At 67.5% G+C, this 57,671-nt stretch carries 46 protein-coding genes and 2 tRNA genes (2 of these 48 running past the window's edge); 31 read left to right on the forward strand and 17 right to left on the reverse strand.

The window, feature by feature from the left end; translation table 11 throughout:
- Positions 1 to 2,713 carry the 3' portion of an ATP-dependent helicase gene (locus D3654_RS02925; RefSeq protein ID WP_120520034.1) on the forward strand. Its footprint begins 893 nt before the window's first position, so 2,713 of the gene's 3,606 nt are visible here — the last part of the coding sequence; its start codon lies off the left edge, out of view; it ends in the stop codon at positions 2,711 to 2,713.
- 47 nt (positions 2,714 to 2,760) lie between these two features.
- Here D3654_RS02925 and D3654_RS02930 read toward each other — a convergent pair whose 3' ends face one another.
- Positions 2,761 to 4,119 (reverse strand): phosphotransferase, encoded by a 1,359-nt coding sequence (locus D3654_RS02930; protein WP_120520035.1) that lies wholly within the window; start codon positions 4,117 to 4,119, stop codon positions 2,761 to 2,763.
- Between the two features lie 169 nt (positions 4,120 to 4,288).
- Here D3654_RS02930 and nudC point away from each other — a divergent pair, with 169 nt between their 5' ends.
- Genes nudC through D3654_RS02945 form a run of 3 tightly spaced genes read left to right on the forward strand, consistent with a single transcriptional unit; the run spans position 4,289 to position 8,017 of the window.
- A complete protein-coding gene (nudC, locus tag D3654_RS02935; protein ID WP_120520036.1) occupies positions 4,289 to 5,278 on the forward strand; it encodes an NAD(+) diphosphatase in 990 nt (329 codons plus the stop codon).
- The gene (locus tag D3654_RS02940) at positions 5,275 to 7,410 is read left to right on the forward strand and encodes an ATP-dependent DNA helicase UvrD2 (protein ID WP_120520037.1); all 2,136 of its coding nucleotides are present in this window, start codon (positions 5,275 to 5,277) and stop codon (positions 7,408 to 7,410) included. Before nudC ends, D3654_RS02940 begins: the two co-directional genes overlap by 4 nt.
- Positions 7,403 to 8,017 carry a M48 metallopeptidase family protein gene (locus D3654_RS02945; protein ID WP_120520038.1) on the forward strand — a complete coding sequence of 205 codons (615 nt, stop codon included), beginning with the start codon at positions 7,403 to 7,405 and terminating at the stop codon, positions 8,015 to 8,017. The genes D3654_RS02940 and D3654_RS02945 overlap by 8 nt, the downstream gene beginning before the upstream one ends.
- Here the strand turns inward: D3654_RS02945 and D3654_RS02950 are convergent.
- Entirely contained in the window at positions 8,014 to 9,468 is a 1,455-nt protein-coding gene (locus D3654_RS02950; protein ID WP_120520039.1) for a zinc-dependent metalloprotease, read from the reverse strand. The genes D3654_RS02945 and D3654_RS02950 overlap by 4 nt on opposite strands.
- Positions 9,469 to 9,859: 391 nt before the next feature.
- Here D3654_RS02950 and D3654_RS02955 point away from each other — a divergent pair, with 391 nt between their 5' ends.
- The 8 genes from D3654_RS02955 (at position 9,860) to D3654_RS02990 (ending at position 19,527) form a co-directional block, all read left to right on the forward strand.
- Positions 9,860 to 10,888, forward strand: a complete 1,029-nt coding sequence (locus tag D3654_RS02955; protein WP_120520040.1) for a YlbL family protein — start codon at positions 9,860 to 9,862, stop codon at positions 10,886 to 10,888.
- A 148-nt stretch (positions 10,889 to 11,036) separates the two neighbouring features.
- A complete protein-coding gene (locus D3654_RS02960; protein ID WP_120520041.1) occupies positions 11,037 to 14,030 on the forward strand; it encodes a UPF0182 family membrane protein in 2,994 nt (997 codons plus the stop codon).
- Positions 14,031 to 14,193: 163 nt separating this feature from the next.
- Positions 14,194 to 14,267, forward strand: a tRNA-Met gene (locus D3654_RS02965).
- Positions 14,268 to 14,424: 157 nt separating this feature from the next.
- A tRNA-Met gene (locus D3654_RS02970) sits at positions 14,425 to 14,498 on the forward strand.
- 156 nt (positions 14,499 to 14,654) lie between these two features.
- Entirely contained in the window at positions 14,655 to 16,268 is a 1,614-nt protein-coding gene (locus tag D3654_RS20905; protein ID WP_120520042.1) for a LuxR C-terminal-related transcriptional regulator, read from the forward strand.
- 134 nt (positions 16,269 to 16,402) lie between these two features.
- The gene (locus D3654_RS02980; protein WP_162943600.1) at positions 16,403 to 17,329 is read left to right on the forward strand and encodes an alpha/beta fold hydrolase; all 927 of its coding nucleotides are present in this window, start codon (positions 16,403 to 16,405) and stop codon (positions 17,327 to 17,329) included.
- An 82-nt stretch (positions 17,330 to 17,411) separates the two neighbouring features.
- Positions 17,412 to 18,341, forward strand: coding sequence for a cytochrome b/b6 domain-containing protein (locus D3654_RS02985; protein WP_120520044.1), 930 nt, complete (start codon positions 17,412 to 17,414; stop codon positions 18,339 to 18,341).
- Positions 18,342 to 18,381: 40 nt separating this feature from the next.
- A complete protein-coding gene (locus tag D3654_RS02990; RefSeq protein ID WP_120520045.1) occupies positions 18,382 to 19,527 on the forward strand; it encodes an acyl-CoA dehydrogenase family protein in 1,146 nt (381 codons plus the stop codon).
- A gap of 70 nt (positions 19,528 to 19,597) precedes the next feature.
- Here the strand turns inward: D3654_RS02990 and D3654_RS02995 are convergent, their stop codons facing one another.
- Entirely contained in the window at positions 19,598 to 20,386 is a 789-nt protein-coding gene (locus D3654_RS02995; RefSeq protein WP_120520046.1) for a PspA/IM30 family protein, read from the reverse strand.
- Positions 20,387 to 20,485: 99 nt separating this feature from the next.
- Complete coding sequence (locus D3654_RS03000) at positions 20,486 to 22,537, reverse strand: TPM domain-containing protein (protein ID WP_120520047.1); 2,052 nt, start codon at positions 22,535 to 22,537, stop codon at positions 20,486 to 20,488.
- 348 nt (positions 22,538 to 22,885) lie between these two features.
- Between D3654_RS03000 and D3654_RS03005 the strand changes: the two genes are divergently transcribed.
- The 5 genes from D3654_RS03005 to D3654_RS03025 all read left to right on the forward strand — a co-directional run bounded on the left by D3654_RS03005 (position 22,886) and on the right by D3654_RS03025 (position 27,890).
- Positions 22,886 to 24,514 carry a S1C family serine protease gene (locus tag D3654_RS03005; protein ID WP_245413042.1) on the forward strand — a complete coding sequence of 543 codons (1,629 nt, stop codon included), beginning with the start codon at positions 22,886 to 22,888 and terminating at the stop codon, positions 24,512 to 24,514.
- Positions 24,515 to 24,728: 214 nt separating this feature from the next.
- A complete protein-coding gene (locus D3654_RS03010) occupies positions 24,729 to 25,520 on the forward strand; it encodes an electron transfer flavoprotein subunit beta/FixA family protein (RefSeq protein ID WP_120520049.1) in 792 nt (263 codons plus the stop codon).
- Positions 25,521 to 25,535: 15 nt separating this feature from the next.
- Complete coding sequence (locus D3654_RS03015; protein ID WP_120520050.1) at positions 25,536 to 26,489, forward strand: electron transfer flavoprotein subunit alpha/FixB family protein; 954 nt, start codon at positions 25,536 to 25,538, stop codon at positions 26,487 to 26,489.
- A gap of 3 nt (positions 26,490 to 26,492) precedes the next feature.
- Positions 26,493 to 27,272, forward strand: coding sequence for a PIG-L deacetylase family protein (locus D3654_RS03020; protein ID WP_120520051.1), 780 nt, complete (start codon positions 26,493 to 26,495; stop codon positions 27,270 to 27,272).
- Positions 27,273 to 27,347: 75 nt separating this feature from the next.
- Positions 27,348 to 27,890 (forward strand): gluconokinase, encoded by a 543-nt coding sequence (locus tag D3654_RS03025; protein WP_120520052.1) that lies wholly within the window; start codon positions 27,348 to 27,350, stop codon positions 27,888 to 27,890.
- Here D3654_RS03025 and D3654_RS03030 read toward each other — a convergent pair.
- From D3654_RS03030 to D3654_RS03040, 3 genes are read right to left on the reverse strand one after another with little or no spacing between them, the layout of a single operon-like run.
- Positions 27,883 to 28,641, reverse strand: coding sequence for a MerR family transcriptional regulator (locus D3654_RS03030; protein WP_120520053.1), 759 nt, complete (start codon positions 28,639 to 28,641; stop codon positions 27,883 to 27,885). The genes D3654_RS03025 and D3654_RS03030 overlap by 8 nt on opposite strands.
- Before the next feature lie 50 nt (positions 28,642 to 28,691).
- Complete coding sequence (locus D3654_RS03035) at positions 28,692 to 29,159, reverse strand: tRNA (cytidine(34)-2'-O)-methyltransferase (protein ID WP_120520054.1); 468 nt, start codon at positions 29,157 to 29,159, stop codon at positions 28,692 to 28,694.
- A 16-nt stretch (positions 29,160 to 29,175) separates the two neighbouring features.
- Positions 29,176 to 30,102, reverse strand: a complete 927-nt coding sequence (locus tag D3654_RS03040; RefSeq protein WP_120520055.1) for a J domain-containing protein — start codon at positions 30,100 to 30,102, stop codon at positions 29,176 to 29,178.
- 160 nt (positions 30,103 to 30,262) lie between these two features.
- Between D3654_RS03040 and D3654_RS03045 the strand changes: the two genes are divergently transcribed.
- Entirely contained in the window at positions 30,263 to 30,949 is a 687-nt protein-coding gene (locus D3654_RS03045; RefSeq protein WP_120520056.1) for a hypothetical protein, read from the forward strand.
- On the opposite strand, the gene D3654_RS03050 is transcribed toward D3654_RS03045, so the two are convergent.
- The gene (locus D3654_RS03050) at positions 30,923 to 31,348 is read right to left on the reverse strand and encodes a DoxX family membrane protein (RefSeq protein WP_120520057.1); all 426 of its coding nucleotides are present in this window, start codon (positions 31,346 to 31,348) and stop codon (positions 30,923 to 30,925) included. The genes D3654_RS03045 and D3654_RS03050 overlap by 27 nt on opposite strands.
- 109 nt (positions 31,349 to 31,457) lie before the next feature.
- On the opposite strand from D3654_RS03050, the gene D3654_RS03055 reads away from it, so the two are divergent.
- A complete protein-coding gene (locus D3654_RS03055) occupies positions 31,458 to 32,123 on the forward strand; it encodes a helix-turn-helix transcriptional regulator (RefSeq protein ID WP_120520058.1) in 666 nt (221 codons plus the stop codon).
- Between the two features lie 34 nt (positions 32,124 to 32,157).
- Positions 32,158 to 33,420 (forward strand): cysteine desulfurase family protein, encoded by a 1,263-nt coding sequence (locus D3654_RS03060; protein ID WP_120520059.1) that lies wholly within the window; start codon positions 32,158 to 32,160, stop codon positions 33,418 to 33,420.
- A gap of 1 nt (position 33,421) precedes the next feature.
- Here the strand turns inward: D3654_RS03060 and D3654_RS03065 are convergent, their stop codons facing one another.
- Positions 33,422 to 34,660 carry an NAD(P)/FAD-dependent oxidoreductase gene (locus D3654_RS03065; RefSeq protein ID WP_120520060.1) on the reverse strand — a complete coding sequence of 413 codons (1,239 nt, stop codon included), beginning with the start codon at positions 34,658 to 34,660 and terminating at the stop codon, positions 33,422 to 33,424.
- 179 nt (positions 34,661 to 34,839) lie between these two features.
- Here D3654_RS03065 and mnmA point away from each other — a divergent pair, with 179 nt between their 5' ends.
- Complete coding sequence (mnmA, locus tag D3654_RS03070) at positions 34,840 to 35,979, forward strand: tRNA 2-thiouridine(34) synthase MnmA (protein WP_120520061.1); 1,140 nt, start codon at positions 34,840 to 34,842, stop codon at positions 35,977 to 35,979.
- A 140-nt stretch (positions 35,980 to 36,119) separates the two neighbouring features.
- A complete protein-coding gene (locus D3654_RS03075; RefSeq protein WP_120520062.1) occupies positions 36,120 to 37,751 on the forward strand; it encodes a gluzincin family metallopeptidase in 1,632 nt (543 codons plus the stop codon).
- Between the two features lie 27 nt (positions 37,752 to 37,778).
- Here D3654_RS03075 and D3654_RS03080 read toward each other — a convergent pair whose 3' ends face one another.
- Complete coding sequence (locus tag D3654_RS03080; RefSeq protein WP_120520063.1) at positions 37,779 to 38,612, reverse strand: caspase family protein; 834 nt, start codon at positions 38,610 to 38,612, stop codon at positions 37,779 to 37,781.
- 377 nt (positions 38,613 to 38,989) lie between these two features.
- On the opposite strand from D3654_RS03080, the gene D3654_RS03085 reads away from it, so the two are divergent.
- The 4 genes from D3654_RS03085 (at position 38,990) to D3654_RS03100 (ending at position 44,505) form a co-directional block, all read left to right on the forward strand.
- Positions 38,990 to 40,621, forward strand: a complete 1,632-nt coding sequence (locus D3654_RS03085) for an ABC transporter substrate-binding protein (protein WP_120520064.1) — start codon at positions 38,990 to 38,992, stop codon at positions 40,619 to 40,621.
- A gap of 88 nt (positions 40,622 to 40,709) precedes the next feature.
- Positions 40,710 to 41,795 carry an ABC transporter permease gene (locus tag D3654_RS03090; protein ID WP_120520065.1) on the forward strand — a complete coding sequence of 362 codons (1,086 nt, stop codon included), beginning with the start codon at positions 40,710 to 40,712 and terminating at the stop codon, positions 41,793 to 41,795.
- Positions 41,795 to 42,799, forward strand: coding sequence for an ABC transporter permease (locus D3654_RS03095; RefSeq protein ID WP_120520066.1), 1,005 nt, complete (start codon positions 41,795 to 41,797; stop codon positions 42,797 to 42,799). The genes D3654_RS03090 and D3654_RS03095 overlap by 1 nt, the downstream gene beginning before the upstream one ends.
- A complete protein-coding gene (locus tag D3654_RS03100) occupies positions 42,796 to 44,505 on the forward strand; it encodes an ABC transporter ATP-binding protein (RefSeq protein WP_120520067.1) in 1,710 nt (569 codons plus the stop codon). The genes D3654_RS03095 and D3654_RS03100 overlap by 4 nt, the downstream gene beginning before the upstream one ends.
- A 190-nt stretch (positions 44,506 to 44,695) precedes the next feature.
- Here D3654_RS03100 and D3654_RS03105 read toward each other — a convergent pair whose 3' ends face one another.
- Positions 44,696 to 45,358 (reverse strand): NADPH-dependent F420 reductase, encoded by a 663-nt coding sequence (locus D3654_RS03105; RefSeq protein ID WP_120520068.1) that lies wholly within the window; start codon positions 45,356 to 45,358, stop codon positions 44,696 to 44,698.
- A 176-nt stretch (positions 45,359 to 45,534) separates the two neighbouring features.
- On the opposite strand from D3654_RS03105, the gene D3654_RS03110 reads away from it, so the two are divergent.
- Positions 45,535 to 45,945: a chorismate mutase gene (locus D3654_RS03110; RefSeq protein ID WP_120520069.1), complete on the forward strand. Its 411-nt coding sequence runs from the start codon at positions 45,535 to 45,537 to the stop codon at positions 45,943 to 45,945.
- An 18-nt stretch (positions 45,946 to 45,963) separates the two neighbouring features.
- Positions 45,964 to 46,998 (forward strand): uroporphyrinogen decarboxylase/cobalamine-independent methonine synthase family protein, encoded by a 1,035-nt coding sequence (locus tag D3654_RS03115; RefSeq protein WP_120520089.1) that lies wholly within the window; start codon positions 45,964 to 45,966, stop codon positions 46,996 to 46,998.
- Between the two features lie 4 nt (positions 46,999 to 47,002).
- Here D3654_RS03115 and D3654_RS03120 read toward each other — a convergent pair whose 3' ends face one another.
- The 6 genes from D3654_RS03120 to D3654_RS03145 form a co-directional block, all read right to left on the reverse strand.
- The gene (locus D3654_RS03120; RefSeq protein ID WP_120520070.1) at positions 47,003 to 47,752 is read right to left on the reverse strand and encodes a DUF4166 domain-containing protein; all 750 of its coding nucleotides are present in this window, start codon (positions 47,750 to 47,752) and stop codon (positions 47,003 to 47,005) included.
- A gap of 50 nt (positions 47,753 to 47,802) precedes the next feature.
- A complete protein-coding gene (locus tag D3654_RS03125; protein ID WP_120520071.1) occupies positions 47,803 to 49,095 on the reverse strand; it encodes a DUF58 domain-containing protein in 1,293 nt (430 codons plus the stop codon).
- Between the two features lie 32 nt (positions 49,096 to 49,127).
- Positions 49,128 to 50,294, reverse strand: coding sequence for an AAA family ATPase (locus tag D3654_RS03130; RefSeq protein WP_425359388.1), 1,167 nt, complete (start codon positions 50,292 to 50,294; stop codon positions 49,128 to 49,130).
- Complete coding sequence (locus D3654_RS03135; RefSeq protein WP_245413043.1) at positions 50,291 to 51,391, reverse strand: DUF4350 domain-containing protein; 1,101 nt, start codon at positions 51,389 to 51,391, stop codon at positions 50,291 to 50,293. The genes D3654_RS03130 and D3654_RS03135 overlap by 4 nt, the downstream gene beginning before the upstream one ends.
- A 74-nt stretch (positions 51,392 to 51,465) precedes the next feature.
- On the reverse strand, positions 51,466 to 52,152 hold the full coding sequence (locus D3654_RS03140; RefSeq protein ID WP_245413044.1) for a DUF4129 domain-containing protein: 687 nt from the start codon (positions 52,150 to 52,152) through the stop codon (positions 51,466 to 51,468).
- Complete coding sequence (locus D3654_RS03145) at positions 52,149 to 53,165, reverse strand: DUF7847 domain-containing protein (protein WP_120520074.1); 1,017 nt, start codon at positions 53,163 to 53,165, stop codon at positions 52,149 to 52,151. Before D3654_RS03145 ends, D3654_RS03140 begins: the two co-directional genes overlap by 4 nt.
- A 446-nt stretch (positions 53,166 to 53,611) precedes the next feature.
- Between D3654_RS03145 and mtrA the strand changes: the two genes are divergently transcribed.
- The 3 genes from mtrA to D3654_RS03160 all read left to right on the forward strand — a co-directional run.
- Entirely contained in the window at positions 53,612 to 54,286 is a 675-nt protein-coding gene (mtrA, locus tag D3654_RS03150; protein ID WP_074588185.1) for an MtrAB system response regulator MtrA, read from the forward strand.
- A gap of 151 nt (positions 54,287 to 54,437) precedes the next feature.
- Positions 54,438 to 56,240, forward strand: coding sequence for an MtrAB system histidine kinase MtrB (gene mtrB, locus D3654_RS03155; protein WP_120520091.1), 1,803 nt, complete (start codon positions 54,438 to 54,440; stop codon positions 56,238 to 56,240).
- Positions 56,233 to 57,671: the 5' portion of an LpqB family beta-propeller domain-containing protein gene (locus D3654_RS03160; protein WP_205571717.1), read on the forward strand. The gene runs 280 nt beyond the window's last position; the window shows 1,439 of its 1,719 coding nt (coding positions 1-1,439); it begins with the start codon at positions 56,233 to 56,235; its stop codon lies beyond the right edge, outside the window. The genes mtrB and D3654_RS03160 overlap by 8 nt, the downstream gene beginning before the upstream one ends.

Raw genomic sequence — 57,671 nt, forward strand, 5'->3', positions numbered from 1 at the left:
ACGGTCCCGCTACAAAGTGGTGCTCCTCGACGAATTCCAGGACACCTCGCACGCCCAGCTCGTGCTCTTCTCCCGGCTGTTCGGCGAGGGGCACGCCGTCACGGCAGTGGGGGACCCGAACCAGTCGATCTATGGATTCCGTGGCGCGTCCGCGGGCCAGCTGTTCCACTTCGTCCAGGAGTTCCCGGCGAGGACCGACGACGGCGGCCGCCCGGCGTCGTTCATTCCGGCCCCGGTGTCCTACCTGACCACGGCGTGGCGGAACGGCCGCAACATCCTCGGCGCGGCCAACGTCATCTCCGCGCCCCTGAACAAGGCAGCAGGGACCGGCGGGCCGGCCGGTGAACGGACGCAGGGGAGCGCAGTGTCGGTCCCGTCGCTTAAGCCAAGCCCGGCAGCAGTCGAAGGCAATGTCATCCTTGGCCGCTTCGCGACGGACGAGGACGAGGCGGCGGCGGTTGCCCGCGACGTCCAGCGCTACCGCCGCACCATCTTCGAAACGGACCAGGCCGGGGACGCCGTCCTGCCGAGCATGGCCGTCCTTTGCCGCCGCCGGGCGCAGATGGAGGTCCTGCGGCGGGAATTCGAAGTGCAGGGGATTCCCTACGAGATCGTCGGCCTTGGCGGGCTCCTGGACACCCCGGAGATCGTGGACCTCGTATCCACGCTGCGGGTGCTCGCCGATCCGGGCCGCTCTGACGCCCTGATGCGCTTGCTCGCCGGAGCGCGGTGGCGGATCGGTACTGCCGACCTCATGGCCTTCCACGACTGGTCGCGCTTCCTCGCCAGGCGCCGTGCCCAGGCCGGCTCCGGTCCGGAAGCGCTGATGGCGGAGCTCGCCGCGGACGAGACCGCCGGCGACGTCGTCGTCGAAGGCGACATCACTGACGCCGCGAGCCTCGTGGAGGCCCTGGACTTCCTGCCCCGCCCGGGGTGGACGTCGGCCCACGGCCGGTCCCTGAGCGACGTCGCGCAGGAGCGGCTGAGCCGGCTGTCGGCGGAGCTGCGGGGGCTGCGCAGCTTCCTCGGGGACGACCTCACCACCCTGCTGGGCGAGGTCGAACGGGCCATGCTGCTCGACGTCGAAGTGGCCGCCAAGCCCGGGGTCAGCATCCACCAGGCCCGCCGGAACCTCGACGCCTTCCAGGACGCCGCCGCCGGCTTCCTGCAGACCTCCCAACGGGTGGACCTGCTGGCCTTCCTCTCCTGGCTGGAAGCTGCCGCGTCCGAGGAAGGCGGGCTCGACGCCGCCGCCACGGAAGTCAACCACGAGGCCGTCCAACTGCTCACGGTCCACGCCTCCAAGGGACTGGAATGGGACATCGTCTTCGTCCCGGGCCTCAATGCCGGCTCGTTCCCCAGCAACAGGGACTCGCGATGGAGCAGCGGCGCGGCTGCCCTTCCCTGGCCCCTGCGCGGCGACCGCGCCGACCTGCCGCAATGGGACCTGGACCAGCCGGACCAGAAGGGCTGGCTGGACGCGGAGAAGGAATTCAAGGCCGAGGTCCAGCACCACGGGGAGGCTGAGGAGCGGCGCCTGGCCTACGTCGCCTACACCCGGGCCAAGTTCGTGCTGTGGGTGTCGAGTGCGGCCTGGAACGGGTCGCGGTCCGGAATCGCCGAGATCTCGCCCTTCCTCGCCGAACTCGCTCCACTCACGGAACCCGCGGAGGCCGCAGGCCTTCCAGGTATGCCCGACGCCGGAACTTCCGCAGGAATCCATCCCGCCTCCCTGCGTGAAGACGAACTGCCCGCCGAAAGCCCGCTGACCGTGGCAGCCGAACTGGCGGTGTTCCCGTACGATCCGCTCGAAGGTCCCTGCGACCCGCGGACCGGGGACCGGCTGCGCAACGTGCCGGGCCGTCGCGCCGCCATGGACGCCGCGGCGGACCGCGTCAGGCAGGCCATTGGGGCGCTGCGCCCGGGCGAGCCCTTGTACCTGGCGGAAGCACCTGCTGGCCCCGACGGACCGTCCGGGCTGGACAGCCCCTCCGCGGCCGGGGCGGTTGCCCCGCGCAGGGCGCTCCACGGTACTGCTGCCGGGTGGGCGGAGGAAGCGGATCTCCTCCTGAAGCGCTCACGCCAGCGGAAACCGGTCCAGGACATCCACTTGCCGGGCCACATTTCTGCGTCCATGTTCGTGGAGTTGGGCGACGATCCGGATGCGGTGCTTGCCCAGCTTAGGCGTCCGGTGCCCCGCGAACCCGGTGTCGCGGCACGCAAGGGAACCGCATTCCATTCCTGGGTGGAGGAGTATTTCGGCACCACAGGCATGCTGGACTTCGGCGGGGAAGCGGGGGCCGACGCCCATATCGACGCCGCCTACGGTCTCGACGACATGGTGGATACCTTCAAGGACTCCGAATGGGCCCACCGGGCGCCGGCCTTCGTCGAAGTGCCGGTGGAAACCAGCATCGCCGGGGTGGTGGTCCGCGGCCGGATCGACGCGGTGTTCCGCAATGCCGACGGCAGCTGGGAACTGGTGGACTGGAAGACAGGCAAGCGCCCCTCGGGCGGCCGCCTCGCCAGCCGCTCCGTGCAGCTGGCGGTGTACCGCCTCGCCTGGGCGCGCCTGAAGGGGGTGCCCTTGGAATCGGTCAGCGCGGCCTTCTACTACGTCCCGGACGACGCCGTGGTCCGTCCGCACGACCTCGGGTCGGAAGCCGAACTCGAAGCGGTCATCGCAGGGGCGCTTTCCCGGCCGGGGGAGTGAGGCCGCGGCCGTCGCCCGCAAGGAGCGGGGTGGGCCGGTGCCCCGGGCTACCGCTTGTCGGCGTCCTGGAGGCCGGCCTTGCCCGGCTCTGAAGCCTTGCCCGACTCTGAGGGCTTGTCCGCCGCGGGCTTTTCTCCTGCGGGTCCTCCCGAGGCGGAGTCTTCCCGCTGGCCGTCCGGCTCCGCGGAGGCGCTCTCTTCCGGCGCACCCGCAGGTGCGGGAGGCACGATCCGGAGTGCCGCCGTCGAGACATCAGGGACTGCCGGTGCGCCGCCCGCAAGTGCGGTGTCAGCAGCACCCCCGGCGGCATCCGGGATCGGAGCAACGCTGACGGCGGGGGCTGGCACTGCGCTCACGCTGACCGCCGGCGTCGTGCCGGCAACCGGGTGTGGAGGTACCGCCGTCGGGCTGCCGGCAGCTCCGCCACCAGGAACCGGGGCCCCGGCGGCTGCCGTGTCGGCTTCGGCGGCGGCAGCTTCGGCGTCGGCTGCGTCCTGCTCGCCGATATCGTCCGCCAGCGATTTCAGCATGGCTTCGGCCTCGGCGGTCATTTCGGCGTGGCCTGCGGCTAGTGCCTTCACCAGGTACTGGGCCAGGGCGAACTCGGCGAGCAGGGCCGCGCGGCGCAGCAGGTGGCTGTCGGCCTGGTCCCGGCGGGCATCCGTGTAATGCCGCAGCACCGCGCCGACGAAGGACTGCTCATTGGAAGCAACCAGCCACGCAAAGTCGTCCGCGGGGTCGCCGATACGAAGGTCGGTCCAGCCCGTCAGGGCCGTCACGCGGTCGCCGTCCACCAGCAGGTTGTCTTCGTGCAGGTCGCCGTGGACCACGCACGGGTTGAAGCGCCACAGGGCCACATCCTCCAGGGCGTGCTCCCAGCGGCGCAGGAGGATCGTGGGGATCTTGCCCGTGGTCGCCGCCTGGTCCAGCTCATTGAGCTTTCGCTGGCGGAACTCGTTGGCCGTGTAGCTGGGCAGGTCCGCGTTGTTGACCAGCGACTGCGGCAGGTCGTGGACGGCCGCCAGGGCGGTGCCGATTTCCTTGGCCAGGGCGTCGCTGCAGGCCGAGAGTTCCTCGATGCTGCGGGTCGTGCCGGCCAGGTGCGCGTACACGAAGGTGCTCAAGGTGCTTTGCCGCACGGTGCCGGCGACGCTGGGGAGCAGGAAGGGGAGTTCGGCACGGATGGCCGGGGTGAACGTCCGCAACACCATGAACTCGGTCTCCAGCCGGGTGCTGGCCTCGGCGTGCCTCGGTGAGCGAACCCGCCAGCGTTTGCCGTCGGAGTCGAGCAGGAGCGCCGAGTCGAAATCGGCGGCGTCGTCCGGAGCGGATGCAGTGGCTGTCGGCGCCAGGCCGGGAACTGCCGCTGTTGCAATTGCGGCCAGTTCGAGCGGTGTTTTTCTCACAGATTCAACGGTATGGTCAGTGGCGCCCGTCGGGGCGATGTCCTGCGGCGAGTCTCCAGATCCGCCGGAAGATCGGCCGGAAAAGCTGCGCCGAAAGACCGCCGTGCGGACGGTGGCGCCCTGAACAGGGCAAATGTTATTTGTCGGTGCGAGTCAGTACGGTAGGTACATGAGTTTTACCGAGTTCCGGGCGCCGGCGAACCACCTGACGGACACCCTTCTTCCAGTCCGTCCGGCCATGATAGACAGGGCATCCGCTGAGCGTATTAAGCCCGGAACGGTCGAGGAGCTCATCGCTTCCGGAACCGCGAAGGCCATGGTCCTGGCGGAGCGGCAGGCACTGGTGGATGGCGACGCGCTCTGGCTCGGCGACGCCGGAACCCTGTTCAATTCCCTCCAGGAAGCCTCAGGGGCACCGCCCGCGGCGGTCTACCTGGGCAGGACCCTGACGGATGCGGCCCACCCGCGGGACACCCCTGTGCTGCTGTTCGTTCCCGCGGCACCCCCGGAGCCCGGCACCTTGGGCGTCCCCACAAGCGCATTTTGGGTCGGCTTCCGGGAAATCGCCGCCCGCCTGGACGCCACCGATACCGCGCTGTTCATCCAGGCAAGCGCGATTGCCAACTGGCACGCCACGCACACCCATTGCCCGCAGTGCGGCACTCCTACGGACATCGAAGCCGGCGGCTGGGTGCGGCGCTGCCCCAAAGACAACTCTGAACACTACCCGCGCACGGACCCGGCCATCATCGTCACCGTGGTCGGTCAGGACGGCCGGGTGCTACTTGGCGGCGGCGGACCCGCCGGGTCGATCAACCACTCCACCCTGGCCGGTTTCGTGGAGCCGGGGGAGTCCCTTGAACAGGCCGTGGTCCGCGAAATCGGCGAGGAAGTCGGCGTCCGGGTCAGCAGTTGCCAGTACCTGGGCTCCCAGTCCTGGCCGTTCCCCGCGTCCCTGATGCTCGGGTTCACTGCCTTTACCGAAGACGCGGAAGCCAGGCCCGACGGCGTCGAGGTCACCAGGGCGCGCTGGTTCAGCCGCGAGGAACTCCAGGCCGCCGTGCTCTCCGGCGAAATCACGATTCCGTCCCGCCTGTCGATCGCGCGTTCCCTTATCGAGCACTGGTACGGCGGCACCATCGAGGACCTCCAGAAGTGACCTCTGCACTCCCCGTCCTTGGCGGCTCGCTCGAGGACCGCATCCTGGGCGGCCTCGACGCCGAACAACGCGAGGTTGCCAGCACCCTGACCGGACCCCTGTGTGTCCTGGCCGGCGCCGGAACGGGAAAAACCCGGGCCATCACCCACCGTATCGCCTACGGAGTGCACTCGGGCGTGTACAGCCCCCAACGGCTGCTCGCCGTGACCTTCACCGCGCGGGCGGCCGCCGAGATGCGCAGCCGCCTCCGGGATCTGGGCGCGGGCAACGTCCAGGCGCGCACCTTCCACGCGGCCGCGCTGCGCCAGCTGCAGTTCTTCTGGCCGCAGGCGATCGGCGGGACCCTGCCGAACCTGCTGGACCACAAAGCCACCATGATCGCCGAGGCTGCGCGCCGGCTCCGGCTCAGCACCGACCGCGCGTCGATCCGTGACCTCGCCGCGGAAATCGAATGGGCCAAGGTCTCCATGCTCACCCCGGCCAACTACTTGGAGAACGCCCAGGGCCGCGGCACACCCGGCGGCTTCGACCTCACCGCCGTCGCCCGGGTCTTCCAGTCCTATGAGGACGTGAAGACTGACCGCAACGTCATCGACTTCGAGGACGTCCTGCTGATCACCGTGGGAATCCTCCAGGAAGACCCGAAGGTGGCCGCCACGGTCCGGGAACAGTACCGGCACTTCGTGGTGGACGAGTATCAGGACGTTTCCCCGCTGCAGCAGCGCCTCCTGGAGCTGTGGCTCGGCGACCGCAACGAGCTCTGCGTGGTGGGCGACGCCAGCCAGACCATCTACTCCTTTACCGGCGCCTCGCCCAAGCACCTTCTGGGCTTCAAGAAGCAGTTCCCGGACGCTACCGTCGTCAAGCTGGTCCGTGACTACCGTTCCACCCCGCAGGTGGTGAAGCTCGCCAACGAGCTTCTAGGATCCCGCCGCAGCGGCGGGCCGGCGGCCGATGCCGCCTGGGCGAAACCCCTGCAGCTCGTGGCCCAGCGTCCGGGCGGACCCGAGCCCCGGTTCATGGAATGCCCGGATGACGAAGCCGAGGCCGCCGTGGTGGCCGGCCGGATCCGCGAACTGCTCGACGCCGGAGTGCAGGCAAGCGAGATCGCCGTCCTTTTCCGCACCAACGGACAGTCCGAAGCCTATGAGCAGGCTCTCGCCTCCGCCGGTATCGGTTACCAGCTCCGCGGCGGGGAGCGCTTCTTCGCACGCAAGGAAGTGCGCGACGCGATCCTGCAGCTGCGTGCCGCCACCCGCGCCGCTGCGGAAACTGCCGGTGAACCGCTCGGCCAGCTGGTCCGGGACATCGTGGCATCGCTCGGCTACTCCGATTCCGCCCCGCACGGCGGCGGCGCGTTACGGGAACGCTGGGAATCCCTGGCCGCCCTCGTGGCCCTCGCCGACGAACTCGTGGCCAACCGCGGACCGGAATTCGGCCTCGCCGAGTTCGTCAACGAACTCCAGGAACGCTCCGTGGCCCAGCACGCCCCCACGGTGCAAGGGGTCACTTTGGCTTCCCTGCACGCCGCGAAGGGCCTGGAATGGGACGCGGTGTTCCTGGTGGGCTTGAGCGAAGGCCTGATGCCTATTTCCTTCGCCGACACGCCGGAAGCCGTGGACGAAGAGCGGCGCCTCCTCTACGTCGGCATCACCCGCGCGCGCGAACACCTCAGCCTGTCCTGGTCCACGGCCCGCACACCGGGCGGCCGGGCAAACCGCAAACCGTCCCGCTTCCTCGACGGGCTGCGGCCCGATTCCGTCGGCTCGGCCAGCGCTCGCAGCCGTCCCGTGGCCCGGCGCAAGGCCGCTGCACCAGCGTCCTGCCGGGTGTGCGGCAGCATGCTCGCCACCGGCGCCGAACGCAAGATCGGGCGCTGCCGCCAGTGCCCGCCCAGCTACGAGGAACAGACCTTCGAGGCGCTGCGGCAATGGCGCAAGGACGAGGCAAACTCGGCGGAGGTTCCCGCGTTCGTCGTCTTCACCGACGCCACCCTGACCGCCATCGCCGAGGCCCGCCCGGCAAGCCTCGAGGAACTGGCCACGCTGGCCGGGGTCGGCCCGTCGAAACTCGAAAAGTACGGCGAAGCCGTCCTCGCCGTGCTGGCCGACAGCGGGCACGGCGATGAGTGAGCGTGCAGTCCCCCTGACCGCCGGCGAGCTGACCACGCACGACGGCGCCCCCGTCATCGTGCGCCGCTCCGCACGGCGCCGCCGGACGGTGACCGCCTTCTGGGAGGACGGGAACGCCGTCGTCGCCATCCCGGCGTCGTTCACCCGGGCGCAGGAGCGTGAATGGGTGCAGCGGATGCTGGACAAGCTCCGGCGCCAGGGGGAGCGCCGCGCGCAGGGCGCGGGACGCCGTCGGCCCTCAGGGGACGCCGAACTGGCCGCCCACGCGGCGGCGCTTTCGGGCAGGTACCTCGGCGGGCGGGCGGTCCCGACGTCGGTCCGCTGGGTCAGCAACCAGAACTCCCGTTGGGGTTCGGCCACCCCCGCGGAAGGCAGCATCCGGCTGTCGGACAAGCTGAAGCCCATGCCGCAATGGGTGATTGACTATGTGCTGCTCCACGAACTGGCCCATTTGCTGGTGGCGGGCCATAACAGTGCATTCTGGCGCCTGCTGGAGGCCTACCCGGAAACGCAACGGGCGAAGGCTTTCCTTGAAGGAGTAGCCTTCGCCTCGTCGCGCGGTCTGGGAAGGGAACCGGAAGGCCCCGACGGCGAATCCGGCTGCTAGGCCTTCGCCTCGCCTGAACCGTTGTCGCTGCCGCCCTCGGGAGCGTCCCCGTCGTGAGCGTCACCCGCATCGGGATCAGCATCCGGCTCAGCGGAATCCGCGGGGGAGTCGTAGCCTCCGTTGAGCAGCTTCTGCAGGGCGTCGTCCACCTCGCTGTCGCTGGCTTCGGCCAGGCGGCGGCGCTCGGAGAAGCCCTTCGGATCGTCCAGGTCCTCGGCGGTCGGCAGGAGGTCCGGGTGGTGCCAGATGGCATCGCGGCCGGCGATTCCGCGCTCTTCCTTCAGCTGGGCCCAGAGGGTGGCCGCTTCGCGGAGCCTCCGTGGGCGCAGTTCCAGGCCGACCAGCGAGGAGAACGCATGCTCGGCTGGTCCGCCGGTGGCGCGGCGCCGGCGGACGGTTTCGCGCAGGGCCGCGGCCGAGGGCAGCATCTTCTCCGTGGCGGCGGCGGTCAGCTCGTCCACCCAGCCTTCGACCAAGGCAAGGGCCGTTTCCAGCTTCTCCAGCGCAGCGGACTGTGCCGGGGTGCGCTCCGGGGTGAATACGCCCTGGGACAGGGCTTCCTGAATGCCTTCGGGGTTGCTGGGGTCGAGGTCGCGGGCCAGGTCTTCGATCCGGCTCATGTCGATGTGGATGCCCCGGGCGTACGCCTCGATGGCTCCGAGCAGGTGGCCGCGCAGCCACGGCACCTGGACGAACAGCCGGGCGTGGGCCGCTTCGCGGACGGCGAGGTAGAGGCGGATGTCGTTCTCGGGGACACTGAGCCCTTCGCCGAACTTGGCGACATTGCCCGGAAGCAGCGCCATTTCCAGGTCGGCGAGGGGGACGCCGATGTCGGTGGAGCTGACAACCTCCGCAGAGAGGGCCCCGATGGCCTGGCCCAGCTGCATGCCGAAGATCGCGCCGCCCATGTTCTGCAGCATCGACGAGGCGCCGCCCATCATGGATTTCATCTCTTCGGGCATCTGCTGGGTCAGCGCGTCCGAGAGGGCGTTGGCGATGCTGTTCGCCACCGGCTCGGTCAGGCGCTTCCACGTGCCGAGGGTCGCCTCCACCCATTCGGCGCGCGACCAGGCGCGGCCGATCAGCCCTGTGGCTTCAAGGTCAGTGACCGGATCGAGCCAGAGCTCCGCCAGCCGGAGGGCTTCATCGATCGCGCGGCTCTGGGCCGTGGTGACGGAGGGATCGCTGCCCGCGGCGGCCACGCGGCGCGCGTTCTCGTGGGCCAGCTGCCAGTTGACCGGGCCTTCCGAGCTTGAGCTCATCATGGCCTGGACCTGGGAAAACATCTGCTGGAGCAGGGCAGGGTCGTTGGGCAGCCCCGCCGCCTTGGCCAGCTCCGCAGGGTCGATGTTGCCCATGCCCTGCCCGCCCATCAGGTTCTTCAGCATTTCCGCCAAAGGATCCTGGGGTGCGTCGTCCCCGTTCGAGGGGGTGTTGGGGTTGGAAGTCATGGTGCCGCCGATCGTCGCTGCTGACTGGTGATCATCTTCAAGTTACCGCGCAGGGACGGGGCTGTCTGCCTTGCGGCGGGCCCGTTCGCTCTAGGCAAAGCAGCATCCGGAGGGCACGGCGTCGTAGGGTGGGACGTTGAGAAGGGTGCCGGACGCGAAGCGCCCGGCGACAGGACATTGCGCACCCGGCGGTGCGCGCGGAGAGGCCATTTCATTGAACACATCGCCGAACCCCCGGGACGGCCGGGGTACCGGAAGCTTCGACGACGGCGGGCAGCGGTTCCGGGCGCCGGCACCTTTTGAGGGCGCCGGTTCCGAGGTCCCTGGGCCACATGGCACGGTGCCTGGAAGCGCAGAGCAGCCCCGCCCGCGCGGCGGCCGGTACACCGCGATGCTCATCTCTGGGGCGCTCGCGATCCTCCTGGGCGTCGCCGCCGTCGCGCTGCCGGTTCCGTATGTCGTGGAGTCTCCCGGCCCCACCTTCAACACCCTGGGCGAGGACGAGGGAAAGCCCGTGATTTCCATCAGCGGTCACGAAACCTTCCCCGCCAGGGGCAACCTCGACCTGACTACTGTCTACATCAGCGGCGGCCCCAACGGCCCGGTCAGCCTGGTGGAGGCCTTCCAGGCGTGGCTGGACGGCTCCAAAGCCGTCTATCCGGAGGAGCTGATCTACCCCAAGGGCATCACCAAGGAGGAATCCGAGCAGGAAAGCGCCCAGGCCATGACCTCCTCCCAGGAGAACGCCGTGGCCGCTGCCCTGAAGGAACTGGACATTCCTTTCGGGCAGGAGCTCGAAGTCGCCGGGCTGAGCAGCAATTCCGCCTCCGAAGGGAAACTCCGCGAAGGGGATACCTTCACCTCCATCAACGGCAAGGCCGTGACGTCCCTGGCCGTCATCCAAAGCGAACTGGCCGCCACCGCGGGGGCCCCCGCCGCCGTCGTCGTTGAACGCCAGGGCAAGGACGTCGCGGTCAGCATCAAACCGAACAAAGGCGACAACGACCGCTGGCTGCTTGGCGTTGCGCTGCAGTACAAGTTCACCTTCCCGTTCCAGGTGAAGATTTCCCTTGAGGACGTGGGCGGGCCGAGCGCGGGAATGATGTTTGCCCTGGGGATCATGGACACCGTCACTCCAGGTGACCTCACCGGCGGCAAGCACATCGCCGGAACCGGGACCATTTCCCCTGAAGGTTCGGTGGGGCCGATCGGTGGAATCGCACAAAAAATGCACGGTGCCCGGGCCGAGGGGGCCAGCCTTTTCCTGGCCCCGGCAGCCAACTGCGATGACGTGGTGGGCCATGTTCCCGACGGCCTGCAGGTAGTCAAGGTGGAGACCCTCGGTGACGCCGAAGCGGCCGTGAAACGGCTCGCCGCGGGGCAGGACACCTCCGGACTTCCGGCCTGCACTAAGAACTAGACTGGCGAAGGAACTTAGCTCCGCCGCCACTCGTGGCATATTTGACGGCCCCGGACCGTGCAGCATGGCTGGACTGTGTTGTGGGGGACGGGCCGCCGAACACTCGCACTGACCCGTAAATCTGACATCGAGCTATGAGGTACCTGGTTTGTCCCGTCCTGCAAGCACCCGCCCGCCCGGAAGACCGCCGCTGAGACGGGGTGCCCTGACTCCCACGTTGATCGTCGTGGCGCTCGCGGTCGTGGCCTTCGTGTTCTTCTCCAACGTCTGGACCGACGTCCTGTGGTACCAGCAGCTTGGCTTCTTCGAGGTCTACGTCCGCGAGAACCTTGCCCGCATCCTGACCTTCGTCGGCGGCTTCATCATCATGTTCGGCGCCGTTTACGCGTCGATCCGCCTGGCGTACCGCTCGCGTCCGGTCTATGCCCCGGATTCCGACGTGCGGGACAACCTCAGCCGTTACCAGGTCCAGCTCGAGCCGGTGCGCCGGGTGGTCATGATCGGCCTGCCCATCCTGTTCGGCCTGTTCGCCGGCAGCGCCGCCGCGAGCCAGTGGCAGAAGGTGCTGATGTTCTTCAACCAGGAGCAGTTCGGCCAGCAGGACCCGCAGTTCGGCCTGGACATCAGCTTCTACCTGATGAGCCTGCCGTTCCTTGGCTTCGTGACCGGTTTCCTGATCAGCGTGGTGGTGGTGTCCGGCATCGCCGGAATCCTCACCCATTACCTTTACGGCAGCATCCGGCTTATGGAACGCGGCGTGTTCACCAGCCGTGCCGCACAGATCCACCTCGCGGTCAGCGGTGCCCTGTTCCTGATCCTGCTGGGCGCGAACTTCTGGCTCGACGTCTACGGCACCGTGCAGAACAACGGCGGCCGCTGGGCCGGTGCGCTCTACACGGACGTCACCGCCGTAGTGCCCACCAAGTCCATCCTCGCGGTTGCTGCCGGCCTGGTGGCCATCCTCTTCATCGTTGCCGCCGTGATCGGCCGCTGGCGCCTGCCGGTAATCGGCACGGCGATGCTGATCATCACCTCGATCCTCGCCGGCGGCGTGTACCCGTGGGTGATCCAGCAGTTCCAGGTACGGCCCTCCGAACAGACCCTTGAGAACAAGTACATCGAGCGGAACATCTCGATGACCCGCTCCGCTTACGGCTTGGACAAGGTGCAGGTCCAGCCGTACAAGGCGACCACCACGGCCAGCTCGGGCGCCCTCGCCAAGGACGCCCAGACGGCGGCGAACATCCGCCTGCTCGACCCGAACCTGGTGTCCTCGGCTTTCGGCCAGCTTGAGCAGTACCGCCCGTACTACCAGTTCCCCAGGGCCCTGAACGTCGACCGCTACACCGTGAACGGCAAGGTCCAGGACACCGTCATCGCCGTCCGTGAACTGAACGCAGACGGCATCAGCACCGGCCAGCAGACCTGGTACAACAAGCACATCGTGTACACCCACGGCTACGGCGTCGTGGCCGCGAAGGGCAACAAGTTCACCGTGGACGGCAAGCCCGACTTCCTGCTCTCGGGGATTCCCACCAGCGGTGTCCTGGGCAACGACTCGAACTACCAGCCCCGGATCTACTTCGGCGAAAACACCACCGACTACTCGGTGGTCGGTGCTCCCGAGGGGTCCACGCACCGCGAACAGGACCGCCCCGCCGGCAAGGACGGCTCCACCGACACCCAGTACACCTTCACGGGCAACGGCGGTCCGAATGTGGGCAACTGGTTCAACCGCATCCTGTACTCCATGAAGTTCCAGTCCTCGGACCTCCTGCTGTCCGACGGCGTGAACGAGAAGTCGCAGATCCTCTACGACCGCACGCCGCGCGAACGCGTGGAGAAGGTGGCTCCGTACCTGACGGTGGACGGCAACGCCTACCCGGCGGTGGTCGACGGGCGCGTCAAGTGGATCGTGGACGGGTACACCACCAGCCAGTACTTCCCGTACTCGCAGCAGCAGCAGTTGCAAAACGTCACGGCGGACACGCAGACCAGCACGGGCCGCACCGCCGTGCTGCCGAACAGCACGGTCAACTACATCAGGAACTCCGTGAAGGCCACGGTGGACGCCTACGACGGCTCCGTGACCCTTTATGCCTGGGATGACCAGGACCCGCTGCTGAAGACCTGGCAGAGGATCTTCCCGAGCACGATCAAGCCGTTCTCGGAAATGTCCGGCCAGCTCATGAGCCACGTCCGGTACCCGGAAGACCTGTTCAAAGTCCAGCGCGAACTGCTGGGCCGCTACCACGTCACCAACCCGGACCGTTTCTACAACAACGTGGACGCCTGGAGCGTACCGAACGATCCCACCGTCGCCGGTACGGACGCCGTGAAGCAGCCGCCGTTCTACATGTCCCTGCAGATGCCGGGCCAGACCAAACCGGCCTTCCAGCTGACCTCCTCCTTCATCCCGCAGACCGTCAACGGCAACGCCCGTAACATCCTCTACGGCTTCCTGTCGGCTGACTCCGACGCCGGAAGTGCCAAGGGCGTGAAGGACCCGGGCTACGGCCAATTGCGCCTGCTCCAGTTGCCGACCGACACCCAGGTGCCCGGTCCCGGCCAGGCGCAGAACAAGTTCAACTCCGATCCTGAGGTGTCGCGGGAGCTGAACCTGCTGCGCCAGGGTGCCTCCGATGTGCTCAACGGCAACCTGTTGACCCTCCCGGTGGGCGGCGGCCTGCTCTATGTCCAGCCGGTCTTCCTTAAGTCCACGGGCGAAACCTCGTACCCGACGCTGCAGCGCGTCCTGGTCGCCTTCGGTGACAAGGTGGGCTTCGCGGCAACGCTGGACGAGGCCCTGGACGAACTGTTCGGCGGCGACTCCGGCGCCCAGGCGGGCGATTCGGCCAACAACGGCCAGACGCCCACCACGCCTACCAGCCCGAACACCCCGTCTGGAGCAGAGGACGCCAAGGCCGACCTGAAGGCGGCACTGGACGAAGCCAACAAGGCCATCCAGGACGGACAGGCTGCCTTGGCCAAGGGTGACTTCGCTGCCTACGGCGCGCAGCAGAGCAAGCTCGCCGCAGCCCTGAAGAAGGCGCTCGACGCCGAAGCCCGGCTTGGTGTGACGCCGTCGCCGACGACGTCCCCCACCGCTACCCCGACGCCGACCCCCACGCAGGGCGGCTAACGTCGAGGAACGGAACCCCTTGAGGGAGCCGGTGTCCGCTGGAAACGGCGGACACCGGCTCCTTTCATTTCATGCTGGGACCCTGCTGAACACGGGGCGAGACGGACGTCACGTCGCTTGGATTTGGCTCCGCATTCACCGGACGGTAATGTTGTTCGTGCGACGCGGGGTGGAGCAGTTCGGTAGCTCGCTGGGCTCATAACCCAGAGGTCACAGGTTCAAATCCTGTCCCCGCAACTGGAGAAAAGATCCGGATCAGTGAAAACTGGTCCGGATCTTTTGTTTTCCCAGGGTGTTCCGGGGTGGGGTTCGTGAGGGCTTTCAGAAGTCCTCCGGCCGCCGCGAGGCGGGTGGTCAGGAGCCCGCCGAAAGTAGGGTAGAGTAGAGACCGCGACGCGGGGTGGAGCAGTTCGGTAGCTCGCTGGGCTCATAACCCAGAGGTCACAGGTTCAAATCCTGTCCCCGCAACTGGAGAAAAGATCCGGATCAGTGAAAACTGGTCCGGATCTTTTGTTTTCCGCATGCCGCGCCGGGCCCGGGGACTCTTGCGATCGGCTTTTGATCACAGGATTCTGGTAGTGCCGGGCAACAGGCATTGGGTGATGAAGCGGGTGCGGGACAGCAGTGGCGGATCTTGATAAGGACCCCCAGGACCGGGCAAGGCGGTTGTACGCCGCACGGGAATGGGCTGCCGCCGCACACGCGTTCAACGGCATCGACCCGGGCCGACTGACTGCCGACGACCTGGCGGCCTACGCAGATTCGGCATGGTGGACCGGCCGCATTGACGATTGCATCAGGCTGAACGTTGAAGCGTGCGCAGCATTCGAGTCGGCCTCGCGCCCTGTCGACGCGGCGGCGGTCGCCCTCCGTGTGGGAATCTTCCATCTGGCAAGGGGTGACCAGCCTCAGGGCGACGGCTGGCTCGGACATGCGGAGCGCCTCCTGGAAGGGTGCCCGGAGGGGCGTGTTCACGGACTCCTCCGGGCGTTGACGGGCCTGGACGCCAATCTCCTGGCCGGCCGGCCCGCTGCCGCACTGGAAGTGGCCGGGCAAATCCTTGATCTCGGCCGGCGGCTCGAAGACCCTGTGTTGGTTGCAGTCGGGGTGAACGGAGAAGGACGTGCCCTCACGATGTCAGGCAAGGTGGCCGGGGGATTGGCCTTGCTTGACGAAGTGATGGTCACGGTCCTCCAAGGCAGGTTCGATCCGTTCATGACCGGTGTCCTCTATTGCCACACGATCGCGGCATGCCATGAGGTTGGCGACGTACGCCGGATGGGCCAGTGGACGGATCTGGCGGAAGAATGGCTGACGACTGTTCCTGCGGAAGCTGTGTTCAGCGCAATGTGTGCGGTCCACCGGGTGCAGTTGCGGTTGTTGCGGGGGGAGTGGGACAAGGCCGAGTCCCAGGCTCTGGCGCTGATTCCTGGCCTGGATTCCAATCGCGTCGACTATGCCGCGCAGGCCTGGTACCTCGTCGGTGAGGCCCGGCGCCTGCGTGGCCAGGCAGGCGCGGCCGAGGCTTATGCCGAAGCCCATGCCAGGGGGTTGGATCCGCAGCCGGGCAGTGCCTTGCTCCAGCTCGCCGGTGGAGATCCCGGGGGTGCCCTGGCCGCGATCCGTGCCGCGTTGGCAGCGGCCGGGCGGGCTCCGCTTCGCCGGGCCGCGCTGTGCGCTGCGATGGTGGAAATCGCAATTGAGGCAGCCCAGTTCCAGGCAGGGCTGGATGCCGTGCTGGAGCTCGAACAGACTGCGTCCGCGTACGCGACATCGGGACTGGAAGCAATGGCCGTATCCGCGCGGGGAACGGTACTGCTGGCTGACGGCAGGGCCGCGGAGGCGCTGCCGGTGCTCCGTGACGCGTGCACGCGCTGGTATGGACTTGGTTCGGAGTATCAAGCTGCCAGGACCTGCCTCCTGCTTGCCGAGGCATACCATTCCCTGGGTGATGTTGCCTCCGCGGGCAGGGAGTCGGCGCGGGCGCGGGAGATCTTCGCACGGCTGCGTGCGGGCGGCACGGAGCATGGGCGTCCGAGCGGTCTGTCGCCGCGCGAGTGCGAGGTCCTTGCGCTCGTGGCCGACGGCTCTTCCAACCGGGAGATCGGTGCGGCGCTGTTCATCAGCGACCGCACTGTGGCCCGGCACCTGACGAATATCTACAACAAGATCGGCGTCGTCTCGCGGACCCAGGCCGCACGCTACGCCATCGCCCATCACATGACCACGGCTCCCTGAGGCCCTCCCGGCTACGCGTCATTGCGTAGCGATGGCTGAACGTTTGGTCAATCGAACCGATGCGGGCCTTGCCCTCTGCTCCTTACCGTCGGAATAGACACCGGATACGGTGCCACCAACTCAAGGAGCGAATCATGAAAGAGAAAGTGCAAGTTGCCATCTCCGCCGATGGCACCGAGATCGTCGGGCGGGTCCGGGGCGAAGGGCCGCCCCTCGTGCTCGTCCATGGTGGATGGGGTGACGGCGAGGTCGGCTACGAGGCTTTGGTTCCGTACCTTGCCCGGCGATTCACCTGCTACACGCCAAGCACGCGCGGACGAGGGCTGTCCGGTGACAACTCCGACCATTCCGTCGACAGGCTGGTCGAGGACCTCGTCGCATTCATCGACATGATCGGCGGGCCGGTGTGCCTGGTGGGTTGGTCGGGGATCGAAGCGGTTCTCGGCGCGGCGGCTCGGAGCGATGCCGTTGCCGCCATGGCCATTTTTGAAGGCTACATTCCCACGGTGGCCGAGCAGGGCGAACTCGCCGCACTGGGCGCCGCCATTGACGGCGCGGCTGCGGTTGCCGCCGTCGGGAACCTCGCGGATGCGGCGAGGGCGTTCGCCCCGTACGTTGTCAACGGCACCGAACGTGCCGCTTTGGCTCCCGACTTCCATGAACGGTGGGGCCGCAGCATCCCTGCCATGTTGCGGTACTTCCAGCAAAACGCGACGGCGGACGGGCCTAAAGCGTACGACGGCGGGCAGCTGGCTCGGATTTCCGTTCCGGTGCTTGCGTTGTGGGGGCCGGCACCACCCACCCCGCATTTGTGGAGAAGTCCGCGCGGTATCTCGCGGAGCACCTTGCGGATGGTCAGGTCCGTGAGCTGGCTGGCGTCGGGCATTTCGCCCCCGTGGTTGCACCGGAGCTCCTTGCCGGGGAACTGGCCGCCTTTTTTGAAAAGGTCCCGGCCATGGAGAATAGTTGGATTTCCTAGTATTCTCGGTTTTGGGCGCCCGGACGGCAGGGAAAGTCGGCAGGACTGGGCGCCCGATGGCCGCATCCGAAGACTGGCGTAACAGGCGTTGGCTGCGGCAGGCGAAAGCCTGTTAGCTTGATGCGTCCATGATTGCCAAAGTTCCCCGAGAGGTGTCTGCGAAGATGTCCGCCCCCACGAAGAAGCCGTCAGCACAGCAAAGCAAATGGCTCCGGCCCGTCCTGGCCGTTGCAGGCGCCCTGGTGCTGCTTCTCATCCTCGTGCTGCTCGCCAAATGGTTCACGGGCAGCACTGCCGGGCAGTCCTTCCTCCACGACTACCCGGGCCGCTCCGAACTTCCCGCGGGCGCCCCGGTGGGGATTCCCGCCTGGCTGGGCTGGCAGCACTTCCTGAACGTCTTTTTCCTGGTGCTCATCGTCCGCTCGGGTTGGCAGGTCCGCACTGCCAAGCGGCCCCCGGCCTACTGGACCCGCAACAACAAGGGCTTCATCCGGACCAGGAATGCGCCGACAAAGATGAGCCTGGACCTCTGGTTCCACCTCACACTTGATGCCCTGTGGGTCCTCAATGGCCTGATCTTCATCATCCTGCTCTTCGCCACCGGCCAGTGGATGCGGATTGTACCGACCAGCTGGGACGTCTTCCCGAACGCGGTCTCCGCCGGAATCCAGTACCTCTCCCTCAACTGGCCTGTTGAGGACGGCTGGGTCAACTACAACGCCCTCCAACTGCTCACCTACTTCGCCACGGTTTTCATCGCCGCGCCGCTGGCCATCCTCACCGGCCTGCGCACCTCCTCGGCCTGGCCCAAGAAGGCCGCCGTCAACAAGATCTACCCGATCGAAATCGCCCGCGCCGTCCACTTCCCGGTGATGATCTACTTCGTCGCGTTCACCCTTGTCCATGTCACCCTGGTCCTCGCAACCGGAGCGCTGCGCAACCTGAACCACATGTACGGCGGCAGCAGCGACGAGAACTGGATCGGTTTCGGGATCTTCGCCGCCTCACTCGCCGTGATCGTGGCCGCCTGGTTCCTGGCCAGGCCCTTGTTCCTTCGCCCCATCGCATCCTTGACGGGGAAGGTCAGCAAATAAATCCTGGCAACTAGCCGGCCAACCCGGATAAGGAGTGCCCATGTTCGAGCTCAACGAGGAGCAGCAAGCGGTCGTCGAGATGGTGCGCGACTTCGCGGCAACAGCCATCGCCCCGCATGCGGCCGAATGGGACGAACATAAACACTTCCCCGTGGACGTCCTGAAGGAAGCGGGCGGGCTCGGGATGGGCGGCATCTACGTCGGCGAGGAATTCGGCGGCTCCGGCCTTGGCCGGATGGATGCCGTGCTGATTTTCGAAGAGCTCTCCAAAGCGGATCCGAGCATCGCGGCCTACATTTCCATCCACAACATGGTGGCGTGGATGATCGACGCCTTCGGCAACGAGGAGCAGCGCGCCAGGTGGGTGCCGCAGCTGGCTTCCATGGAAGTCCTGGGCAGCTACTGCCTGACGGAGCCGGGCGCCGGCTCGGACGCTGCCGCGCTCACCACAAAAGCAGTGCGCGACGGCGGTGACTACCTTTTGACGGGCACCAAACAGTTCATTTCCGGGGCCGGGGCCGCCGGGGTGTACGTCGTCATGGCCCGCACCTCCGATTCGGGCAGCCACGGGATCACCGCCTTCGTGGTGCCCGGGGAGGCCCAGGGGCTGTCCTTCGGACCCAACGAGAAGAAGATGGGCTGGAACGCCCAGCCCACCCGGCAGGTGATTTTCGACGGCGTCCGCGTGCCTGCCGCCGACCGGCTGGGGGAGGAGGGCAGCGGCTTCGCCATCGCCATGAAGGGCCTGAACGGGGGCCGGCTCAACATCGGGGCATGTTCCCTGGGCGGCGGCCAGGCGGCGCTGGAAAAGTCCATCGCCTACCTGAGCGGACGATCGGCCTTCGGAGGTCCCCTCATCAAACAGCAGGCGCTGTTGTTCGACATCGCGGACATGGACACGGAACTCGAAACGGCCAGGACCTTGCTGCTGCGGGCCGCCGACGCCCTGGAAAGGGGCGCACCGGACACCGTCCGGCTGTGCGCCATGGCCAAGCGTGTCGCTACCGACGCCGGCTTCAACGTAGCGAACAAGGCCGTGCAGCTCCACGGCGGCTACGGCTACCTCTCCGAGTACGGCCTGGAGAAGATCGTCAGGGACCTCCGGGTTCACCAGATCCTTGAAGGCAGCAACGAGATCATGAAGCTGATCGTCGGGCGGCTGGCCGTCGAAGCAAGGCACGGCTGAACCAGGCAAGCAAGAAGCCCGGTGCCCCGTCCGGAAGGACGGGGCACCGGGCTCTTTGCGATGTCGCGGCTTAGAGCTTGTCGAAGTCCGCTTCGTTGATGGCGGGCGTGGCCGGGGCTGCGGAACCGCTGCCGATTGCCGCCGTCGAACCGCCGGACTTCAGGGCCGCAAGGCGGGCCTCGATCTCGGTCTGTTCGCCGAGGTCTTCAAGCTGGTTGAACTGGGCGTCCAGGCTGGAGGCGGCCAGTTCCTGCTGGCCAAGGACCTTGGCCTCTTCGCGGCGGATCTTCTCCTCGAAGCGTCCCACCTCGCTGGTGGGATCCATGATGTCGATGCTCTTGAGGGCGTCGTGAACCTGGGACTGGGCCTGGGCGGTCTTGGCGCGGGCCACCAGCTCATTGCGCTTGGCGGTGAGCTGGTTGAGCTTGTTCTTCATCTGGTCCAGGCCGGACTTGAGCCGGTCCACCACCTCGGTCTGGGAGGCGATGCTCGGTTCCGCGGACCGCGCTTCGCTCTCCGCCGTCATCTGGCGCTGGATGGCAACCTTGGCAAGGTTGTCGAACTTCTCGGCATCGGCGGCGTCGCCGGCCGCACGGTACTCGTCGGCCTTGCGGGACGCGGCGAGGGCCTTGTTGCCCCAGTCCTGGGCGTTCTTGATGTCCTCGTTGTAGTCCGCCTGGAGCATCCGGAGGTTGCCGATGGTCTGCGCCACCGCGGACTCTGCCTCGGCGATGTTGTTCGTGTAGTCACGGACCATCTGGTCCAGCATCTTCTGCGGGTCCTCAGCCTGGTCGAGCAAGGCATTGATGTTCGCCTTGGCGAGCTGTGCGATCCTGCCGAAAATGGACTGCTTAACCATGGTGTTGCCTTTCGTCCTGCTCAGTGGGTCCCACTGAATCCAGTGATCAGTTGTTGTACCGCTTCTACGAGGGGCTTGGGCCCCGCCTAGTCTTGTGGGCTAGAAGTCGCCGCCTCCGCCGGAATCGCCTCCCCAGCCACCGGAGTCTCCACCTCCCCAGCCGCCGTCGCCGCCGCCACCGAAGAAGCCTCCACCGCCTCCGTCACCATCGCCGTGGCCGCCGCCCCAACCGCCGCCGCTGTTGAAGATGGAGTTGATGAGGATGCCGCCGAGGATGGCGCCGCCGAGGCCGCCGCCTCCGCCGCCGAACATGCCGCCGCTGGTGTACCCCTGGTTCGCGTAGCCGCCGAACTGTTCGACGTCGGACTGCGCCACCTGCGCGGCCTGGGCCGCCAGCGCGTGGGCCTGCTGTGCGTACGCCAGCGCCGTGACGGGGTCGTTCCGGGAGATGGAGAGGGCGTAGTCAAGGTTCCGCTGCGCTTCGGCGAGGCGGGTCCGTGCTTCGGTGCCCACGCCGCCGCGGCGGGCCGTGATGTAGTCCGAGGTGGCGCTGATCTGGGCTTGGGCCGCCATGATGGTCTGCTGGAGGGAGGCCTGCGCGCGGCGGGCCTGTTCCTGCTGGTCACGGATCCCGCCGAGCGACTGGTCGAGGGCCTGGTGCGCCTTCTCCACCTTGTCGAGCGTGGCGATGGGGTCGATCTTTCCGGCCTCGATTTCGGCCTTCACCTGGGCAAGGGCCGACTCGACGCCCGCCACCGGCCCGGCCAGTTCAGGATGCGCACCCGACTGGATCATGGCCTTGGCCTGAGCCAGGTCCTGGCTGGTGTCCACCACCGCCGATTCGAGGGCTGCCCTGGCCTCGTCCAGGTTGCCGGCCACCTTGGAAATGGCGTCGAGGAGGACGTTGGTCTGGTGCAATCCTTCCTCGGCGGCGCGGACGGCGACCGCTGCGAGGCTGCCTTCACCGGAGGCGAGTTTTTCGTCCGCGGTCTTCTCCGCGTTGTGGACGAAGGAGATGCGCTCTTTGGCCTGCGTGATGTTGTCGGCAACCTGGGTGAGGGCGCTCTCGGCGTATTTTGCGCGGAGCCCGTTCAGGGATTGTTCGGCGCTGGCGATCTTCGCTTCGGCTTCCCGGATGCCCGTCCCGACGGTGGCGAGGGCCTGCGGGGCGTTCTTTTCCAGTTCCCGCAGCGAGTCGAAGTCGGCCTTCTGCTCCCGGAGCGAGGACAAGGCGGCTTCGGAGCGGCGGATGATCTCGCCAAGCCAACTGCGCTGCTGCTCTTCGGTGTCCGGAATGTGGTCATCGAGCTGCTGTTGCAGCTTGAAGGATTCCGTCATGTGGCCCTTGGCGTCCTGCAGCGCCTTGGTGAAGTTCCCGACGGCGGCGTCACCGTACTGCGCCTGGGCGAAGCCGAGTTCCTGCTCGCTCGACTTGATGGCGTCGTCCGCTTCGATCAGCAGGGAGCCGCCCTTGCGGCGGAGGTCCTCGATACTCATGGCCGCCAGGGGATCGGGCTCGCCCTGCTGGGGGGACAATCCGCCGGAAGCCACGGCACCCTGGGCTTTCTTCCGGCGGTTGCGCAGGTACAGGTAGGTCCCTACGCCGCCTGCAGCGACGATGCCCGCACCGACGAGCACGGCGGCACCGGAACCGTTCGGCACCGTGCCCTTGCCTCCGCTCGCGGCGTCGCCGATTGCGGCGGCTGCGTCGATCGCGGCCTGTGGATAGTTGCTGTTTGCAAGCTGCGGACCAATGGCGCTGCTCTTGATGCTTTCGACCTGGGCGTCGGTGATCTTGCTGCCGCCCTTGTTCAGGATGTACTGCCTAGTGTCGGTGGCGATTGCGAAAATCAGGGCATTGGAGCCGAGGTTGGCTTTTTCGGCAACCTGGTCGGTCCAGGCTTCCCGGTTAGTTGGGTTTTCGAACTTCTTCACGGTGACGACGTGCAAAACCATCGAATGCTCGGTTCCGAGCTTCTTGATGGCGTCCTGGACTTCCGAAGTCCGGCTGCCCAGCACGCCGGCATCGTCCACGATCTTCGTGGTCGGGTTCAGATCGACCGGGGGCTCCGCCCATGCGGATGCGGCCGGGAAAGCCAGCAATCCGGTCAGGCCAATGACGGCGAGAACTCGTTTCAACATTGACCGCATGCGCAACCCTTCAGCACGTCTGCGACTGGTCCAGGCCGGACCAATCGTCACAGAATGCAGCAGCGCCCCCACGCATGTTTTGTGTAGCCGCAGGTCGCTGTGGCAATTCCATTTTGATTCTATGGTGCACCCGAAAAGGCGTCCACGGCGCCGAATATGCCGCCAGCGAAACGCGGAGAAAAGCCGGAACTTCCGCCGTTGTAGGCACTTTTCCAGGGTTGCCCGCCCCGGCGTCCGGGAGGAAGGCCGAGGCCTCGTTCTCGCGTTCAGGAAGCTTTCAGCAAACATCCGATCTTGATCCAGCAAGAGCGGCCATAGTTAATGCAGACGAGGAAGAAAGGAAGTCCCATGACGGAGAACCCAGCGCAGGGACCGGGAAACGAACGCGAGATCCCGGAGCAGAACAACGCCGAACAGGGAAATGCCGATGCCGGGCGCAGCGGCGTGACCGGCCGGCCTGCAGGCACCCCTGCCGGGGGAGAGCAGGGCCCTGGGGAGCAGAGCACCACCCGGTTGCCCGCCTACCAGTCTGGTGAGCCCGTCCAGCCTTCCCAGCAGCCCCACCCCGGCGCGGCTCCGCATGCAGGCCCTTCCTACCCGCAGCATGCTCCCTTCTACGGTACTGCCGGCGGCAATCAGCCCGGCAGCAACCACCCCGGCAGCGGCTACCCTGCGCAGCACCCGGCTTCCCAGCAGCACCCCACCCAGCAGTTCCCGCACATCATGGGTGGCCCGGCTGCGGCCCAGGGAGGCACGGCGACGGACACCAAGCGCAAGCCTGCCTTCGGCGTCGGGACCCTCGTCGCCAGCATCCTCGCTGCCGGACTCGTCGGCGGCGGCGTGGTGGCCGCGGGCAACCAGCTTTTCGACACCCCTGCCCCCGCTTCAAGCAGCAGCAGCCAAGGGGGCACCGTCATCGTCAACAACAAGGACGATGTCAACGCGATCACCGCGGCGGCGGCCAAAGCATCCCCGAGCGTGGTCACCATCAAGGCCTCCAGCGGCAGCGAAGGCGGTACCGGTTCGGGCATCATCATCGACGGCCAGGGTCACATCCTCACCAACACGCACGTAGTGACCCTCGACGGCGCCACCGCCAACGCGTCGATCGAAGTCCGCACCCACGACGGCCGGGTCCTGAAGGCAAGCGTCGTTGGCACCGATCCCTTGTCCGACCTGGCGGTCATCAAGGTAGCGGACCCATCCGGCCTCGTCCCGGCAACCCTTGGCGACTCCAGCAAGATCAACGTGGGGGACACCGCCGTCGCGATCGGCTCACCGCTCGGCCTCATTGGCACGGTGACGGATGGCATCGTCTCCACCCTGAACCGCACCATCAGCGTGGCGTCCTCCGCCGCCCCGAAGGAAGCGCCGGACAGCTCGGAGGGCAACGGCGAGGGTGGTTTCGAGTTCGCGCCTCCGGGCGACAGCCCGAGCCAGCGCAGCGCGGACCAAGGCTCCATCTCGATCAACGTCATCCAGACCGACGCTGCCATCAACCCCGGCAACTCGGGCGGTGCCCTGGTCAACAGCAAGGGCGAGGTGATCGGCGTGAACGTGGCCATCGCTTCGGCCGGCAGCGGCACCACGGATGCCTCCAGCGGCAACATCGGCGTGGGCTTCAGCATCCCGATCAACCACGCCAAGCGTGTCGCAGAGGAAATCATCAAGGACGGCAAGGCCAGCCACGGCCAGTTCGGCGTCAGCGTGCAGGCCAAGTCCGCCACCGGAAGCAGCTCGGGCTTCTCGGTAGGTGCCGAAGTTGCCAGCGTCACCAAGGGATCCGCTGCCGACAAGGCCGGGGTCAAGGTGGGCGACGTGGTGGTGAAGTTCGCCGGGCAGGCCATCAGCGACCCTAACCAGCTGACCGCCGCCGTCCGTGAGCAGGCGGCCGGTGCCACGGTCAAGGCAACTATCCTGCGCGACGGCCAGGAACGCGAAATCGACGTCACCCTGGACTCCGCCCCGCAGCAGTAAGGCAGGGAGCAGGATGCGAAGCGGGCAGCACCACGCGGTGCCGCCCGCTTCGGCGTTCCCTGTCCCGAAACAGGCGTTAACGCGGGCACGTCGTATTTCGCCGCAATATGCTTAGCTAGGACGAAGCCCGCGAGCCGGGCGCCCATGGCCATGCGCCCCAGCCGCTGGCCATCCTCAAGCAAGGAAGGCTGCCTCGAACACAGTGGAAGAGACATTGAAGATTGTTGTTCTGGTCAAGCACGTCCCTGACGCGCAGTTCGACCGACACCTCACGGGCCAGGGAAACACCGTGGACCGTGACGAAAGCATCCTCTCGGAACTGGACGAGTACGCCCTCGAGGCCGCGTTGCAGCTGAGCGAAGCCCGTGGCGGTGCCAAGGCAGGCAACGAAGTCATCGCCCTGAGCATGGGCCCGGCAGGAGCCGTGAACTCCGTCAAGAAGTCCCTCCAGATCGGCGCCAGCTCCGGCGTCCACCTGAGCGACGACGCCCTGGCCGGTTCCGACGCCGCCGCCACCTCCCTCGCGCTCGCTGCGGCCATCCGCTCCCTCGGCCCCGTGGACCTGGTGCTGACCGGCATGGCCTCCACCGACGGCGAAACCTCCCTGGTCCCGGCACAGCTCGCCGAGCGCCTCGGCGTCCCTCAGGTGACGTTCGCCTCCGCGCTGGAACTGAACGGCACAACTCTCACCGCACGGCGCGACGGAGACGGCCACTCGGACACCGTCGAGGCATCGTTGCCGGCGCTCGTCTCCGTGACCGACCAGATCAACGAGCCCCGGTACCCGAACTTCAAGGGCATCCTGGCCGCCAAGAAGAAGAAGATCACTACCTTGGCCCTGTCGGACATCGGCATCGACGCCGGCCAGGTCGGCGCCGCCGGTTCCCTGACCGCCGTCGAGACCGCCGATGCCCGCCCGCCGCGCACCGCCGGCACCATCATCACGGACGACGGCGACGCCGGCATCAAGCTGGTTGACTTCCTGGCCGCCCAGAAGCTGCTCTAAGAGGACCCAAGACACATGGCAAAAGCACTTGTTTTCATTGACAACCCGGGCGGCGCACTGAAGAAGAGCAGCCGCGAGCTGCTCACCATCGCCCGCTCGCTGGGCGAGAGCGCGGTGGCCTTCAACGGCGAACTGCACGACGACGTCGCGGCAGCCATCGCTGCCCACGGCGCCACCGCGGTCTACCGCCCGTCGGCCGCGGACCTGGATGACTACCTGGTGGCCCCGAAGGCTGCCTACCTCGCCGCAGCGGTTGCCGCCTTCGGGGCCGACACGGTCCTGCTGGAGAACTCCTCGGACGGCAAGGAAATCGCAGCGCGGCTCGGCGTGAAGCTGAACGCCGGCGTGATCACCGACGTCGTGGGCGTCGACGCCGACGGCACCGCCCACAAGTCGGTCCTGGCCGGCGCCTACACGACCACTGCGAAGGCGCGCACCGCCGTCGCCGTCCTGACGGTCAAGCCGAACAGCGTCGACGTCAGCCAAGCGCCCGCCTCGGGCGTACTGGAGACCATCACCGTCGAGGTTCCGGCGGACGCCACGGCTTCGGCCGCGCGCATCACGGCGCGCAACGAACGTCCCGCCAGCGGACGCCCGGAACTCACCGAGGCCCGAGTGGTGGTGGCCGGCGGCCGCGGCGTCGACGGTGACTTCGGCCCCCTCGAGGAACTCGCCGACGCCCTGGGCGGCGCGGTGGGTGCCTCCCGTGCGGCCACCGACGCCGGATGGATCGGCCACGACTTCCAGGTCGGCCAGACCGGCAAGACCGTCTCCCCGCAGCTGTATATCTCCGCCGGCATCTCCGGCGCGATCCAGCAGAAGGCCGGCATGCAGACCTCCAAGGTGATCGTCGCGATCAACAAGGACGCCGAGTCTCCCGTCTTCGAAATCGCCGACTTCGGCATCATCGGGGACCTCTTCAAGGTTGTCCCGCAGGCAACCGAAGAGATCAAGAAGCGGAAAGGCTGATCCTTGACCACTGACGCCACGTCAGCAAAAAGCCCGTTCAACGCCTCCACGGAGCGCGTTGAGCGGGTGCTTTGTTTTACCGCCCACCCCGACGACATCGACTTCGGCGCCGCCGGCACCATTGCCGCCTGGACGGCCGCCGGGGTCCAGGTCAGCTACTGCATCATGACCGACGGCGATGCCGGCGGCTTCGACGCCGACGGGCACCATGCGATCACCGACACCCGGAACCAGGAGCAGCGGCGCGCAGCGGCGATTGTCGGCGTTGAGGACATCCACTACCTGCACGAGCGCGACGGCTACCTCGAGGTCAACCACGCCGTCATCAAGCAGGTGGTGAAGCTGATCCGCGAAATCCGCCCGCAGATCGTGTTGGCCATGCACCCGGAACGGAACTGGGACCGGCTCCAGAAGAGCCATCCGGACCACCTCGCAGTGGGTGAAATCGTCACCCGGGCCGTCTACCCGGCGCTGGAGAACCCCTTCGCCTACCCGGAACTTGCCGAAGCTGGGCTGGAGGCCTACAAGCTGCCCTGGCTCTGGCTGTTCGCCGGCCCGGAATCCCGTGAGAACCACTTCGTCGATGTCAGCGGCCAAGTGGAGGAAAAGCTCGAGGCGATCAGGGTCCACGCCAGCCAGCACCCGGACCTCGCCGCCATGGAAAACACTGTGCGCGCCATGCTGCAGCACTACGGGCGCCGGGCCGGGCTGCCGGAGGGCAGCAGCGCCGAGGCCTTCCATGTCGTCTCTGTTAACGGATCCCAGACCATCGCGGGCTTCTGATATTGCCCAGCTGTAAGCCATGTCATATGCTTGATCTCGGTTAAATCATATTTATTTTAGGAAGACAGGCTTTCAATGGCGAAGACTGCACAGCAACCCGTCCTGGTGATCATGGGCGTTTCCGGCTCGGGCAAATCCACCGTTGCAGGTGTCCTGGCGGGACGCCTCGGCTGGGATCTCGCGGAGGGCGACGACCTCCACCCCGAAGCGAACGTGGCAAAGATGCACTCCGGCCAGCCCCTCACGGATGAGGACCGCTGGCCCTGGCTCGAGCTGATCGCCGGCTGGATCCGCACCCGCACCGAAGCGGGGGAGCCCGGCATCATCACCTGCTCGGCGCTGAAGAAGAAGTACCGGGACGTGCTGCGCGGCGAGAACGTGGTGTTCGTCTTCCTGCAGGGCAGCAAGGAGAACATCTCCGACCGGCTGGCGTCGCGGCACGGGCACTTCATGCCGCCGTCGCTGCTTGAATCCCAGTTCGAAGCCCTCGAAGAGCCGGGGGCGGACGAGAACCATATTTCACTGTCCGTGTCCGCGTCCCCGGCCGAGGAAGCCCAGGAAGTCATCGAACGCCTGGGACTGGTGGCAAGCGACGCCGCGCAGGGCGGGATCAGCTAAGCCGCGCCTGCGCGTAGGCCGCCATGGCGTCGCCCAGGTACGCGGCCAGGCGCGCGTCGTACTTGTCGTAGAACGCCTTGAAGCGCTCATCCTCGACGTACATGCGGCCGAGGCCCGTGTACGACTCCCGGTCCGGCGTCCAACTGCGCAGGATCCACTGGTAATGGAGCTCGACGGCGGCCAGGGTCCTGGCGTCGTCGGCCGGCAGTCCCGCGTTCAGGCAGTCCAGGACGGCCCGGTTGGCGGCATCGGCCTGCTCCATGAATTCCTGCTTCTGGGCGGGACTCATGGCCGCATGACGGGCCTTGGATTCGTCCACCACCTTGTCGCCCCAGCGCTCCCGGGCTTCGGCTTCGTAGGGATTGTTGTCGAAATCCTTGAACATGTTTTCGGCAGACATCGGTGCTCCTTGACGTAGTGCTGTGATGGTGGCGTCGACCGTCCTGGACATGCGGTCCAGGCGGTCGCGCTCGGCCAGCAGCCAATTCCGGTGCACTGCAAGTGCTTCCACGGGATCGGCCTGGCCATCCAGAACTTCGCCGATGGTCTCGAGCCCAAGGCCAAGTTCGCGAAGCAGGAGGATCCGTTGCAGCCGCAGCAGCTCTGGTTCGCCGTAATAGCGGTAGCCGTTGTGCGCCGTATAGGCCGGCTCCAGGAGTCCGAGCTGGTCGTAATGCCGCAGCGTCCGTGAGGAAACCTTGCTGGCCTTCGCCACCTCGGAGATGCTCCAGGTGCCTTCTTCCTGCTTCATGGTTCCAGCGTAGAAGTTGACGTTACGTCAAGGTCAAGGCCTGCCTTGCGTCAGATTCCGGCGCCGGAAAAGCCGTTCTGCCGCCAGGCTTCGTAGACCGCGATCGAGGCGGCGTTGGCAAGGTTCAGTGAGCGCAGCGACGGCAGCATGGGAAGGCGCAGCCGGGCCGTGACGTGCGGGTCCTTCTTCAGCCAGTCGGGCAGGCCCACGGACTCCGGGCCGAACAGCAGCACGTCTCCGGGCTGGTAGGAGATGTCCGTGTAGGAGGTGTCGCCGTCGGACGTGAAGGCGAAGACGCGTTCCGGCCGCAGGACCTCCCACGCCGCCTCGATGTCCTTGTGCACGGTGACAACGGCGAGGTCGTGGTAATCGAGCCCGGCCCGGCGCAGCTTGGCGTCGGAAAAGTCGAAGCCTAGGGGCTCCACGAGGTGCAGCTCGGCGCCGGTGATGGCGGCGAGGCGGATGGCGTTGCCCGTGTTGCCCGGGATTTCAGGGGTGTGGAAGAGGATGCGGAACACGGATCAATCCTAGCCGTCAGTGCATGCCGCGCAGCAGGCGCGCCAGTACCGGGACCACCACGGTGTTGGGCACCGGCCCCGATGACAGGAACTGCTTGAGCCCCTTGGCAAGGCCCGCGGCGTTGACCACTTGGACGCCGCCTCTGTCGTCGTGCCGGTAGCGGTCGATCACCGGCTCGTGCGGGTTGGTGTCCGGCCCGTGGACCACCACCCAGGCGGTGACGTTCAGCTCCGGGAAGATGTCCTGCATGTGGCGGGCAACCACATCCAGCTGCGGCGGCGGCACCGCGCGCCCGCCATGCCTCAGGGCCACCCCGTCCCAGGCGTAGGCGCCCTTGGGCAGCAGCATTGATCCGATCAGGGCCAGGCGGTAGCCAGCCAAGACGGCATGGTCGATGTGGCTGTTGTCCGAGGGGGAGCGGAGTCCGTTGATGAGCCGGGCCGAAGGGATGGCCGGGAGGACCTGCCGGCTGATCAGCTGCACGGTGCGCATTTCCCGCTGGATCCTGGCTTCGGCGCCGAAGATGCCGCGCTTGCGCGGCATCCCGTGCACTTGCAGGGCGGCCTCCGCCGGGGAGAGCAGCGGGACCTCCAGCGGGTCATCGAAGGCGGGGACGTAAACGGGCGCATCGCCGGCCGTGTTGCGCGGAACGTTGGGGCGGTGGACGGTGCTGCGGCTTGCCGGCCCGGGAGCCTCGCTGCCGCCGTAATCGGCAGGGGCCGTGGGCCGCGTGCTGGCGTAGCGGCGGTCGTACTCGGCCCGGCGGCGGGGGTCCACCAGTGTCTCGTAGGCGAGGGTGACCTGCCGGAACACTGCGGGATCTCCGCCGTGGTCCGGGTGCGCCAGCCGGGCGGCCTTGCGGTAAGCCCGCTTGATCTCCTGCTCCGTGGCATTCACGGAGACCCGGAGTATCTGGTAGTGGGAGCTGCTGCCCTCGGCCAAGCACGGCCCTTTCTCTGGAGGTCTGTGTTCGGGGCCAGTTTAGCCAGCCTTCAGGGATAACGAACCGCGGCCTCCTTCAGGTTCCCGGGGCAGGCGGGGGAAACGGCGGGCTAGACTCAGAGGCGGCAACGGCAGGACCGGAAATGACGGGGGCGACGGTTTGGAGACATCCGCACGGCGGACAGCGGCATGGCCCGCACGCTTTGGTGCCGCGATCATCGGGGCAACTGCCCTGGCCTCCTGCAGCGTCAGCGTTCCCGACCCCGGGGTGACCACGCCCGCGCCGGCGCCTTCCGTCCTGGCCACGCCCACCGTCACCCCGGGCCATGACGCCGATGCCGTCGCTGCCAGGGACCTACCGCTCAGCGCCGGGGGGACGTTGGCCGCCGGCGTTCCGGTGGAAATCTCGGACGGCCTCCGCGAAGCCCCGGGCTGGAAGCTGGTGCAGGAGAACGTCCAGGGCCAGAGCCGCTACGTGCGCAAAGACGGCTGCAAAGTGAGCGCCAGGCTGAGCCTCAACCAGGGTGCTTTCGCCGTCCCCGGCAACGACAAGGCCTCCACCGAAGCCTTGTTTGCATACCTGGATCCGAGCATCGAGCCGGTGTCGCTGAAAGCCGAGACCCTGCGCTGGGGAGGCGGGAACGACAAGCCCCGCCGCAAGGTCGAGGTGCTCGTCTTCAACGCGCGGCCGGCGTCGGACGGCACCTCGTTCAGCGTCCTTGCGCGGATGTTCGCCACTGCCGGTTCATCGGTCTACGTCTCGGCGTCCTGCCCCTCACCGGCCGCCCTGGCGACGGCCAAAGCCGACGTGTCGAACTACCTACCGCTCATTCCGCCCGGCAACTGAGAGCCGGTTGAGGGCGAGGGCCGCAACCAAGAGGCCGAAGTCCCGGAGCGCGACATCGAAGAAGCTGCCGAGAACCAGCAGGTTGACGATGATCCCCAGCAGCCAGACGGCCACCAGCAGCGAGCCGAAGCGCGGGCGCACGGCGACGGCGATGCCCGCGATGATTTCCACGACTCCCACGCCGTACATGAACACCTGGGGCGTGACCGGAATGACGGCCGTAGCCACCGGGGCGAGATAGGCCGTCCAGTCCGTCAGGATGTTGGTGAACTTGTCGAGGCCGAAGAGGATCGGGGCGACCGTGAAGACGGTCCTGAGAAGCAGGAATCCCTGCCGTGCCGGATCCATGGCGGCGATCCTGCCGGTGCCTGCGCGCACCGCGGTTTCCTGGGTTTTCATGGCTTTCCTTCCTTGTTGCTATCGGCATCCTTCTAAAGTCGGATAGTTTGATTTTAGAATCCGGGCCGGATTTAATCAACGGATGCCTTTTTAGAGTTACCCTTGTCCCATGACCGGACTTTCATGGCGCGAACGGCTCTCCGCCCTGTCTTCGCTCGGTGACGACAACCGCCGCCGGCTGTATGAGTACGTGTGCTCGGTTGGCGCCGCCACCGGCCGGGACGAGGCCGCTGCCGCCCTGGGCATGCCGCGCAGCACGGTTTCGTTCCATCTGGACCGGATGGTCCGCGACGGGCTGCTAGGCGTCGAGTTCCGCAAGCCGGCGGGCAAGGGCGGGCCCGGTTCCGGGCGCCCCGCCAAGCTCTACGTCCCGCTCTTCGCAGAGATCGGCGTATCCGTCCCCGAGCGCCATTACGACCTGGCGGGTGACGTGCTGGCCTCGGCGATCGGTTCTGCGATGGAGGGCGGGGGAGCCGCGCGCGAGGCGCTGCTTGGGACGGCCCGCGCCAAGGGCGCCGAGGCCGGTGCGGGCGGGCGGGACTTCCTCGATGTCCTCACCCGGCAGGGGTACCAGCCGGCGGAGGACGACGACGGCGGCCACGCGCTGCTGAACTGTCCGTTCCATAAGCTGTCCCGGAGCCACCCCGAGGTGGTGTGCGCGATGAACGGCGCCTTCCTGACGGGAGTGGCCGACTCCTGCGGCATCGATGGCCGGCGGATCGCCGGGGACGTACGGCCCGGCCACTGCTGCGCCCGGATCCTGCCCGCAGACTGAAGCCGGCGTCGTGGGCCGTCGATAGACTCTTAAGGTGCCTGTATACCTGGACCATGCCGCCACCACCCCGATCGCTCCGGCCGCCCTCGAGGCGATGACCCGCGAGTTGGCCCGGACCGGCAACCCCTCCTCCCTGCACGCGTCCGGCCGGCGCGCCCGGCGCTCCGTGGAGGATGCCCGGGAAACCCTGGCTGCCGCCGCCGGCGCACACCCCTCCGAGGTCATCTTCACTTCCGGCGGGACCGAAGCGGACAACCTGGCAGTCAAGGGCTTGTTCTGGAGCCGCCGCGACGAAGACCCGCGCCGGACCCGCATCCTCTGCTCCGCCGTCGAGCATCATGCGGTGCAGGACACCGTCGAGTGGCTGGAACGGCACGAAGGCGCCGAAGCCGTCTGGCTGCCCGTGGATGCGGACGGAGTGGTCAAGCTGGAGGCGTTCAAAGCGGAACTGGAACGCGACCCGTCATCCGTTGCCCTGGTGACCGTCATGTGGGCCAACAACGAGGTGGGCAGCATCCAGCCGGTCCGCCAGATCGTGGACCTGGCCGCGGCACACGGCATCCCGGTGCACTCGGACGCCGTGCAGGCCTTCGGCGCACTTCCGGTCAACTTCAGGGAATCCGGCCTGGCGGCGATGTCCGTCTCCGGGCACAAGATCGGCGGGCCGGTGGGCGTGGGGGCCCTGTTCCTGGGCCGCTCGGTCAAGCTGACGCCGGTGCAGCACGGCGGCGGCCAGGAACGGGACGTGCGCTCGGGAACCCTTGATACCGCCTCGATCGCCGCGTTCGCCGCCGCCGCAGGTTCAGTGGCCACCGGGCTGTCCGAGGAAAGCGCGCGGATCGCGGCACTGCGGGACAGGCTGATCGACGGCGTCCGGGCGGCGGTGCCCGAAGCCGTGCTCCGCGGGGCACCGGGCGACGGCCGGCTGCCGAACAATGCCCACTTCACCTTCCCGGGCTGCGAGGGGGACTCCCTGCTGTTCCTGCTGGACCTTGCCGGCGTCGAATCCTCCACGGGCTCGGCGTGCACGGCCGGGGTTCCCCGCCCCTCCCATGTGTTGCTGGCGATGGGGCTGGACGAGGACACAGCCCGCGGGGCACAGCGCTTCAGCCTGGGCCACACCTCAAGCGAGGCCGACGTCGACGCCTTGCTCAAGGCCCTGCCGGACGCCTATGTCCGGGCGAAACAGGCGGGCATGGCCGGGCACGAGTCCAGCATCCAGACAGCGGCCACCGCGGCACGGTCCGCGGGGTCGGTGGCCGGCGGACCGGCGCCGTCCGGCCCGGCCGGGAGTTAGCTCAGGCGTCCGGAAGCAGCTCCTCCAGGGCCACGTCCGGATCGGCCAGCCGTGCGGGATCCAGCTGCACGCGCCCGGTAATCAGGGCCTTGATGGTCTTGTGCACCTTCGGCCGGTTGATGCTCATCCCGGCGACCACCGCCCCGCCGTCGAGCCAGAAGGCCAGGAAGCTGCCGTCGTCCATCGAACCGCGCAGCAAGGGGCTTTGGCCGGCGGCCAGTGACGGGAATCCGGAATACTCCATGGCGACGTCGAACTGGTCCGTATAGAAGTAGGGCACCATGTCCAGCTTCGCGTCCTGGCCGAGCATGGCCCTGGCGGCCACCTTTCCGCCCATGAGGGCGTTGTACCAGTGCTCGCTGCGGTGGTGTTCCCCGGTGAAGGGGTGCAGGGCGTTGGCGACGTCCCCGGCGGCAAACACATCGGGGCTGCTGGTGCGCAGGTTCGCGTCCACCAGGATCCCGTTCTCCAGGGTCAGTCCGGCCTTCTCGGCGAGGGCGGTGTCTGGAATGACGCCTGCCGCGATGACCACGAGGTCCGCCGGGAGCTCCTCCCCGGAATCGGTGACGACGGCGCCGGCCCGGCCGTCGGTGCCCGTGATCTCCTTGGCGCTCGCCGGCAGCCGGAACTGCACGCCGCGGGATTCGTGCAGGTCACGGAAGAAGGCGCCAAGCTCCGGACCGATGGCCGTGGACAGCGGGATGTCCTCCAGGCCCAGCAGCGTGACCTCGTTGCCGTAACTGCGGGCGGCGGCCGCGAGTTCCATGCCGATCCAGCCGGAACCGACCATGACGAGGTGCCGTCCGCCGTCGGACAGTTCAGCCTTCAGCCGGCGCGAGTCGTCCAGGGTGCGGAAGGTGCTGACACCGGCCAGTTCGCTTCCCGGCAGGGGCAGCTTCCTCGGCTGGGCGCCGGTGGCGATCAGGAGCTTCGAATACCCCAGTTCCTTCCCGGACGCGAGACGGACGGCATGGGCCGGCGGATCCGCCTCGACCACGGGATCGCCAATCAGGAGTTCGACGCCGTTCTCCCCGTACCAGTCGGGCGGCACCACCGGGACCTTGTCTTCGCCGTCTTTGCCGAGGAGGAATTCCTTGGAAAGCGGCGGCCTGAGGTAGGGCACCTGCGCTTCCGCGCAGGCGATGGTGATGGTGCCCGTGAAGCCTTCCGAGCGGAGGGTCCGGGCGGCGGTGGCGCCGGCCAGGCCCCCGCCGGCGATGACGATATTTCCGGTGTCCATGATGCCTCGATTCCTGTCGGGTGGCTCGGTAATCGCATCTAAAACCGTTAATTTTGACTTTAGAATCGGTGGAGGGAACGGTCAAGGGTTTCCGGGCCGGAACCGGCAGACGCTAGAATGGACGGGCGTGCGGTGTCTTCCGGCGCACTATTCCTCCCCATATCCAGCAGAAAGCCAGCATGCGAGTACTTGCAGCCATGAGCGGCGGAGTCGATTCCGCCGTTGCCGCCGCCCGCGCCGTCGAGGCGGGGCACGACGTCGTCGGGGTCCACCTGGCGCTGTCCCGCATGCCCGGAACGCTCCGCACAGGAAGCCGCGGCTGCTGCACCATCGAAGACTCCCGGGACGCCTGGCGTGCCTGCGACGTGCTGGGCATTCCCTACTATGTGTGGGACTTCTCGGAGCGCTTCAAGGAAGACGTCGTCCAGGATTTCATCGATGAATACGCTGCCGGCCGCACCCCCAACCCCTGCATGCGCTGCAACGAGCGCATCAAGTTCGCCGCCCTGCTGGAAAAGGCGATCGCCCTGGGCTTCGACGCCGTGTGCACCGGCCACTACGCCAAGGTCATCACCGACGCCGACGGCAACCCGGAACTGCACCGCGCCGCGGACTGGGCCAAGGACCAGAGCTACGTGCTCGGCGTGCTGACCCACGAACAGCTCAAGCACTCCATGTTCCCCCTCGCGGACACCCCCTCCAAGGCTGAGGTCCGCGCCGAAGCCGAACGCCGCGGCCTGTCCGTGGCCAACAAGCCGGACAGCCACGACATCTGCTTCATCTCCGACGGCGACACCCGCGGCTGGCTCGCGGAGAAGATCGAGATGACCACCGGCGACATCGTCGACGAGACCGGTGCCAAGGTCGGCGAGCACCCCGGTGCCAACGCCTTCACCGTGGGACAGCGCCGCGGCCTGAAGCTCGGCACGCCCGCGGCCGACGGCAAGCCGCGCTTCGTCCTGGAGATCCGCCCCAAGGAGAACAAGGTGGTGGTGGGTCCCGAGGCCCTCCTTGCCATCGACGAGATCCGCGGCATCAAGGTCTCCTGGGCCGGCTTGCCGATCGCCGAGGTCGGCACCGGGGCGGAGTTCGAGTGCCACGCCCAGGTCCGTGCGCACGGCGACCCCGTGCCCGCCCGTGCCCGGGTGGAAGCCGTCCTGGATGATTCCGGCGTGGAGCGCGAAGGCGTGGTGGTCACCCTCAACGAGCCGCTGCGCGGCGTGGCCCCCGGCCAGACCGTGGTGCTGTACCAGGGAAGCCGGGTGCTGGGCCAGGCCACCATCGACGCCGCCCGCTCGCTGCAGCGCGCCGCGCTCTAAGGGCGGGGCTGCCTGCCGCCGTCGTGCACTAAGCCCGCAGGACGCCGTCGGGCGCCATTGCCTCCGGCTCCTGACGGGCAGATACTTGGCTATGCAGCATTCGGCTGCGGATTTGCTGGGGTTCCGCGCAGGGGGCGGCGATGGCTGTGGCATTTCAGGACAAGGCCCCGGGGGACATCAAGGCCGGGCAGATGATCCCCCTGACCGTTCTCGCGGAGGGGCCCATCGGAAGCAACGGCCTGGCCCCGATCACCACGCAGTTGAGGATTCCCGTCGAGCGGCTGCGCCGGGGACCCACCGGCCACCGGCTGAGCGTGCACATCAGGAAGTGGCGCGGCACCAACGTGGTCCCCGTGTCGTTGACGGTCCCGGGAAACCCCTGGCAGTTCATCTCCGAGGATCCGCCCGCCGAACTGCGGGACCTGCTGGACGATTCGCGTTTCCTCGCCCAGCACGTCTACGGAGTGGCGGCTTCCACCCTGCACCTCTTCGAATCGACCCTTGGCCGGCGCATGCCCTGGCACCCCGAGGGGCGGCTGATCCTCAAGGCCCGGGACCTGGTGACCGCGACGGACACCGGATACGAACGCGGCACCAACATCATCCGGTTCGGCTCCATCGATCGCATGGGCTACAAGGTCCCCACCGCACTCTTCCGTGACATCGTGGCCCACGAGGTCACCCATGCGATCCTCGACGGATTCCGCCCGGCGTGGGCGGATCAGCTCGCAGGGATCGAGCAGCTTGCCATGCACGAGGCCCTGGCCGACCTGGTGGCGATCCTCTCCGTGTTCTCCTCCCGGGACGTCGTGTACCGGCAACTGCTCGCCGCGGCGGGGAAGGCGGGTTCGGACACCGCGCTCGACGACGACGCCCTGATGCATACGCTCTTCGACTTCGCCAGGGACCTGTATGCGCGAGGTCCACTGCGGGAGCCCTTCGCCGATGCCGTCCCGGACAACTGGCAGGATCTGCCCGAACCACACGTCCGCGGAACCGCGGTGGTGGGCGCAGTGCTGCGGGCGGTCCACCGGCTGTGGATGGAACGCAACCGCCGCATGGGCGAAGGACAGAGCCTGCAGCAGTTGGCGGATTCCGGGTCGATCGTGGGCACCCGGGTGCTCCGCATGGTCATCCGGGGCCTGTCCTATATGCCGCCGGTAGATGTCCTGTGGCGGGACCTGCTGAGGGGCATCATCGCCGCGGACCTGGACATGGTCCCGGAGGACCAGCACGGCTACCGGGAAGCGATCCAGGAAGAGTTTTCCAGGATCGGGATCCGGCGGGTTTCCCTGGCCAACATTTCCGGCGTAGAGAACTACCGGGGCCTGCGCTACCCGGTCCGGCTCGCCGCCTTGGGCTCGGATCCGCAGGAGGTCCAGCGTTTCGTCTGGGAAAACCCCCGGTTGCTCGACGCCGCCCGCCTGGAACGGCGCACCCCGCTCAGTTCCACCCGGGTGCGGACGTCCGAGCGGGTATCGCCCGACGGCTTCGTGGTCTCGGAAATCGGTGCGTCCTTTATCCAGACGGTGCGCATGAGCCGCCGCGAGGCCTCGGTCAGGCTGGGACTGAAGACCAAGAGCGAGTACGTGGACATCCGCGGCGGGGGGCTGCTGCGTTTCGACGCCGGCGGCCGGTTGGTCTACGCGGCGCTCAAGCCCGTCATGTCCCGGGAGCGGCAGACCGCGATGTTCGTCTCGGACGAGCAGCACGCCGCCGAACAGCAGGTGTCCAGCGGCGTGCAGGGCAGGTTCCACCGCACCGGCGACTGAGGCTGGGCCGGTCCAGCCGCCCCGCGCCTATCCCGGCGTTCCCCACGCGGCCTTGCGGGCCGCCGTCGACGCCTCCAGCTGTGCCACCTGGTCGAATCCCCCGGCCTTCAGGCCCTTGCTGACAGCCTTGAGGATGTCCGCACGGGGGAGGGTGCCGTCGGACTCCAGGGCCTTCACCAGGTTGTAGGTGAAGGCGCCGTTGTAGCGCTGGTCGAGGTAGGCATCGGCGGCGGTCTGGTCGGCACGGCAGGCAGCCATCAGTACGGGTTTCGTGGCGCCTCCCGCCTTGACCAGGTCCCGCAGCACACGGGTATCGCTGTATTCCGAGGCTGCCACCGCACGCGCCGTCGGCGCCGGCAGGAAGCGCGGGCGCCGGCCGGGCAGGAGGTCCAGCGACTTCAGCCCGGTGCCGCTGTGGCATGTGTCCAGCACGACCTCCATGAGCACGCCGTCGGGCAGCTTCGAAAACAGGTTGAAGAGCTCGTCGTCGGCGATCACAGTTTCCGGATCCCACGCGTCACCGGTGTTGTTGATGCCGTAACAGGCGAAGGCTTCATCCAGGCGGTCGGCTTCGTCCCCGCTGGTGTCCGGGATCTGCGTGCCGTGGCTGGAGAAGGTGAATACCAGGTGATCAATGTCGCCCGAACCCGCAAGGTCCATGAGCCGGGACAACTCGGCCATGACGGCGTCCTTGTCCGCATCTGCATCGTGCAGGACCTTGATGCCGGAGGAAGGGAACCCGTAACGGCCCTCCAGCAGGGCCGCGAGATCGTTGGCGTCGTTGACACATCCCTGGAGCCAACTGGATTGCGGAAGGTACTTGAATTCATTGATGCCCACACAGAGGGCTGCCTTGTTCATGAGCGCGTCCTTTGACCGGAAGTTGCGCGGATTCAGCTAGGCGGCCCCAAGCTCCGCCGCCAGGACGGCCCTCCTGCGGCGAAGCGCATGAGGGCCGACGAGCACAACCTGCTCCGGGCGGGCCGGAAGGCCGACGGCTGCGGCGGGCCACGAAGCACCTCAACCTTATTCCCGGGGCAGGGCCGCGGCAATGGACTCGGAGGGTCCCGGAGGAATCCGATTATAAAGTTTGTGTTTCAAATCACAGGAAACCCTCTTTCCTGACCGATTGTTCTGGTTGAATCGGGGCATCAGCTGTGCGCGCCTCCCGGAAATCGTCCGAGGGCGGCACGCCGGACCCATCGAACAGCCGAATCCACAGAACGGAAAGTCCACTGATGGCAATCAACAAGAAAGCCCTGCGATGCGCCATCGCGCTCGCAGGTGTCTCTGCCTTCGCTCTCACAGCCTGCACGGGCCCCTCGGGCGGTACGCCTTCCAACGGAGCCAGCGGTACGGCCAGCACCATCGCCTACGGCACCACCGACAAGGTGACCGCGCTGGATCCCGCGGGTTCCTATGACAACGGGTCGTTCATGGTGATGAACCAGATCTTCCCGTTCCTGCTCAACTCCAAGCCCGGCGGCGCAGATCCCGTTCCGGACATCGCCGAATCGGCCTCGTTCACCAAGCCCACCGAATACACGGTCAAGCTCAAGGCCGACCTGAAATGGGCCAACGGACACACCCTGGACTCCAAGGACGTGAAGTTCAGCTTCGACCGCCAAGTCAAGATCAAGGACCCGAACGGGCCGTCCTCCCTGCTGACCAACATCGACTCCATCAGCACCCCGGACGCACAGACGGTGGTCTTCACCCTCAAGCAGGCCAACGACCAGACCTTCGCCCAGATCCTTTCCAGCCCGGCCGGTCCGATCGTCGACGACGAGGTCTTCCCGGCTGACAAGCTCCTTTCCGACGAGGACATCGTCAAGGCGAAGGCCTTCCATGGGCAGTACACCATCGAGAGCTACAACAAGAACACGCTCGTCAGCCTCAAGCCCTACGCAGACTACAAGGGTGTGCTGGACAAGGCGGCCAACGGCGGCGCCACCATCAAGTACTACACCGACCAGAGCAACATGAAGCTGGACATCCAGCAGGGCAACCTGGACGTTGCCAACCGCAGCCTGAGCGCCACGGACATCGAGGACCTCAAAAAGGATTCCAAGGTCAAGGTCCACGTGGGACCCGGCGGTGAAATGCGGTACATCGTCTTCAACTACAACGTGATGCCGTTCGGTGCCAAGACCGCCGACGCCGATCCCGCCAAGGCGCACGCCGTCCGGCAGGCCGTTGCACACCTCGTTGACCGCCAGGCGATTGCTGACCAGGTGTACAAGGGCACGTACCTGCCGCTGTGGTCCAACGTGCCGTCCGGGTTCGTCGGTGCCAATGAGTCCTTCAAGGAGCTCTACGGCGAGGACGGCAAGCCGAGCGAGGACAAGGCCAAGCAGGTCCTGTCCGACGCCGGTGTCAGCACCCCGGTGACCATCAAGCTCCAGTACAACCCGGACCACTACGGCAAGTCCTCCGGCGACGAGTACGCCATGGTGAAGGACCAGCTGGAGAAGTCCGGCCTGTTCAAAGTTGACCTCCAGTCCACGGAATGGGTCACCTACAACAAGGCGTCCAAGGCCGACACCTACCCGGTGCACCAGCTGGGCTGGTTCCCCGATTTCTCCGACTCGGACAACTACCTCACCCCGTTCTTCCCCAAGGGCGGCTTCATGAACAACCACTACTCCAACGCCGAGGTCGACCAGCTGATCGCCAAGCAGCTGACCGAATCGGACAAGGCCACCCGTGAGAAGGACATCCAGGATGTCCAGAAGCTGCTCGCGGAGGACATTTCCACCCTGCCGCTGCTGCAGGGTGCCCAGGTCGCCGTCGCCGGCGCAAGCGTCAAGGGTGTCGAATCCACCCTGGACGCGTCCTTCAAGTTCCGCCTGGGCAGCGTTTCGAAGTAATTCGTCCACGCAGGAGGCGGGGTTCGCCCCGCCTCCTGCCGTGAGCAGGGCGATCGCCCGCGAAACGACTGTCTACAAAGGATTCCCCATGGCAACACTCATCGAGGCCGAGACACCAGATGTCCTTGGCCCGGCCGCGCCCAAACGCGGCGGCGGGGGAGTGGGACGGTACATCCTCGTCCGCTTCCTCCTGATCTTCCCCACCATCTTCATCCTGGTCACCCTGGTCTTCTTCCTCATGCGGATCACCGGCGACCCCATCACCGCCGCCCTCGGCGGACGCCTCCCGCAGGACCAGCTCGACGCCAGGATCCACGAGGCCGGCTACGACCGGCCCATCCTGGTCCAGTACTTCGAATACCTCGGCCAGATCGCCACCGGCAACTTCGGCACCACCCTCTCGGACCGGCGCCCCGTCGTCGAGATGCTCGCCACCTTCGGCACGGCGACCCTTGAACTGGCCATCAACTCCCTGGTGGTGGCGCTGCTCATCGGCATCCCGCTGGGCATGATCGCGGCCCACCGCCGCGACCGTACCCCCGACGCTCTCCTGCGCTTCTTCGCCATCCTCTGCTACGCCACCCCGGTCTTCTTCGCAGGCCTGCTCCTCAAGCTGACCTTTTCCGTGGCCCTGGGCTGGCTGCCGGTCTCCGGACGGGCGTCCACCAACACCGAGCTGGCCATGTCCCAGCTCGCGGCGCCCAGCGGCATTTACTGGCTGGACGCCCTTCGCAGCGGAAACTACCAGGCACTTGGCGACATCGCCGCGCATTCGGTGCTTCCCGCCGTCGCGCTCGGACTGCTCACCGCAGGTGTCTTCCTGCGCCTGGTGCGCACCAACCTGATCGGCACGCTCGGCAAGGACTATGTGGAGGCCGGCCGTTCGCGCGGCGTCAGTGAGTTCCGCCTGGTTACCAAGCACGCCTACAAGCCGGCCCTCATCCCGATCATCACGGTCATGGGCCTGCAGATCGCCCTAATGCTCGGCGGCGCCGTGCTGACCGAGACGACCTTCGAATGGAAGGGCCTCGGATTCCAGTTGGCGCAGTACCTGACCGCCCGCGACTTCGTCGCCGTTCAGGGCATCGTGATGCTGCTCGCCGTGATCGTGGCGGTCACCAACTTCGTGGTGGACATCGTTGCCGCGATCATCGACCCGAGGGTGAGGTACTGATGTCTGACACGACGACGGCGGCCCTCCAGCCGACCGCTTCCCGCAAGGCGCCGCTGCTGGACCGGCTGCCCGTGACCTCGCACATCCGGCAAAGCGTCGGGCTGCAGCGCACGATGCTGCTGATCGGCGTCTCGCTGACCGGGCTGTTCCTGCTTGCCGCAGTGTTCGCCCCCTTGCTGGCACCGTATGGCTACGCGCAGATCTCGGACGCCGCGGGGACCTTCCCGGCGCAGGCCGCCCCTGGCGGCAAGCACCCGTGGGGGACCACGGTCGGCGGGTACGACGTGCTGTCCCGCGTGCTCTGGGGTTCCCAGACGGCGGCGACCGTAATTGTGGTGTCCGTGGCGATGTCCATCTTCGTGGGCGTGGCCCTAGGCCTGCTCAGCGGCTACTTCGGCGGCTGGCTGGACAGGATCCTGGTGGTCATCGCAGACGCCATCTACGCCTTCCCCTCGCTGCTGCTGGCCATCGTGATGTCGATCGTCATCAGCCAAGGCCAGTCCAGCTTCTGGGGCGGCATCCTCGCCTGTTCCATCTCCATCACCGTGGTGTTCGTGCCCCAGTACTTCCGGGTGATCAGGGCCGAGACCATCCGCCTCAAGGCCGAACCCTTCGTGGAGTCGGCCATGGTGGTGGGTGCCTCCAGTTGGCGCATCATGGGCCGGCACATCTTCAAGAACGCCACCCGCACCCTGCCGCTGATCTTCACGCTCAACTCCTCCGAAGCGATCCTCACCCTCGCGGGCCTGGGCTTCCTGGGCTTCGGCATCGAGCCGACGTCCGCCGCCGAATGGGGCTTCGACCTGAACAAAGCGCTCGCCGACACCACGTCCGGGATCTGGTGGACGGGCGTGTTCCCGGGCGTCGCGATCGTGCTGTCCGTGCTCGGACTGACCCTGGTGGGCGAAAGCATGAACGACCTCAACGATCCCCGCCTGCGCGGACGCCGCCGGGCCGGAAGTAAACGGACCGGCGGCAAGGCGGAGAAGGCAGGCAAGCCATGACCATCAACCTCGGAAACATCTCGGACGAACCACGGGCCGCCGGGGCGTCCGTCCTGGACATCGACGGACTCAAGGTCACCTTTGCCACCGACGCCGGGGACGTCCAGGCCGTCAAGGACGTGAGCCTCGACGTCAAAGCCGGTGAGGTCCTGGCCATCGTGGGCGAGTCCGGCTCCGGAAAGACCGTCACGGCCAAGACGATCCTGGGACTCCTGCCCGAAACGGCGACCAGCTCCGGCACCGTGCTCATCAAGGGCAACAACGTCATCAGCGTCAGCCCGGCCACGCTACGAAAAATCCGTGGCAGGGACGTCGCCATGGTGTTCCAGGAACCCTCCACGGCGCTGAATCCGGTGTTCACGGTGGGGTGGCAGATCGCCGAAGGCATCCGTGCCCATGCCACGGACGGGCACCGGATTTCGGCCAAGGAGGCCAAGGCGCGCGCCACCGAAGCCCTGCGCAAGGTGGGCATCCCGGACCCGGAGATCCGTGTCAACTACTACCCGCACCAGCTGTCCGGCGGGCAGAAGCAGCGCGTTGTCATCGCCGCGGCCCTCGCCCTGAACCCCGGCCTGATCGTGGCGGACGAACCCACCACGGCGCTGGACGTCACGGTCCAGGCCGAGATCCTGCAGCTGCTGCGGGACCTCCGTGACAAGTACGGCACCTCGATCGTGCTGATCACCCACAACATGGGCGTGGTGGCGGACCTGGCGGACCGCGTGGTGGTCATGTACCAGGGCGATGTGGTGGAAGAGGCCACCGCCAGGACCCTGTTCGCGGAACCGAAACAGGACTACACGAAGAAGCTGCTGGCCGCGGTCCCGCACCTCGGCCGGGACTCGGCGTCGGAAGGGGCCACGGAACGGCTTCACCAGGGCGGGAAGGTCCTGGTGGAGGCAAAGGACCTCACCATCGAATTCCCGGGACGCCTCGGTACCCCGGGCTTCAAAGCCGTCAACGGGGTCAGTTTCACGATCTCCGAGAACGAAGTCTTCGGCCTGGTGGGCGAATCCGGTTCCGGGAAATCCACCATCGGCCGGGCCATCGCCGGGCTCAACCGCGCCACCGGCGGCAGCCTCAAGGTGTTCGGCTACGAGATGCTCGGCTTCAAGGAACGCAGCTTCAAACCGCTGCGAAGGGACATCGGCTTCGTGTTCCAGGACCCCGCGGCCTCCTTCAACCCGCACCTCACGGTGGGGGAGTGCATCGCCGAACCCCTGCTGATCCACACCCATCCCAGCCCGGCCCAGACGCGGCTCAGGGTGGCCCAGCTGCTCGAGTCCGTGCAGCTGCCGGCCTCCTACGCGGCGCGGTACCCGCACGAGCTCTCGGGCGGGCAGCGCCAACGCGCCTCACTGGCCCGGTCGCTCGCGCTGAACCCACGGCTGCTGATCGCCGATGAACCGACCTCCGCCCTGGACGTCTCCGTGCAGGCCAAGGTCCTGGAACTGTTCAAGGACATCCAGGAGGAGTACGGTTTCGCGGCCCTGTTCATCAGCCACGACCTCGCCGTGGTGGATATGCTTTCGCACTGGGTGGGCGTGCTGTACAAGGGCCGCCTCGTGGAGCAGGGGATCGGCAGCCAGATCATGGGCGCCCCCAGCCAGGACTACACGAAGCGGTTGATCGCCTCGCTGCCGGTCCCGGACCCGGAGGAACAGGCCTTGCGCCGGGAGGCCCACCGCGCGCTGCTGGGGAGCTGAGGGGCTAAATCGCAGGAGGCATGCCGTGATCCGGCAGCGTGCGTAAAAGGGGCCCCGCGCCCCTCGGCAGGGCACTTAGCTGCCGAAGGGCGCGGGGAATAGCACGCAGAGGATTGCGGTATGCCGGGCGCCCGAGCTGCCGCCAGCAACGCTCGCCGCCTGGCCGCCCAACCGCCGTCGTCGTCTCCTGTCAGTTCTCCGAGACGATCGCGATGTTGAACAGCTTCCCCTGTGGCTGCTGCATGTAGAGCCGCAGCCACAGGGGAAGCCACATCTCCAAGCCGCGGGCGGCATCGAGGCCGCCCAGGTCGCGGATGCGGTCCGGACGCCAGCCGAAGGACCGCAACAGCTCATGCACAACAGTCTTGGCCTCGGGGTCGTTGCCAGCCAGGAAGACGTCGTGTTCCCCGCCGGCAAGGCGTTGAGGGTCCACCATGACGGGCGCGCTCATGGTGTTCAGGGATTTGACCACGCGGGTCCGCGGGAAGGTGCGCTGGATGGTCTCGGCGATGCTGTCCGTGTTGCAGACCGAAAGCGACGGCGGGAAACCCGCCGAACCGTCCAGGGGGTTGGAAAGGTCCAGCAATACCTTGGCGCCGAGGTTGGCTTCGCCCGCTTCGCTAAGGGCAGCCACGGACACCGTGCCCGCGGTGGCGTTGATGACAACCTCCGCCATGGCCGCAGCCTGGGCAAAGGATCCCGAGGACGCGTTCGGCCCCGCGCTGGCGGCCCAGTCCGTGCCCTTGGGATTTCCCGCCTCGCGGGACCCCATCATTACCTCATGGCCCAGCTCCACCAGCTTCCCGCCAAGGATGTGGCCCACCGTTCCCGTTCCCAAGACTGCGATTCTCATGCTTGCCTCCTTTTGCCCCATTCTGCTCCAGCGGGGATTCCCCGGACAGCGTTTCCCCGCCAGGAGTAGCACCGGCAAGGCCGTCGGCTCGATAAGAGAGACTGCAGAGGCTCCATGGGTGAGGCGCCCAGGCGCCGAATCCGTGGAGAAGCAGTCGAGCGCCATAGACTGGTGCAATGACCGACCCGAAGCCATTACTTTCCGAAGACGCCCGTTCCGAAGACGTCTCCGAGACCACCGACGCCTTCGATCCCGGCGCGAGCTCGCTGGCCGGACAGGTGGACCGCTCGGTCATGGATGAACTGCTGTCCATCCGTTCCAGCATCGACAACATCGACGCCACGCTCGTCTTCCTCCTGGCCGAACGCTTCAAGGCGACCCAGAAGGTGGGGGTCCTCAAAGCCACCCACAAGCTGCCCGCGGGCGACCCAGGCCGCGAGGCCGCCCAGATCTCCAGGCTCCGGCGCCTGGCCGAGGAAGCGCACCTGGACCCGGCCTTCGCCGAGAAGTTCCTGAACTTCATCATCAGCGAAGTGATCCGCCACCACGAGGCAATCGCCGAGGGCCACCAGGCCAACCGGGACTGAGGCGTGGAGGAACGCTCCGTGGCAGGGCTCCCGTCGAGCCAGGTGACGGCCACTGCCCTGGGGCCCTGGCCGGGCGACGATCCCCTCGAAGCCACGCGCACCATCCGTGGGGAACTTGGCAGCCCGCACCTGCCCTTCCTTGCCGAGCTACCGGACCGGGGTGTCGGCTCCGACGCGCTGGGCCGGACAGCGTCGCTCCTAGTTGAGCTCCCCGTGGACGTGCAGCCGCACGGCTGGCGCCTGGTGGACCGCCCGGGCAAGGACCAGCAGCGGGCCGAGTCCGCGCTTGCCACCGACATCAACGTGCTCGCGGACGTGGCCGGTGCCGAAGACGCCTCCGCGGACGCGGTGAAGATCCAGCTCCGGGGGCCGCTCAGCCTGGCCGCGGGCCTCTACCTGCACAACGGCGAACGGGCGCTGCTCGACTTCGGCGCCCGCCGCGACATCACCGACTCCCTGGCCGCCGGCGTGGCCGAGCACATCACACGGATCCGTACGGCGGTGCCCGGTGCCGACGTCGTGGTCCAGCTGGACGAACCGGACATCGCCGCCATCCTCGCCGGGACCATCCCGACGGCGAGCGGGTACCGCACGCTCCGATCGATTCCGCAGGATGAAGCCACCGCCGCCTGGCGCCGGGTTGTCGAAGCACTCCAATCGGCAGGTGTGGCGGAGACGGTGATCGCCGTGTCCGAGATCGAAGCCCCGTTCGCCCAGATCCTCGCCTCCGGGGCCGACGGCGTCGCGGTCCCGCTCAAGGCCTTGACCACGCGCCAGTGGGAGCAGCTGGCCGGCGCGGTCGAGTCCGGCAAGCGGGTCTGGGCCGGTGCCCTGCCGGCGGGCGAACCAAGCGGGACACTGCCTCGCACGGCGGAGCTGGTGGAAGCGGTCTGGCGGCCGTGGCGCCAGCTGGGCCTGCCGGCGTCGTCCCTCGCGACGCTGCGGGTGACGCCGTCACACGGCCTGGCCGCGCACAGCCCGGCGGCGGCGAAGGAGATCCTCGGCCGGTTGACCCGGCTCGCGGACGGGCTCAACCAGCTCGCCCTCGGTTAGGAGCCTAGACGCGGGACTCCCAGCGGTCCGGCTCCGCGTAACGCGGGAGCCCGACGGCGGCCCTGTTCCCTGCGGCGGCACTGCTCCCCGCTGCGGGTTGCGGCAGAAGCGGGGCAAGCCGGTAGTCGAAGTGTCCCGCGTATACGAGCACGGTGCCGACGTGCCTTTGCAGCACTTTCACCTGGATCCGGTGCTTGCCCGCCCTGGCATCCCACCATTGTTCGGCGTAGGCGCTGGCGTCCAGCAATGCGGGCAGGCCGAGCCGGAGCGGGCCGAGGAACGCCCGGGTTGCCCCCGAGATTCCGCGGAGCCTGCCTTCGGGCGTGACCTCAAGCCGGAGGTCGGTAACCAGCCGCCGGTGCCTGCCGAGGTAGTCGACCAGCCGGGTGGTGCCGTTGGCCTTGACGGCGGAGGTGGTGTCCTGGAAGAGCCGGGTGCGGCCGGGGAAGAAGATCTCGCGCCGGGCGGTCAGGCTGGAACGGCCGAACGGGTCAAGGTGGGCGTGGTTCTCGATCCGGAACGGCACCATTTCGCCGTATTCGGGGAACAGGGATTCCTCGGCGGCCGCGAGGGTCAGCAGCGGCCGCAGCCAGCCCTGCCGGCACCCCACCACTTCGAACACGCCCTCGCCGATTCCGTACGAGCCGGACCCCGGGGCCAGGGCGAAGTAGTCCTGCAACTCCGGCTGCAGGCGGCGGAACGCGCTGCCCAGCGCGCGCTCGTAGATCGGCGTGCGTTCCCCGGGTGTGTCCACGGCGCGTTCTCCTTCGGTACGGTTCTTGCCCGGCCAGCAGTGATCCGACGTCACAGCCTGCCGGCGGCCTTCAGCCGGATGTAGGCGTCCGCGAGCTTCGGCGGAAGATCCAGTGGTTCTGCATCAACCACCTCGGCCCCGAGCTGCTTCAATTGTGCGGCAACCGCTGCCCGGTCCAGCAGCGCGCGTTCCGCCGCGGCCGCGCGGAAGACCTCGCTCGCCGTCGTCCGTTCTGCCGCCATCGCGCCCAGCAGCGGGTCCCGGACGGCCGCAACCACCACCACGTGCTGGAGGGCCAGTTGTGCCACGGTCGGGATGAGGTTCTCCTCGGGAACGCCGCTGTCGAGGGAGGTCAACAGCACCACGAGGGAACGGTGTGCGGATACCGCCCGCACCTGCGCCGGCACCTGGCCCCAGTCCATCTCGATCAGCTCGGCCTCCAAGGGCACCATGGCCTGGACCAGCCGGCCCAGCAGGGTCCCTTTGGACGCCGAATCCACCCGGCCGCGGACCCTCCGGTCGAAGGCGATGAAGTCCACCCTGTCGCCGCCGCGTTCGGCGAGCACTGCGAGCAGCAGCGCTGCCTCGATCCCCGTATCCAGGCGCGGTTCGTCTTCGATCCGCGCCGCGGCGGTGCGCGAGGTATCCAGCACGATCACCACGCGGCGGTCCCGTTCGGGCCGCCAGGTGCGGACGACGACGGCGGTGCGCCGGGCGGTGGCACGCCAGTCGATGGAGCGGACGTCGTCGCCGCGGACATAGTCGCGCAGCGAATCGAACTCGGTCCCGGCGCCGCGGATCTGCACGGCTGCCTTGCCGTCCAATTCGCGAAGCTTGCGCAGCTTCGAAGGCAGGTGCCGCTTCGAATGAAAGGGCGGCAGGACCCGCAGCGTGCCCGGCACCGGCAGGGTGCGCTGCCGGGCGGCCAATCCCAGTGGGCCGAAGGAACGGATGGTGACGTGCGGCGCGGACAGGTCGCCCCGGCGGGTGGGAACGAGCCGCACGGTCATGCGCCGCCGTTCGCCGGCGGGAACCGTGATCCGCTGGACCGGGTCCACGGCGCCGGCGGAAGGCTGCCAGGCGTCACGGACCATGGCCCGGAGGGTGCGGTCATTGTTGTTCGTCAGCAGCAGCATGCTCTCGGTCCCCGAATGCAGGGTCACATTTGCGGGCTGCTGGCGCTCCAACACCAGCCGGCGCGGGGAGGCGGCCAGCATGGCGTCAAGCACGGCCAGCATGAACAACCCGGAGAACAGCAGCCAGGCCGTTCCCCAGCCGGGGTACAGCAGCATCGGTGCGAGCGCGACCGCCGCCAGCAGCACGAGCCTTCCTGTGATGGCCATTCAGGACCCCCGGATCAATTCGTGGGCGGACATCAGCGCGGCACGGGAACGGAGGCGAGGATGCTGCCGAGGACCTCGTCGACGTGCACACCGTCCATCTGGGCTTCCGGGCGCAGTGCCACCCGATGGCGCAGGCACGGCAGGGCGAGTGCCTTGACGTCGTCGGGCGTGACGAAATCCCGGCCCGAGAGCCAGGCCCAGGCCCGGGACGTGGTGAGCAGCGCCGTGGCACCTCGCGGCGAGACGCCCAGCTGGAACGACGGCGCCGCCCGGGTGGCCCGCACTACATCCACGATGTAGGCCATGACTTCCGGCGCCACCCGCACGGCGGCAACTTTCGCCCGGGCGCTTTCCAGCTCGGCGCTGCCGGCGACCGCCCCGACTCCAGCGGCCGCCAGGTTCCGCGGGTCGAATCCTTCGGCGTGCCGCCGGACAACCTCGATCTCCTCGCCGCGGCCGGGCAGCGGCATGGTGAGCTTGAGCAGGAAACGGTCCAGCTGCGCTTCGGGTAGGGGATAGGTGCCCTCGTATTCCACCGGGTTCTGCGTGGCGGCGACGATGAACGGCACCGGCAACGGGCGGGACACGCCGTCGGCCGATACCTGGCGTTCCTCCATGGCCTCCAGCAGCGAGGCCTGGGTCTTCGGTGGCGTCCGGTTGATCTCGTCGGCCAGCAGGATGTTCGTGAAGACAGGACCTTCGCGGAAGGTGAACTCGGAACTACGGGAGTCGTAGACCAGGGAACCCGTGACGTCGCCGGGCATGAGGTCCGGGGTGAACTGGACCCGCTTGGTGTCGAGGCTCAGCGCTTGGGAGAGGGCCCGGACCAGCAGCGTCTTTGCCACGCCCGGCACGCCCTCCAGCAGCACGTGGCCGCTGCAGAGCAGTGCGATCAGCATGCCGGTCACCGTGGAATCCTGCCCGACGACGGCCTTGCCCACCTCGTGCCGGACGTCCAGGAGTGCCCGGCGGGCCGGGTCTCCCACAGCTGCGGGCGCGCGATCAGGGGACGGCCAGGTCGCGGCGGACTGCGCGGCCGGTGCCTGGGCTGCCGGATTGTTGGGCCCTGCCTGATTGTCGGGCCCTGCCTGATTGTCGGGCCCTGCCTGGGAGTCCGGGGCCCCCGGGACGATGTCGTAGGAAGGCGCCGTGCCGGTGTATCCGTCCCATTGGGTGTTCTGCTTCACGTTGTCGTTCACCGGGCTGACGCCTCCTGCTCGAGTTGTTCCAAAGTCTGTGCCCATCGCACCATGCCGGACTGCGAATCCGGCCGGTGATCCAGGATGTCCCACACCTGCGCGGGCGGGCGGCCGGTCTTGCGGGAAACCGCCTCCACCACGGCGCCGACGCCGGCGTCCGGACCGAGCCGGAACACCCGTGAAAGCCGGACGAGGGTACCTGCCCGAAGATTCGTTGCGGCCCGCTCCAGAGCCCGGGAATCCTGGTAGAGCCTGGCCCGTCCCTCGGCCGTTTCGGCCGCCTTGACCACCACCGGAAGTGGTTCGAACACCAGCGGTCCAAGCCGCCGTCCGCGCCACAGGACTGCAAAGAAGGCGACGACCAGGAGCCACGGCCCAAGGAACGCCACCCAAGGCGGGGCCAGCTCGGACAGGCTGGCAGGTTTGCCGGCCTGCGGTACATCGCCTAGGCCCGGCAGGTACCAGACCAGCTCGGGGGAGTCGCCCAGGCTACGCAGGACGAGCGCCGCGTTTCCGCGTTCGTCGAGCAGATCGTTGCTCAGCAGTGCGGTCCCGCCGAGCACCACCACCCGGCCGTCGTCGCTGACTGCGTACAGGCCGCCATCGCCTATGCGATAACAAATCCCGCTGCTTCCGGCATACAGCCGGCCGCTGCCGGCCGAGATGTTCCCCGCCACCCTGGGATCCTCGAGGCTGCATTCGGGCTCCACCACCTCGCGCCCTTGCGGAACAACACCGGCGTTGCGGAGGCCGCTATCCAGTCCCCGCAAGGTCCGCCGGCCCGGACTGACCACGACGACCCTGTGCGCGGTGGCCCGGAGTTCCTGGAGCTGTTCCTCGCCGAGGTAGCCGTTCTGGTCGTAGAGCAGCAGGGTCGCTGCGGCCTTTTCTTCCAACACCGCCAAGGCCTGTTCGAAGGTGCCGGGTTCGGTGATGGCCACGCCCTGGCGGCGGAGGATCTCGGCAGCCGCCATGGCGCCGTCAGGCGCGGCATTGCGGGGTGACAGTGTCCTCCCGTCAGGATCCGAGCCTAACCGGGACACCACCAGATAGCCCAGCGTCATGGCCACGATGGACCCGATCACTATCCAGGCCACGTGCCGCCGAAGAGCACTTTTCCAACTGGCCGGCCCTGGCGTGCCGGGATCTGTGCGCTTCTGGCCGAGGGCCGTCATCGCGGCACCGCCAGTCCCCGGCCGGTGCGGCCCTGGTAGTCCGGCTTCAGGGTGGCCAGGTGGCTGTCCAGTGCACGCAGGCTCTCGTACTGTTCCGCCTCCGCCGCGGCGCGGCCGTACTTGACGGCGTCGAAGAGCCGGGCTGCTTCGTCCAGCTGCGCCTGGCTCCCGCTGAACGCGCGCCCGAGTTGGTCAGCCGCTTCGTCTGCGGTGCGTCCCGCTTGCGGATCGATGACGGTGCGGTCTTCGGCCGAACGCACCAGCGCACGGAACTGCTCGACGACGGCGGTGCTCCAGTCGCCCAGCGCCGCGGCGGCGGCGGCCCGCGAACGGAAGGTGACGGCGTCGAGGATTGCTTCTTCGTCAAAGACCGCGGCGGAGGGCCGCTTGCGCCCGGAGTTGAGCCGCGGCCTGACCACGATGACGGCCGCGACCACGAGCGCGAGGGCGAGCAGGATGGCGACGGGCCACGTCCAGTCCTGGCCCGGACCCGAGCCGTCGGAATTCAGGGAGCGCAGCCATTCCAGGAAGTCGTTCATTAGCTTGTCGAACCAGCTTGGCTTCGCGTCGGCGTACTGGGGTTTGCTGAGTTCCTCGATCGCCCATCGCCGGGCCTCGTTGCGGTCCGGATCGACTGGGGTTTCGGCGGGCAGCGCGGCCGCGAGCACGGAAAGGGCCATCATCCTGTCGGGAACCCCATACCCGGTCCCTGCTGCCATCCCCCGGGGCGATGCAGGGGCAGCCCGCGGCCGGGAACGCCGTCGGGGTCGCTTCCGGATTCCAGCATTCTCTGGAGATCCACATCCAGCCCGTCACGCCGCATCCGCAGATCGAGGTAAACCAAGGCGGATACAGCGGACTGGAACGCGAAGCCCAGGGCACCGACCAGGCCGCCAACCACCATCCCGATGATCGTGAGCAGGAGGTCTGTGTTGGTCTGTTGCTCGATGCCGGCGTGCGGGGTGACCGTTGAACTGATCCCGCCGACCGCGAAGGTGATGGGGATCTGGACCACTTGGCCGATCACCCCAACAATCAGGCCGGCCACCAGCACGATGCCGAGGATCCGCCACCAGTTCGCGGTGGTCAGGGCCCAGGAACGGCGGAGGGCGTCGATAACCCCCAGCTCCTCGATGGTCACGGCGGCCGGAGCCACCAGCAGCTTGATGGACAGCCAGACGGTGACCGCCAAGGCTCCCAGCCCGAGAGGAAGGACGATGAGGAGGCCGGCCGGACCCATCCCGGTGAGGATGGCCACAGCCATCACGAACAGCAGGCCGAGCGGCACGAGGGGCACCAGAAGCATGAGCAGGGACAGCCCGGTGAGGGCGAGCAAGCGGTGCCGTACGAGGACCCACATCTGCTTGAACCCGGTCCTCCGGTTCAAGGACGAGCGGGACACGGGCACGGCCATGACCCCGCTCAGGATGGACATCAGGATCGCAGTCAGCAGGGAGACGCCCAGCCCGCCGGCGAACAGGCCAAGGGCCGGCCCGAGCAGTGCAGTTGTCTCATCTCTATCCAAGCGGCTTCCGCTCGCCAGTTCGAGGCGGGTGAGCAGGTCGAGGGTTCCGGCGATCAAGGTAGCCGCCAGAAGGAGGGACACACATTGTCCGAGGAGAGAGGAGCCGAGCATGGCGGCGGGGTTCCTGCGGACCGTTTGGAAGGCGCCGTCCAAGACTTCGCCGAACAGCAAGGGACGCAGAGGGACGATCCCCGGCTTGGGAGGGGCGACATAACGAGGCTGGCCATAAGGTGTGCCCGGCTGGGGCGGCTGGCCCCACTGAGGCTGGCCCGGCCCGCCCCAATGCGGCTGTCCGCCCCATTGCGCCTGGCTTCCCCATCCCGGCTGGGCAGCCGGTTGCGTTCCGCTGCCGCCTTGCGGCTGCCCCCCCTGCGGTTGGCCGCCGCCCCGCTGTTGGCCCCACTGAGGCTGACCCCATGGTGGCTGGGCGCCGGGCCCGGGTTCCTGCTGTGACACGCGTTCCTCCCCAAAAGTGCCGTGTCCGCCCAGCCTATAGTTCCGCCGTCGCTGCTCATAGCCCTTCCGGCGATCACGGCAGGGGTGCGGCCGCGGCAAGCCGCCATGCCGTGATCAGGGGTCAACGGGACAATGGCCATTCGATGGTGGAATATATAACTATGAAGGCACGCATCCTGGTAGTTGACGACGACGAAGCACTCGCCGAGATGATCGGCATCGTGCTCCGCAACGACGGCTTCGATCCGGTTTTCTGCGCAGACGGTGGTCAGGCGCTTGACGTATTCCGCTCCTCGAAGCCGGACCTCGTCCTCCTGGACCTCATGCTCCCGGGCTCGGACGGGATCGAGGTCTGCCGCCAGATCCGTGGCGAATCGGATGTCCCCATCGTCATGCTGACGGCCAAATCGGATACCTCCGACGTAGTCCGCGGCCTGGAGTCCGGTGCAGACGACTACGTGCCCAAGCCTTTCAAGCCTGCCGAACTCGTCGCCAGGGTTCGCGCCCGGCTGCGCCCGGGGGAGCAGAAGGCCCCCGAAACCCTCCGGATCGCGGACGTCACCATCGATGTCGCCGGCCACATGGTCACGCGCGGCGGGGAACGGATCTCGCTCACTCCGCTGGAGTTCGACCTCCTGGTCGCCTTGGCCCGCAAACCGTGGCAGGTCTTCACCCGTGAACTCCTCCTGGAGCAGGTGTGGGGTTACCGTCACGCCGCCGACACCAGGCTCGTGAACGTCCATGTCCAGCGGCTGCGCTCCAAGATCGAGCGCGACCCGGAAGCACCCGAAGTTGTTCTGACGGTCCGTGGTGTCGGTTACAAAGCGGGATCCTGAGTCACCCTCCGGCAAGACCGGATCCGGGACCACGCTGCCCGATGCGGTGCCGGCGGAGCAGCCCGTCCCATCAAGCCAGGAACCGGACCAGGAACAAGGCCGTCCGGCGGAAAAGCACGGCAGCGGCCGGCCCCTCACCGCGCGGCGCATCATGCTCCTCGGCCGGATCTGGACGCGCCGCGCCCTGATCCTCGGGCTGCGGATAACGCGCTTGGTGGTCACGGCGCTGCAGCATCTCCGGCCGGGACTGCGGTACCTCTGGAAGTCCCTGCTCCGGCGCTGGCGGCGCTCCCTCGAACTCAGGACGGTCATGATGACCATCCTGCTCTCGGTGATTTCCTTCGCGGTTGTCGGAGCCTACTTGTCCAACCAGATCGCGAACAACCTGTTCCAGGAACGGCTGACCCAGGCGGAGTCCGAAAGCCGCTACTACGTCAAGCAGGTCCAGGACACCTTCGACGGCGCCCAGGTCAACGATCAATCCAGCGTCATCACCCTCGTGTACGACACCCTGAACACGGTGGAGGGCAACGGCTCGGTCATCCAGCGCCGGTATGTTTTCGAAGCCCTTCCGGAACAGAACAAACCGCGCAACCGCTGGGTGGAATCCCGCGCCTCCGACCAACTGACGGTGCGCGTCATTCCGCCGGAACTGCGCAAGTCCGTGCAGGAGTCGGGCAAGGAACAGTACTGGGCCTCCACCGAATTCCCGGTGGGAAACCAGGACCACCCGGGCATCGCCGTCGGGAACAAGGTCACCTTCAACGGCACCGTCTACGAGCTGTACCTGCTCTATGACCTCGAAAACGCCCAGCAGACCCTCGACCAGATCCAGAACGTGCTCTGGGCAGGCGGCGCGGCGCTGATCATCATGATCGGCGGCATCGCCTGGTACGTCACCCGGAACGTTGTGAGTCCGGTGAGCCATGCCGCCGTCGTCTCCGAAAAACTGGCCGCCGGGCAGCTCCAAGAGCGCATGGTCGTCAAGGGCGAGGACGAGGTGGCCCGCCTCGGAGCGTCCTTCAACCACATGGCGGCGAGCCTTCAGGAACAGATCACCCAGCTCGCCACGCTCTCCCAGATGCAGCAGCGCTTCGTCTCGGATGTCTCGCACGAGCTCCGCACGCCGCTCACCACCGTCCGGATGGCGGCGGAGGTCTTATTCGACGCGCGGGACAGCTTCGACCCCATCAACCGGCGCTCCGCGGAACTGCTCTACAACCAGGTGGAACGGTTCCAATCATTGCTTTCGGACCTGCTGGAGATCTCGCGGTTCGACGCCGGCGCCGCCGTCCTGGAAGCCGAACCGCAGGACATCTTCCAGCTCATCGGACAGGTCATCGAGGGTGCCGCCCCGGTTGCCGCCGAGTACGGTTCCGAGGTCCGGCTCACATCACGGAACAAGAGCATCATCGTCGAAATGGACTCCCGCCGCATCGACCGGATCCTGCGCAACCTGCTCCTGAACGCCGTCGAGCACGGCGAAGGAAAGCCGGTGCACGTGACGGTCGCGGCGAACCACGACGCCGTCGCGGTTTCGGTCCGGGACCACGGAATCGGCATGACCCCGGCCGAGGCCGCCCGGGTGTTCGACCGCTTTTGGCGGGCGGATCCAGCCCGTGCCCGCACCACAGGTGGCAGCGGCCTTGGCCTGTCCATCGCCGCCGAAGACACCAAGCTCCACAACGGCTGGCTGCAGGCCTGGGGCCAGAAGGGCGCTGGGTCGAATTTCCGGCTCACCCTGCCGCTGAAGAAGGGCGGAACCATCGTGAAATCGCCGCTCCACCTTGAACCCCATGACCTCAGGCTGCCCGGCACCGCCCCGGAGCAAAGGGTGCTTGTGGTCGACACGCAGGAGCGCCAGCCGCGCCTTGCCCAAGCGCCGTCGTCGGACACGTCCGGACGGACCGACTACGGCGGGGCACCTGGCGCGGGGGAGGCCGGCCGTGCGTAGGGGACCGCGCCGCTTCCCGGTGCTTTTGCTCGCCGCCTTCGCCGCTGTTGTGCTCGTGCTCAGCTCCTGCGCCCAGATCCCGCGCTCGGGGCCGGTGGGGAAGAGCAAGGAGGAAAGCGCCGGAAACCTGAACGTGCCCGATTTCTTCCCGCCGCCGCCGCAGCCCGGCGCCGGTCCGGAGACCGTCATCGAGGACTTCTACGGCGCCGGCAGCGGCTACGCGGACGACTACGCGGTCGCCCGCCAATACCTCACCCAGTCCCTCTCGGTCAGCTGGAAGTCGGACAAGCGCACGCTCGTGTACCGCAAGGCGCAGGTGGTCCCCACCAGCGTCGAGAATGAATTCAGGTATGAACTGGACCTCGCGTACGCCGTTGACGCCGACGGCGTTGCCACCCACTACCCAGAAGGCACCCTGGAGAGCATTCCGGTGACCGTCGAACAGGTTGACGGTGAATGGCGGATGTCCCAGGTGCCGGACGGCACCGCGATCCCGGAACAGACCTTCCGGGTGATCTACGGCGCGTATCCGATCTACTTCTACGATCCCGGCTTCGATTACGCGGTGCCCGACTACAGGTGGTTTATCAAGAAGAAGACGGTCAAGGCGATGACGAGCGCCCTGCTCGCCGGACCGGCACCATACCTGCGCGGCGCCGTCGTCAGTGCTTTCCCCTCGGGGATCCGCCTGGTGCGCGAATCGGTGCCCGTGGTCTCGGGGGCGGCCCAGGTGGACCTGTCCGCCAAGGAACTGGTGGAGGCTTCCGCGGAGGACCGGCAGCGCATGCAGAACCAGCTCCTGCTGACCTTCCGCACCCAGCCGGACGTGATCAGCGTCCAGCTCCGCGCCGACCAGGACCTGGTCCGGGTCGAAGATACGGGGGCCGTCCTTCCGCCAGTCCTGGAGAAGAGCGTGCCCGCGCGCCAGATCGTGGTGAGCAACGGTGAACTCGCCCGCTACGAAAACAACCGGCTCACCCCGTTGCCGGACATGCAGCCTGTTGCGGGACTGGGGCCGCAGGAACCCGCTGAATCGCCGGCGTCGAAGTCCGTGGCCTTCCTCAACGGCTCCGGCTCCACCCTGTACTCGATGCTGCCTGGCCAGGAACCTCGTCCGCTGACCACGCGCAGCACGTTGACCCGGCCGTCCTTCAGCCTGCAGGACTGGGTCTGGACCGCGGGCCCGGGGGCGAACGGCGGTACGCAGGTGGTGGCTTTCAAGCCCTCCGCGGCCGCCAAGGGCGGAGCCGTTCCCGCCGTGTCCCTGACGCCCCGGTGGCTCGCAGGACGTTCCGTCAAGGAGTTCCGGGTTTCGCGGGAGGGCACCCGGGCCCTGGTCATCTCGGAACTTCGAGGCAGGACATCCATCCAGGTCACGGGCATCGTCCGCAACCCGGACGGCTCTCCCCGGGGCCTCACCAGCCCGGTCAC

Origin of the sequence: Arthrobacter celericrescens, assembly GCF_003614925.1 — a bacterium.
Lineage (GTDB): Bacteria > Actinomycetota > Actinomycetes > Actinomycetales > Micrococcaceae > Arthrobacter > Arthrobacter celericrescens.

Excerpts from the sequence above, each read along its gene's own strand:
- nudC (WP_120520036.1), top strand. The coding sequence starts at position 4,289 with ATGAGTTTTACCGAGTTCCGGGCGCCGGCGAACCACCTGACGGACACC.
- D3654_RS02945 (WP_120520038.1), top strand. The coding sequence starts at position 7,403 with ATGAGTGAGCGTGCAGTCCCCCTGACCGCCGGCGAGCTGACCACGCAC.
- D3654_RS02950 (WP_120520039.1), bottom strand. The coding sequence starts at position 9,468 with ATGACTTCCAACCCCAACACCCCCTCGAACGGGGACGACGCACCCCAG.
- D3654_RS02955 (WP_120520040.1), top strand. The coding sequence starts at position 9,860 with ATGCTCATCTCTGGGGCGCTCGCGATCCTCCTGGGCGTCGCCGCCGTC.
- D3654_RS02980 (WP_162943600.1), top strand. The coding sequence starts at position 16,403 with ATGAAAGAGAAAGTGCAAGTTGCCATCTCCGCCGATGGCACCGAGATC.
- D3654_RS02985 (WP_120520044.1), top strand. The coding sequence starts at position 17,412 with ATGTCCGCCCCCACGAAGAAGCCGTCAGCACAGCAAAGCAAATGGCTC.
- D3654_RS02990 (WP_120520045.1), top strand. The coding sequence starts at position 18,382 with ATGTTCGAGCTCAACGAGGAGCAGCAAGCGGTCGTCGAGATGGTGCGC.
- D3654_RS02995 (WP_120520046.1), bottom strand. The coding sequence starts at position 20,386 with ATGGTTAAGCAGTCCATTTTCGGCAGGATCGCACAGCTCGCCAAGGCG.
- D3654_RS03000 (WP_120520047.1), bottom strand. The coding sequence starts at position 22,537 with ATGCGGTCAATGTTGAAACGAGTTCTCGCCGTCATTGGCCTGACCGGA.
- D3654_RS03005 (WP_245413042.1), top strand. The coding sequence starts at position 22,886 with ATGACGGAGAACCCAGCGCAGGGACCGGGAAACGAACGCGAGATCCCG.
- D3654_RS03015 (WP_120520050.1), top strand. The coding sequence starts at position 25,536 with ATGGCAAAAGCACTTGTTTTCATTGACAACCCGGGCGGCGCACTGAAG.
- D3654_RS03025 (WP_120520052.1), top strand. The coding sequence starts at position 27,348 with ATGGCGAAGACTGCACAGCAACCCGTCCTGGTGATCATGGGCGTTTCC.
- D3654_RS03030 (WP_120520053.1), bottom strand. The coding sequence starts at position 28,641 with ATGAAGCAGGAAGAAGGCACCTGGAGCATCTCCGAGGTGGCGAAGGCC.
- D3654_RS03050 (WP_120520057.1), bottom strand. The coding sequence starts at position 31,348 with ATGAAAACCCAGGAAACCGCGGTGCGCGCAGGCACCGGCAGGATCGCC.
- D3654_RS03055 (WP_120520058.1), top strand. The coding sequence starts at position 31,458 with ATGACCGGACTTTCATGGCGCGAACGGCTCTCCGCCCTGTCTTCGCTC.
- D3654_RS03065 (WP_120520060.1), bottom strand. The coding sequence starts at position 34,660 with ATGGACACCGGAAATATCGTCATCGCCGGCGGGGGCCTGGCCGGCGCC.
- mnmA (WP_120520061.1), top strand. The coding sequence starts at position 34,840 with ATGCGAGTACTTGCAGCCATGAGCGGCGGAGTCGATTCCGCCGTTGCC.
- D3654_RS03075 (WP_120520062.1), top strand. The coding sequence starts at position 36,120 with ATGGCTGTGGCATTTCAGGACAAGGCCCCGGGGGACATCAAGGCCGGG.
- D3654_RS03080 (WP_120520063.1), bottom strand. The coding sequence starts at position 38,612 with ATGAACAAGGCAGCCCTCTGTGTGGGCATCAATGAATTCAAGTACCTT.
- D3654_RS03085 (WP_120520064.1), top strand. The coding sequence starts at position 38,990 with ATGGCAATCAACAAGAAAGCCCTGCGATGCGCCATCGCGCTCGCAGGT.
- D3654_RS03090 (WP_120520065.1), top strand. The coding sequence starts at position 40,710 with ATGGCAACACTCATCGAGGCCGAGACACCAGATGTCCTTGGCCCGGCC.
- D3654_RS03095 (WP_120520066.1), top strand. The coding sequence starts at position 41,795 with ATGTCTGACACGACGACGGCGGCCCTCCAGCCGACCGCTTCCCGCAAG.
- D3654_RS03100 (WP_120520067.1), top strand. The coding sequence starts at position 42,796 with ATGACCATCAACCTCGGAAACATCTCGGACGAACCACGGGCCGCCGGG.
- D3654_RS03105 (WP_120520068.1), bottom strand. The coding sequence starts at position 45,358 with ATGAGAATCGCAGTCTTGGGAACGGGAACGGTGGGCCACATCCTTGGC.
- D3654_RS03110 (WP_120520069.1), top strand. The coding sequence starts at position 45,535 with ATGACCGACCCGAAGCCATTACTTTCCGAAGACGCCCGTTCCGAAGAC.
- D3654_RS03125 (WP_120520071.1), bottom strand. The coding sequence starts at position 49,095 with ATGGCCATCACAGGAAGGCTCGTGCTGCTGGCGGCGGTCGCGCTCGCA.
- D3654_RS03140 (WP_245413044.1), bottom strand. The coding sequence starts at position 52,152 with ATGATGGCCCTTTCCGTGCTCGCGGCCGCGCTGCCCGCCGAAACCCCA.
- mtrA (WP_074588185.1), top strand. The coding sequence starts at position 53,612 with ATGAAGGCACGCATCCTGGTAGTTGACGACGACGAAGCACTCGCCGAG.
- mtrB (WP_120520091.1), top strand. The coding sequence starts at position 54,438 with ATGCTCCTCGGCCGGATCTGGACGCGCCGCGCCCTGATCCTCGGGCTG.